This is a genomic window from Micromonospora sp. CPCC 205539 (assembly GCF_036906815.1).
Classification (GTDB): Bacteria; Actinomycetota; Actinomycetes; order Mycobacteriales; family Micromonosporaceae; genus Micromonospora.
This window is the reverse complement of the sequence record NZ_JBAKHW010000002.1, coordinates 229,449-286,568: the sequence shown is the minus strand read 5'-3', so window position 1 is coordinate 286,568 and position 57,120 is coordinate 229,449. Positions and strand designations below refer to the sequence as shown.

The 57,120-nt window shown below is 71.0% G+C and carries 51 protein-coding genes (2 of these 51 running past the window's edge); 28 read left to right on the top strand and 23 right to left on the bottom strand.

The window, feature by feature from the left end; translation table 11 throughout:
• From V6V47_RS03480 to V6V47_RS03470, 3 genes are all read left to right on the top strand, one after another.
• Positions 1–2,581 carry the 3' portion of a LamG domain-containing protein gene (locus tag V6V47_RS03480; protein WP_334626478.1) on the top strand. Its footprint begins 1,082 nt before the window's first position, so the window shows 2,581 of its 3,663 coding nt (coding positions 1,083–3,663); the start codon falls outside the window, past its left edge; it ends in the stop codon at positions 2,579–2,581.
• A 109-nt stretch (positions 2,582–2,690) separates the two neighbouring features.
• The gene (locus V6V47_RS03475) at positions 2,691–9,527 is read left to right on the top strand and encodes a polymorphic toxin-type HINT domain-containing protein (protein WP_334626477.1); all 6,837 of its coding nucleotides are present in this window, start codon (positions 2,691–2,693) and stop codon (positions 9,525–9,527) included.
• A gap of 494 nt (positions 9,528–10,021) precedes the next feature.
• Positions 10,022–10,450 (top strand): hypothetical protein, encoded by a 429-nt coding sequence (locus tag V6V47_RS03470; RefSeq protein ID WP_334626476.1) that lies wholly within the window; start codon positions 10,022–10,024, stop codon positions 10,448–10,450.
• A 73-nt stretch (positions 10,451–10,523) separates the two neighbouring features.
• Here the strand turns inward: V6V47_RS03470 and V6V47_RS03465 are convergent, their stop codons facing one another.
• Genes V6V47_RS03465 through V6V47_RS03455 form a run of 3 tightly spaced genes read right to left on the bottom strand, consistent with a single transcriptional unit; the run spans position 10,524 to position 14,638 of the window.
• A complete protein-coding gene (locus V6V47_RS03465) occupies positions 10,524–11,381 on the bottom strand; it encodes a universal stress protein (protein ID WP_334626475.1) in 858 nt (285 codons plus the stop codon).
• A gap of 9 nt (positions 11,382–11,390) precedes the next feature.
• Complete coding sequence (locus V6V47_RS03460) at positions 11,391–13,784, bottom strand: phosphoketolase family protein (protein ID WP_334626474.1); 2,394 nt, start codon at positions 13,782–13,784, stop codon at positions 11,391–11,393.
• A gap of 5 nt (positions 13,785–13,789) precedes the next feature.
• A complete protein-coding gene (locus tag V6V47_RS03455; protein ID WP_334626473.1) occupies positions 13,790–14,638 on the bottom strand; it encodes a universal stress protein in 849 nt (282 codons plus the stop codon).
• Positions 14,639–14,806: 168 nt separating this feature from the next.
• Between V6V47_RS03455 and V6V47_RS03450 the strand changes: the two genes are divergently transcribed.
• The 9 genes from V6V47_RS03450 (at position 14,807) to V6V47_RS03410 (ending at position 23,052) form a co-directional block, all read left to right on the top strand.
• Positions 14,807–15,043, top strand: a complete 237-nt coding sequence (locus V6V47_RS03450) for an HTH domain-containing protein (RefSeq protein ID WP_007457155.1) — start codon at positions 14,807–14,809, stop codon at positions 15,041–15,043.
• Positions 15,043–15,621: a Clp protease N-terminal domain-containing protein gene (locus V6V47_RS03445; RefSeq protein ID WP_334626514.1), complete on the top strand. Its 579-nt coding sequence runs from the start codon at positions 15,043–15,045 to the stop codon at positions 15,619–15,621. Before V6V47_RS03450 ends, V6V47_RS03445 begins: the two co-directional genes overlap by 1 nt.
• A 150-nt stretch (positions 15,622–15,771) precedes the next feature.
• Positions 15,772–16,776 (top strand): diacylglycerol/lipid kinase family protein, encoded by a 1,005-nt coding sequence (locus V6V47_RS03440; RefSeq protein WP_334626472.1) that lies wholly within the window; start codon positions 15,772–15,774, stop codon positions 16,774–16,776.
• Positions 16,769–17,770: a YihY/virulence factor BrkB family protein gene (locus V6V47_RS03435; RefSeq protein WP_334626471.1), complete on the top strand. Its 1,002-nt coding sequence runs from the start codon at positions 16,769–16,771 to the stop codon at positions 17,768–17,770. Before V6V47_RS03440 ends, V6V47_RS03435 begins: the two co-directional genes overlap by 8 nt.
• An 83-nt stretch (positions 17,771–17,853) precedes the next feature.
• Positions 17,854–19,344 carry a phosphatase PAP2 family protein gene (locus tag V6V47_RS03430; RefSeq protein WP_334626470.1) on the top strand — a complete coding sequence of 497 codons (1,491 nt, stop codon included), beginning with the start codon at positions 17,854–17,856 and terminating at the stop codon, positions 19,342–19,344.
• Positions 19,345–19,352: 8 nt separating this feature from the next.
• On the top strand, positions 19,353–20,156 hold the full coding sequence (locus tag V6V47_RS03425) for an endonuclease/exonuclease/phosphatase family protein (RefSeq protein WP_334626469.1): 804 nt from the start codon (positions 19,353–19,355) through the stop codon (positions 20,154–20,156).
• Positions 20,157–20,204: 48 nt separating this feature from the next.
• Positions 20,205–21,284 carry a hypothetical protein gene (locus V6V47_RS03420; RefSeq protein ID WP_334626468.1) on the top strand — a complete coding sequence of 360 codons (1,080 nt, stop codon included), beginning with the start codon at positions 20,205–20,207 and terminating at the stop codon, positions 21,282–21,284.
• A 92-nt stretch (positions 21,285–21,376) separates the two neighbouring features.
• Positions 21,377–21,901 (top strand): SigE family RNA polymerase sigma factor, encoded by a 525-nt coding sequence (locus V6V47_RS03415; RefSeq protein ID WP_334626467.1) that lies wholly within the window; start codon positions 21,377–21,379, stop codon positions 21,899–21,901.
• Positions 21,898–23,052 (top strand): hypothetical protein, encoded by a 1,155-nt coding sequence (locus V6V47_RS03410; RefSeq protein ID WP_334626466.1) that lies wholly within the window; start codon positions 21,898–21,900, stop codon positions 23,050–23,052. Before V6V47_RS03415 ends, V6V47_RS03410 begins: the two co-directional genes overlap by 4 nt.
• Before the next feature lie 179 nt (positions 23,053–23,231).
• Here V6V47_RS03410 and V6V47_RS03405 read toward each other — a convergent pair whose 3' ends face one another.
• On the bottom strand, positions 23,232–24,062 hold the full coding sequence (locus tag V6V47_RS03405) for an alpha/beta fold hydrolase (RefSeq protein ID WP_334626465.1): 831 nt from the start codon (positions 24,060–24,062) through the stop codon (positions 23,232–23,234).
• On the bottom strand, positions 24,059–25,021 hold the full coding sequence (locus V6V47_RS03400; RefSeq protein WP_334626464.1) for a TIGR03557 family F420-dependent LLM class oxidoreductase: 963 nt from the start codon (positions 25,019–25,021) through the stop codon (positions 24,059–24,061). Before V6V47_RS03400 ends, V6V47_RS03405 begins: the two co-directional genes overlap by 4 nt.
• A gap of 220 nt (positions 25,022–25,241) precedes the next feature.
• Between V6V47_RS03400 and V6V47_RS03395 the strand changes: the two genes are divergently transcribed.
• A complete protein-coding gene (locus V6V47_RS03395; RefSeq protein ID WP_334626463.1) occupies positions 25,242–26,573 on the top strand; it encodes a cellulase family glycosylhydrolase in 1,332 nt (443 codons plus the stop codon).
• A gap of 55 nt (positions 26,574–26,628) precedes the next feature.
• On the opposite strand, the gene V6V47_RS03390 is transcribed toward V6V47_RS03395, so the two are convergent.
• The 7 genes from V6V47_RS03390 to V6V47_RS03360 all read right to left on the bottom strand — a co-directional run bounded on the left by V6V47_RS03390 (position 26,629) and on the right by V6V47_RS03360 (position 34,150).
• Complete coding sequence (locus tag V6V47_RS03390) at positions 26,629–26,949, bottom strand: DMT family transporter (protein ID WP_334626462.1); 321 nt, start codon at positions 26,947–26,949, stop codon at positions 26,629–26,631.
• A 15-nt stretch (positions 26,950–26,964) separates the two neighbouring features.
• Positions 26,965–28,209, bottom strand: coding sequence for an RNA polymerase sigma factor (locus V6V47_RS03385; RefSeq protein WP_334626513.1), 1,245 nt, complete (start codon positions 28,207–28,209; stop codon positions 26,965–26,967).
• Positions 28,210–28,233: 24 nt separating this feature from the next.
• Positions 28,234–28,635 carry a YciI family protein gene (locus tag V6V47_RS03380; RefSeq protein WP_334626461.1) on the bottom strand — a complete coding sequence of 134 codons (402 nt, stop codon included), beginning with the start codon at positions 28,633–28,635 and terminating at the stop codon, positions 28,234–28,236.
• A gap of 93 nt (positions 28,636–28,728) precedes the next feature.
• Complete coding sequence (locus V6V47_RS03375; RefSeq protein ID WP_334626460.1) at positions 28,729–30,936, bottom strand: alpha-galactosidase; 2,208 nt, start codon at positions 30,934–30,936, stop codon at positions 28,729–28,731.
• Positions 30,933–31,847 carry a carbohydrate ABC transporter permease gene (locus tag V6V47_RS03370; protein WP_334626459.1) on the bottom strand — a complete coding sequence of 305 codons (915 nt, stop codon included), beginning with the start codon at positions 31,845–31,847 and terminating at the stop codon, positions 30,933–30,935. The genes V6V47_RS03375 and V6V47_RS03370 overlap by 4 nt, the downstream gene beginning before the upstream one ends.
• Positions 31,844–32,800: a carbohydrate ABC transporter permease gene (locus V6V47_RS03365; protein ID WP_334626458.1), complete on the bottom strand. Its 957-nt coding sequence runs from the start codon at positions 32,798–32,800 to the stop codon at positions 31,844–31,846. The genes V6V47_RS03370 and V6V47_RS03365 overlap by 4 nt, the downstream gene beginning before the upstream one ends.
• 21 nt (positions 32,801–32,821) lie before the next feature.
• Positions 32,822–34,150 (bottom strand): ABC transporter substrate-binding protein, encoded by a 1,329-nt coding sequence (locus tag V6V47_RS03360; RefSeq protein ID WP_334626457.1) that lies wholly within the window; start codon positions 34,148–34,150, stop codon positions 32,822–32,824.
• 280 nt (positions 34,151–34,430) lie between these two features.
• On the opposite strand from V6V47_RS03360, the gene V6V47_RS03355 reads away from it, so the two are divergent.
• Both V6V47_RS03355 and V6V47_RS03350 read left to right on the top strand, forming a co-directional pair.
• Complete coding sequence (locus V6V47_RS03355; protein WP_334626456.1) at positions 34,431–36,434, top strand: beta-galactosidase; 2,004 nt, start codon at positions 34,431–34,433, stop codon at positions 36,432–36,434.
• Between the two features lie 37 nt (positions 36,435–36,471).
• On the top strand, positions 36,472–37,248 hold the full coding sequence (locus tag V6V47_RS03350; RefSeq protein WP_334626512.1) for a DeoR/GlpR family DNA-binding transcription regulator: 777 nt from the start codon (positions 36,472–36,474) through the stop codon (positions 37,246–37,248).
• Positions 37,249–37,445: 197 nt separating this feature from the next.
• Here V6V47_RS03350 and V6V47_RS03345 read toward each other — a convergent pair whose 3' ends face one another.
• The gene (locus V6V47_RS03345) at positions 37,446–37,721 is read right to left on the bottom strand and encodes a hypothetical protein (RefSeq protein WP_334626511.1); all 276 of its coding nucleotides are present in this window, start codon (positions 37,719–37,721) and stop codon (positions 37,446–37,448) included.
• A 56-nt stretch (positions 37,722–37,777) separates the two neighbouring features.
• Positions 37,778–38,026, bottom strand: a complete 249-nt coding sequence (locus V6V47_RS03340; protein WP_334626455.1) for a DivIVA domain-containing protein — start codon at positions 38,024–38,026, stop codon at positions 37,778–37,780.
• Positions 38,027–38,355: 329 nt separating this feature from the next.
• On the opposite strand from V6V47_RS03340, the gene V6V47_RS03335 reads away from it, so the two are divergent.
• On the top strand, positions 38,356–39,228 hold the full coding sequence (locus V6V47_RS03335; protein WP_334626454.1) for a helix-turn-helix domain-containing protein: 873 nt from the start codon (positions 38,356–38,358) through the stop codon (positions 39,226–39,228).
• Positions 39,225–39,431 (top strand): DUF397 domain-containing protein, encoded by a 207-nt coding sequence (locus tag V6V47_RS03330; RefSeq protein WP_334626453.1) that lies wholly within the window; start codon positions 39,225–39,227, stop codon positions 39,429–39,431. The genes V6V47_RS03335 and V6V47_RS03330 overlap by 4 nt, the downstream gene beginning before the upstream one ends.
• On the opposite strand, the gene V6V47_RS03325 is transcribed toward V6V47_RS03330, so the two are convergent.
• A complete protein-coding gene (locus tag V6V47_RS03325) occupies positions 39,428–40,045 on the bottom strand; it encodes a TetR/AcrR family transcriptional regulator (protein WP_334626452.1) in 618 nt (205 codons plus the stop codon). The two genes, V6V47_RS03330 and V6V47_RS03325, sit on opposite strands and share 4 nt — an antisense overlap.
• 40 nt (positions 40,046–40,085) lie before the next feature.
• Between V6V47_RS03325 and V6V47_RS03320 the strand changes: the two genes are divergently transcribed.
• From V6V47_RS03320 to V6V47_RS03310, 3 genes are all read left to right on the top strand, one after another.
• Complete coding sequence (locus tag V6V47_RS03320; RefSeq protein ID WP_334626451.1) at positions 40,086–41,243, top strand: glycosyltransferase; 1,158 nt, start codon at positions 40,086–40,088, stop codon at positions 41,241–41,243.
• 102 nt (positions 41,244–41,345) lie between these two features.
• The gene (locus tag V6V47_RS03315) at positions 41,346–41,888 is read left to right on the top strand and encodes a hypothetical protein (protein ID WP_334626450.1); all 543 of its coding nucleotides are present in this window, start codon (positions 41,346–41,348) and stop codon (positions 41,886–41,888) included.
• A 70-nt stretch (positions 41,889–41,958) separates the two neighbouring features.
• Positions 41,959–42,912 (top strand): sporulation protein, encoded by a 954-nt coding sequence (locus V6V47_RS03310; RefSeq protein WP_334626449.1) that lies wholly within the window; start codon positions 41,959–41,961, stop codon positions 42,910–42,912.
• Between the two features lie 72 nt (positions 42,913–42,984).
• On the opposite strand, the gene V6V47_RS03305 is transcribed toward V6V47_RS03310, so the two are convergent.
• Positions 42,985–43,356 carry a hypothetical protein gene (locus tag V6V47_RS03305; RefSeq protein WP_334626448.1) on the bottom strand — a complete coding sequence of 124 codons (372 nt, stop codon included), beginning with the start codon at positions 43,354–43,356 and terminating at the stop codon, positions 42,985–42,987.
• Between the two features lie 276 nt (positions 43,357–43,632).
• Between V6V47_RS03305 and V6V47_RS03300 the strand changes: the two genes are divergently transcribed.
• Positions 43,633–44,040 (top strand): hypothetical protein, encoded by a 408-nt coding sequence (locus V6V47_RS03300; RefSeq protein ID WP_334626447.1) that lies wholly within the window; start codon positions 43,633–43,635, stop codon positions 44,038–44,040.
• A 105-nt stretch (positions 44,041–44,145) separates the two neighbouring features.
• On the opposite strand, the gene V6V47_RS03295 is transcribed toward V6V47_RS03300, so the two are convergent.
• Positions 44,146–46,440: a HelD family protein gene (locus tag V6V47_RS03295; protein WP_334626446.1), complete on the bottom strand. Its 2,295-nt coding sequence runs from the start codon at positions 46,438–46,440 to the stop codon at positions 44,146–44,148.
• A 148-nt stretch (positions 46,441–46,588) separates the two neighbouring features.
• On the opposite strand from V6V47_RS03295, the gene V6V47_RS03290 reads away from it, so the two are divergent.
• The gene (locus V6V47_RS03290; RefSeq protein ID WP_334626445.1) at positions 46,589–47,224 is read left to right on the top strand and encodes an SGNH/GDSL hydrolase family protein; all 636 of its coding nucleotides are present in this window, start codon (positions 46,589–46,591) and stop codon (positions 47,222–47,224) included.
• Between the two features lie 162 nt (positions 47,225–47,386).
• On the opposite strand, the gene V6V47_RS03285 is transcribed toward V6V47_RS03290, so the two are convergent.
• On the bottom strand, positions 47,387–48,529 hold the full coding sequence (locus V6V47_RS03285) for a LolA family protein (RefSeq protein WP_334626444.1): 1,143 nt from the start codon (positions 48,527–48,529) through the stop codon (positions 47,387–47,389).
• A 96-nt stretch (positions 48,530–48,625) separates the two neighbouring features.
• Between V6V47_RS03285 and V6V47_RS03280 the strand changes: the two genes are divergently transcribed.
• Positions 48,626–49,282 (top strand): response regulator transcription factor, encoded by a 657-nt coding sequence (locus V6V47_RS03280; RefSeq protein ID WP_334626443.1) that lies wholly within the window; start codon positions 48,626–48,628, stop codon positions 49,280–49,282.
• A 74-nt stretch (positions 49,283–49,356) separates the two neighbouring features.
• Positions 49,357–50,724: a sensor histidine kinase gene (locus V6V47_RS03275; RefSeq protein WP_334626510.1), complete on the top strand. Its 1,368-nt coding sequence runs from the start codon at positions 49,357–49,359 to the stop codon at positions 50,722–50,724.
• 260 nt (positions 50,725–50,984) lie between these two features.
• Here the strand turns inward: V6V47_RS03275 and V6V47_RS03270 are convergent, their stop codons facing one another.
• Both V6V47_RS03270 and V6V47_RS03265 read right to left on the bottom strand, forming a co-directional pair.
• On the bottom strand, positions 50,985–52,643 hold the full coding sequence (locus tag V6V47_RS03270) for a tetratricopeptide repeat protein (protein WP_334626442.1): 1,659 nt from the start codon (positions 52,641–52,643) through the stop codon (positions 50,985–50,987).
• A gap of 57 nt (positions 52,644–52,700) precedes the next feature.
• Positions 52,701–53,162, bottom strand: a complete 462-nt coding sequence (locus tag V6V47_RS03265) for a MarR family winged helix-turn-helix transcriptional regulator (RefSeq protein WP_334626509.1) — start codon at positions 53,160–53,162, stop codon at positions 52,701–52,703.
• Between the two features lie 49 nt (positions 53,163–53,211).
• On the opposite strand from V6V47_RS03265, the gene V6V47_RS03260 reads away from it, so the two are divergent.
• Positions 53,212–53,733, top strand: coding sequence for a VOC family protein (locus V6V47_RS03260; RefSeq protein WP_334626441.1), 522 nt, complete (start codon positions 53,212–53,214; stop codon positions 53,731–53,733).
• 24 nt (positions 53,734–53,757) lie between these two features.
• Entirely contained in the window at positions 53,758–54,648 is an 891-nt protein-coding gene (locus V6V47_RS03255) for a hypothetical protein (RefSeq protein ID WP_334626440.1), read from the top strand.
• A gap of 70 nt (positions 54,649–54,718) precedes the next feature.
• Here the strand turns inward: V6V47_RS03255 and V6V47_RS03250 are convergent, their stop codons facing one another.
• On the bottom strand, positions 54,719–54,898 hold the full coding sequence (locus tag V6V47_RS03250; RefSeq protein ID WP_334626439.1) for a DUF4236 domain-containing protein: 180 nt from the start codon (positions 54,896–54,898) through the stop codon (positions 54,719–54,721).
• A 342-nt stretch (positions 54,899–55,240) separates the two neighbouring features.
• On the opposite strand from V6V47_RS03250, the gene V6V47_RS03245 reads away from it, so the two are divergent.
• Together V6V47_RS03245 and V6V47_RS03240 are read left to right on the top strand one after the other, a co-directional pair.
• Positions 55,241–55,810 (top strand): flavin reductase family protein, encoded by a 570-nt coding sequence (locus tag V6V47_RS03245; RefSeq protein WP_334626438.1) that lies wholly within the window; start codon positions 55,241–55,243, stop codon positions 55,808–55,810.
• Positions 55,807–56,418, top strand: coding sequence for a malonic semialdehyde reductase (locus tag V6V47_RS03240; protein WP_334626437.1), 612 nt, complete (start codon positions 55,807–55,809; stop codon positions 56,416–56,418). Before V6V47_RS03245 ends, V6V47_RS03240 begins: the two co-directional genes overlap by 4 nt.
• Before the next feature lie 12 nt (positions 56,419–56,430).
• On the opposite strand, the gene V6V47_RS03235 is transcribed toward V6V47_RS03240, so the two are convergent.
• Entirely contained in the window at positions 56,431–56,886 is a 456-nt protein-coding gene (locus tag V6V47_RS03235) for an RrF2 family transcriptional regulator (protein ID WP_334626436.1), read from the bottom strand.
• A 7-nt stretch (positions 56,887–56,893) separates the two neighbouring features.
• Positions 56,894–57,120: the end of a helix-turn-helix domain-containing protein gene (locus V6V47_RS03230; protein ID WP_334626435.1), read on the bottom strand. The gene runs 766 nt beyond the window's last position; 227 of the gene's 993 nt are visible here — the last part of the coding sequence; its start codon lies off the right edge, out of view; its stop codon occupies positions 56,894–56,896.

Below are 57,120 nucleotides of genomic sequence, written 5' to 3'. Positions count from 1 at the left end.
CTCCTGGTCCTGCGGCAACACGCCGACCTACCTGTACCACTCCGGGGGCATCGCCTCGACGCCGCGCACCAACTGGGCACCGAAGTTGATCGGCCTGAAGTCCTCGGCCAGTTCGCACGCCAATGAGGGCTCCGGGTGCTCCGACTCCCCGCAACCCGACATGACCGTCAACTTCACCGGGTCCGCGGTGACCAGCGTGATCCAGTCGTCCGCGACGAGCAGCGCCACCAACATCACCTTCGGGTTCTGCGCCTGTAGCGCCACCGACGGCTCGGGTGAGTCCACCACCGACCGGTACAAGAAGTTCTGGCCCGGCAGCGCCAAGCTGGTGGTCGACTTCGACTCGATCCCCGGCAAGCCGAACAACCTGCAGATCGCGGGTGTCGCCTGCCCGGTCAACACGACGCTCGTCATCGGCACGCTGAATCCGACGTTCTCCGCGATCTTCCCGGACGCCGACGGCACGCAGGCGCTGACGACGGGGTACGAGTGGGTCCAGGTGCCCGCCAACGGTCTGATCGACGCCTCGACGCCCCGCCGGGCCGCTCCCGCTGGGGCGTCGGTCCCCGCCGGAGGGCGCTCGACCACGGCCGCGGTGACGGCCGGCGAGGGCGTCAAGTACGCGTTCCGTGCCAAGGCCACCGACCCCGCTCCGTACAGCCGGACCAGTGTGTGGTCGGACTGGTGCACGTTCCTGGCGGACACCAAGGTCCCACCGGTGACCGCCGCGCTGACCGGCGGGTCGACGGTGCCGGGCAGCACGGCCACCTTCACGATCCGGTCCACCGACCTCACGGTGACGAAGTTCGCGTACGGCTGGGTCAGTCCCGCGACCACGCCGATCGCGGCGACCAGCGGCGGCTTTGTGAACCAGCCACCGTACCCCCCGATCCGCGTGATGCAGGCCGTCGTCTCGCTCGTGGTGCCGAAGTACGGATTGAACATCCTCTACCTCTCGGCCACCGACGGCGCGGGCAACGTTGGCCGTGGTTCGTTCGAGTTCACCGCCGCGCGTGCGGCCCCGGCCGTCGCCCGCTGGGGTCTGGAGACCTATCCCGGCGTCACGGCGGCGAACGCGCTCGACGACGTGCAGCAGTCGCCGCCGTCGGGCCGCACCCCGTTGTCGTCGGGGAGCGTCTCGTGGACGGGCGACCTGCGGATGATCCGTGGTGAGACCGCCTCGTTCAACGGCACCTCCTCGGCTCTTGCGACGGCCGGCCCGGTGCTGGACACCACCAAGTCGTTCAGCGTGTCGGGTTGGGTGCGACTGGCGGCGCTCCCGACCACGAGCGACATGGTCGTCGCCGCGCAGGCGGGCACCAACACCACGGGGTTCCAACTGGGGACCCGACTGGAGGGCTCCCCGGCGACGCCCCGCTGGTCGTTCCTGATGAAGGACACTGACCTGGCGAGCAGCACCAGCCGACCTGCGGTCAGCACCGCCCTGACCGCCGCGGACGTCGGCCGGTGGACACACCTCGCCGGGGTCTACGACAAGACCGCCGGAAAGGTCCGGCTGTACGTCAACGGCACGCTCACCGGCGAGGTGGACCGGACCGCGACGGCCTGGAGCGCGGGCGGCATCTTCACCGTCGGCCGCGGGTGGGCGGGCTCTCCGATCAACTGGTTCAAGGGCAACCTGGCCGACGTGCAGGTCTATGACCGGGTGCTGGTCGCGCACGACTTCACCGGTCAGCTCGCCGAGGACCCGGATTCCGGTGGTTTCGACGAGCCGGGGATGCTCGCGGCGGTCAAGGTGGGTGACTGGAGCTTCGCCAACGGCATGCCCTGCTACGAGGAGTCGTCCGACCCCACGTTGTGCGGCGCGCCGGAGGACGGCCAGTTCGGTCGCCGACTGGCGCTGACCAAGGGCGTCGACTTCGGCTCCCTGTCCGATGACAAGTTCCTGGCGCTGGACCGGGCGGCCATCGACGACCCCGCCCAGCAGACCGTGGAGTACGGGCGCTCGCAGGACAATCTCGCCGAGCCGCAGAACCCGGTCTGGCAGGACGGCCGTGTGCTGCGTACCGATCAGTCCTTCAGCGTGTCGGTCTGGGTGCGACCCGATGCGGAGGCGTTGGGCACCCTGACCGCCGTCAGTCAGGCCGGCAGTCAACAGTCGGCGTTCTATCTCGGCCAGCGCGCCTTCACGGTGGGCAGCACAACCGAATACCGCTGGTGTCTCAGCGTCTTCGGTGTCGACGACGACGTCATCTCGGGCCAGACCCTGGAAGTTCCGATGACGTCGCGGACGCTGACCGAGGACGACCGGGCCCGGTGGACGCATCTGGTCGCCGTCTACGACGTGTCCCGCCGGGAGGTCCGGCTCTACGTCAACGGTAAGCAGGAGGGCATCAAGGGCTACGGCAGCAGCAGTTTCACCGGTGCCTTCGACGCGACCGGCCCGCTCGTTGTCGGCGCCGCCCGCTTCACCCCGGTGGGCGGGACGCCGCGGTGGGTCGACCTCTGGCGAGGCGACATCGACAAGCTCGGCCTCTACCAGGGCGCGCTGACCGACGTGGGGGTCAAGACGCTCTTCGACGCCGAGTCACCGGAGCCGGTGGAAGCACCCGAGGACTGAGGCTTTCGCAACCCCGTACCTACCCCTTGCACGACACCTCGTGAGTGGAGGCATGGTGACTCGCTACCCAAAAATCCGGGCCAAAATGACGTATAAGCCGCATAGCCGGATGCACGCGATCGTGGCCGGGCTCCTCAGCGGGGCGCTCGTCGTCACCGGGCTGTCGGTCCCGGCGCAGGCCGCGCCGACCAGCCCCAAGCCCCAGACCGGTCAACGGGAAAAGCTCGACAAGGACGGCGCCACGGCCGATGGCCAGGCCTGGCCGACCCGGAAGGTGCCGAGCGCGAAGCCGGCCGCGCCGGTGTGGCCGAAGCCGGGCAAGGCCACGGTCACGCTCCCGGCGGAGGCCCCGGCGGGGCAGCGCCGATCCGTGCCGGCGGCGGTCCGGGCCGGCGCGCTGCCGGTGTCGGTCACCCGGGCGGCCGGGGCAGCGGGTGCCCGGACCTCGGCGGTCTCGGTCGAGCTGCTCAACCGGGCGACGGTGCCGGCGCGGTGGCGCGACGGGCTGGTGCTGCGGGTCGACGACGCCGGTCAGGGCTCGGCGGCCACCTCGTCCGCGACCTCAGGTCAGCCGGGTGCGGCGACCGTCTCGGTGGACTACCGGAGCTTCCGGGACGCCCTCGGCGGTGACTGGGCATCCCGGCTGCGGCTGCTCCAGGTGCCGGAGTGTGGCCTACGCACCCCGGAGCGGGCCGAATGTGCTGCCACGCCGTTGGTGTCCCACAACGACGGCGGCTCGGTCAGCGCCGAGGTGCCGGTGACCGTCGGCGCCTCCACGGCGCGTTCCACCGAGGCAGCGTCCACGCTGGTCGCGCTCGCCGCGGGCAGTTCGGGCCCGGAGGGTGACTTCTCCGCCACGCCGATGGCGGCCAGCGCCACCTGGTCCGCGGGCACGTCGACCGGTGGCTTCTCCTGGTCGTACCCGATGCGGATGCCGCCGGCGATCGGTGGCCCGGCCCCCAGCCTCGGCCTCTCCTACACCTCCGACGCCGTCGACGGGCAGTCCGACGCGTCCAACAGCCAGCCGTCCTGGGTCGGCGAGGGCTTCAGCCTCTGGTCCGGCTACATCGAGCGCAGCTACGTGCCGTGCGCCGACGACATGAGCGGCGGAAACAACAGCACCAACCGTACGGGCGACCAGTGCTGGCGGTCGGACAACGCCACCATGTCGCTGAACGGGCGGGGCGGAGAGCTGATCTTCGAGGCCGGCAAGGGCTGGCACAACCGCAGCGAGGACGGCTCGAAGATCGAGAAGCTGACCGGTGCCGCCAACGGCGACGACGACGGCGAGCACTGGAAGGTGACGACGCCCGACGGCGTGCAGTACTTCTTCGGCCGCAACAGTCTGCCGGGCCAGAGCACGACCACGAACTCCGCGTGGACCGTCCCCGTCGCGGGCAACCACACCAACGAGCCGTGCAACGCCGGCACGTTCACCTCGTCCTTCTGCAACCAGACGTGGCGGTGGAACCTCGACTACGTCGTCGACCCGCGCGGCAACACGCTGTCGTACTGGTACGAGAAAGAGGACAACTACTACGCCAAGAACGCCACGTCCACCAACAAGGCGCTCTACACCCGGGGCGGTTCGCTGCGGCGCATCGACTACGGCACCTGGGACCGCGGCGCCACCGACCGCTCGGTCCAGCCGCTGGCCCAGGTCGTCCTCGACATCGCGGACCGCTGCACCGTCGACTGCACGAACCGGGGCAACTGGAAGGACGTTCCCTGGGACCAGGAGTGCACGGCGGGCGCGGCGGACTGCAAGGAGAACTACGGCCCGACGTTCTGGACCACCAAGCGGCTCTCGACGGTCACCACGAAGGTCTGGGACACCACCAAGACCCCCGACGACTGGCAGCCGGTCGACTCCTGGACGTTGGGCCACACCTACCCCGCGGTGGGTGACGGCAGCGACCACGCCGGGATGTGGTTGGACTCGTTGGTGCACAAGGGCCTGGTCGGGGCCACGGTGGCCATGCCGCCGGTGACCTTCGAACCGATCTCGAAGCGGAACCGGGTGTTGAGCAAGAACAACACCAGCAACAACCGGATGCGGATCGGCAACATCATCACCGAGACCGGCGGAAAGATCCAGGTCACGTACAGCCAGGAGGACTGCAAGAGCAGCAGCCTGCCGTCCTCCCCGGAGAACAACACCCGCCTCTGCTACCCCGTGGTCGGCCCGGACCCGTACGAACCGGGCAAGGAACTCACCGAGTACTGGCACAAGTACGTCGTCACGCAGGTCTCCGAATCCGACGTCATGGTCAAGGTCGGCGGCACCGACCACGGCCAGCCGGTGCAGAACACCTACTACGACTACGTCGGCAACCCGGCCTGGCACTACGCCGACGACAACGGGCTGGTCAAGCCCAAGCGCAAGACGTGGAACCAGTTCCGCGGCTACGGCCAGGTGCAGGTACGCAAGGGCGACGCCCCCGCGCAGACCCTGACCGAGACGACCTTCCTGCGCGGCATGCACGGTGACCGGCTGAACGCGAGCGGCGGCACTCGCACCGTCACCGTGGGCGCCTCGCTCGGCGGTGAGACGGTGTACGACGAGGACCAGTACGCGGGCATGGTCCGCGAACAGGTCGTCTACAACGGCACCAAGACCAAGCCGGTCAGCAAGACGGTCAACGTGCCGTGGCGGTCGGACGCGACCGCGACCCGCACCATCAACAAGGACACGGTCACCGCCCGCTACGTCAACACGGCGATCAGCTACAGCGCCGTGGCGCTCGGAGTGAACGGCGCCTCCGGCTGGCGGACGTCGCGCAGCGTGTCGGATTTCGACGGCACCTACGGCAGCACCAAGACCATCCAGTCCGACGGCGACGTCGCCAAGGGCGGCGACGAGACGTGCACCACCTATCTCTACAACCGCAACACCGGCGCGAACCTGATCCAGACGGTCAAGCAGATCACCGTCAAGGCGGTGCCCTGCGCCACCGCGCCGACCAGCCAGGACGACATCGTCGCCGACGAGCGCAAGTTCTACGACGGCGCGACGAGCGTCGACACCCCGCCGACCCGTGGTGAGGTCACCCGGATCGACCGGCTCAAGGACTGGTCGGTCGGCGGTGGCACCGCCTGGCAGACCACGAGCCAGGCAACCTTCGACGCGTACGGGCGGCCGAAGACCACCACCGACGCGCGTGGCCGCACGGCCACGACGGAGTACACCCCCGCGACCGGTGGGCCGGTCATGACGGTGAACACCAAGACCCCGGATCCGAACGGCGGCAGCGTCGACTGGGTCAACACCATCGAGACGCGGCCCTACTGGGGTCAGCCGATCCAGACCAAGGACTACAACGGTCGGCTCGCCGACATGGAGTACGACCCGATGGGTCGCCTCGCCAAGGGCTGGGCGGTCGGCTGGCCGCGTACTGCCCACCCGACCAGCCCGTCGGTCGAGTACACCTACTCCTACGCGCCCAACCGGGACGCCTACCCGTACACCAAGAGCCGGGTGCTCAATGCCGGCGGCGGCTACCTGACCTCGTACGACATCAAGGACGCCTTCCTGCGGCCCCGCCAGACCCAGAGTGCCGGGGTCGGCGGCGACCGGGTGGTCACCGACACGCTCTACGACGCGACCGGTCGGGCCGTGACCACCTACCAGGCGCACGCCGAGCCGGGCACGCCCGCCGGCGCGCTCTGGTGGGAGCCGGAGTGGTCGGTGCCGGCGCTCTCGAAGGCCGTCTACGACAACGCCTCCCGGGCCACCGACCAGGTGTTCTTCGGGACCGACGGGATCACCAACCTCGTCGAGAAGTGGCGCACCAGGACCGAATATCTCGGCGACTCCACCGTGGTGACCCCGCCGGAGGGCGGCACCGTCACCACCACCAAGACCGACGTGCAGGGCCGGACCGTCGAGCTGCGGCAGCGGGCCGACAAGACCCAGGTCAAGCCGGACGTCGTCACGACCTACACCTACAACCGTAAGAACCAGCTCACCCTCGTCCGGGACACCGGCGGCAACGAGTGGGTGAACACGTACGACGTCAAGGGTCGCCAGATCAGCGCGAAGGACCCGGACAGGGGCACCACCACGACGTCGTACACCCAGTACGACCAGGTGGAGAAGATCACCGACACCGCCAACAACGTCCTGGTGAACGAGTACGACGCCATGGGGCGGCGCAAGGGTCTCTACGCCGGCAGCATCGCGGCCGGTAACAAGCTGGCCGAGTGGAAGTACGACAAGCTCTACAGCGGCAAGACCGTCCGCGGCCAACTGACCGAGAGCGTCCGGTACGAGTCCGCAGGATCGGCCAACGCCTACAAGTGGCGGGTGACCGACTTCACCGACCGCTACCAGCCGGACGGCGTCAACTACGTCATCCCCACCAACGAGGCTCAGAACCTCGCGGGCACCTGGTCGTACGCCTTCGGATACTCCCCGTACGACGGCAGCCCGACGTCGGTCACCTATCCCGGCGGCGGTGGTCTGACCACGGAGAAGGTGGAGACGAAGTACGACTCGACGACCGGCCTGCCCACGGAGTTGGCCACCAACCTGATCAACGTGGGCCGTTACGTGATCGGCCAGCAGTACACCCAGTACGGCGAGCCGACCCTCACCACCCGCAAGACCGACGGCGGCGTGTACGTCGAGGACAACACCTACTACGACCTGACCACCCGGCGCGTCGACCGGATGACGGTCAAGCCGGAGACCGGCGCCGGCACGGTGGTGGACGCCAACTACAAGCACGACGCGGCCGGCAACATCCTCTGGATCAAGGACACCCCGCAGGTCGGTGCGGCGGACACCCAGTGTTTCCGCTACGACGACCTGCGTCGGATGACCAACGCCTGGACGCCCAAGACGGGTGTCGACTGCGCGGCGGATCCGAGCGTGGCCAACCTGGGTGGGCCGGCACCGTACTGGCACGAGTGGACCCTCGACGCGGTCGGCAACCGCAGCACGGAGAAGGTGCACACCGCGGCGGGCGACACCAAGCGCGACTACACGACGCCGACCAGCGGCAAGGACGTCGTACGGCCGCACGCCGTCACCTCGGTCGCCACGGAGGCGCCCGGCCAACCCGCCGTCACGACCCAGTACGCCTACGACAACGTCGGCAACATGACCTGCCGGCCGGCGGCCACCACCGCGAACAACTGCGCGACCGCGGCGAACTCGCAGACGCTTGCGTGGAACGCCGAGGGCAAGCTCGCCACGGTGAAGGTCGGCGGTCAGACCGTCGAGACCAACATCTACGACGCCGACGGCACACGCCTGATCCGGCGCGACACCACCGGCAGCACGCTCTACCTGCCCGGCCAGGAGATCCGGCGGGACAACAACTCCGTCACCACCGGCACCCGCTACTACAGCTTCGCCGGCAAGATGGTCGCCAACCGCACGCCGAGCGAGCTGACCTGGCTCTACTCCGACCACCAGGGCACCCAGCAGACCGGCATCAACGCCGCGTCCCAGGCGGTCACCGTTCGTCGTCAGACCCCGTACGGCGATCCTCGCGGCAGCCAGCCGCAGTGGACCAACAACAAGGGCTTCGTCGGAGGCGACAAGGATCCGACCGGCCTGACCAACATCGGGGCCCGGCAGTACGACACCGGACTCGGGCGGTTCATCTCCGTCGACCCGCTGCAGGACCTGGCCGACCCGCAGCAGTGGAACGCCTACGCCTACAGCAACAACAGCCCGATCACGTTCTCCGACCCGAGTGGCCTCCGCGCCTGCTCCGATGACGCCTGCGGTCCGGGCGCCGACTACGAGGACATGTACGGCAACTACGTCGAGGTCGAGGGCGACAACGACGGCTGCGGCGGCAGCTGCGGCGACGACGACTGGGCAGAGGCGCGCGCCGCGCATGAGGCTGGTGGCGGCAACGGCGGCGGCGGTGGCAAGGGCGGCGGCAAGAACGGTGGCCCCACCGACGAGGAGATCAAGCGGGCCAAGGAAGTCAAGAAGCAGAACGCCATCTCGATCATCATCCAGGCTGGCGGAAAGCTTCTGCTCGACTTCTTCGGCATCAACGACATCCTGGACTGCATCCACGGTGATCTGATGGCCTGCGCCTTCTCACTCGCCGGCATGCTGCCGGCGACGAAGGCCTTCCAATTCCTCCGCAAGGCCAAGCCGATGGCCAAGACGATCGCCAAGGCCGGCAAGGCCCTGTTGAAGTGGTCCGAGGACACGAAATGGGCCGACGAGGTCCTGGAGGCAGCCGAGAGTTGCCTGGTCAAACGGCACAGTTTCGCCGCGGGAACGAAGGTGGTGTTGGCCGGCGGCGGTTACCGAGCCATCGACGAGCTGCAGGAAGGCGACCTGGTCCTCGCCACCGACCCGGAGACCGGGGAGACCGCGGCTCGTGAGGTCACCCGCACCCACCGCAACGAGGATGCGGACCTGACGGACGTGACGGTCAAGGTGGCCGGCGCCGGGGCTGCCGTCATCAAGACCACCCAGCACCACCCGTTCTGGAGCGAGGACCGGAAGGCGTGGGTCGACGCCGCCGATGTGCGGGTCGGCGAGTCGCTGCGGGCCCTCGATGGCAAGGCGGTCACCGTCCAGGCCGTCCGCTCGTACGCAGGCCTGGAGTCGATGCACGACCTCACGGTCGCGGAGATTCACACGTACTACGTGGTGGCCGGCAACGCCTCGGTCCTCGTCCACAACACTAATGGCAGTTGTTCAGTACACGGTGGACCAACAGCCGTACCGAACCGGGACTTGCGTGAGCCGCAGGTCTGTACGTGTGATCGGGCCGGTGAGATGAACCTCACCGAAGAGAACCGGATTGTCACGAATGCTGAAGGTATCAAGGAGCGCCGTACGCAGACTGAGGCTCCGGTACGGGCCGTCGACAATGCGTTCAAGCAGGCCGCGAACGATCCAATCTCTGGTGGTATTCTGGGCGGCACAATTATGATCAGGGTGGTGTTCGGGAGATCGAAGAAATGAGTCACGGCGTCAACGGCGGTCCCGAGAAAGCGGTCAGCTCCACCGGAATTGCAGTATCGCGGTTCCTCAGGAGCGGAGATCGTAGGCACGCCTTCCTCTTGTTGGCGCATCCCTTTTCGGCACCCGAACTGATATTCCAAGCATGGGTGCTAGCAATGCGCCGAACGTTTTCTCGGGAGATGGACAGCCGACGTGTGTCCACGTATCTGGAAGGTGTGATCAACCGAACGGGTGGGTCGGTTAATGGTCCCCACGTTGCTGTGCTCATCGACCTCGCGTTCAAAAATTCGCCCGCTGCGGATCGGAGTGTGAGGAAACATATCCCGCCCATTCTTGTCGACTTGGTGCAGAGCGAGTTCCCAAGCGGCGAGCAGTGTGCGGAGTTGGTGCGCGCGGCCGAAAGTCGGGCCGAACGGGTGCGTCGTAAAGGCGGGAAGAGGTCCACAGGTGCAAGGCGAGTGGGGCCCTCGCCTTCGAGTGGGCCGAGGACGGTAGTGGGACAGATCCTCAAAGCGCAGTCGGCCTATGATCGAGATCTGCTGTCAGCGCTGCCTGACGAGGAGCCTGGCCAGGCGGCGGCCGATGTTGTCGGCCGCGCAGTCTTCGCCGTGCTTGAGGAGCGATTTCCGGGACCTCCCTCCGGGGAGCTCCTGGGCGAGTTTGCGTCCCGTGTAGCGAATTCGTCTCGCGACGTGCGGCTGGACAAGATGCTTGCGGAAGCGGTGGTCCGCGATGTGCTCCTGCCTCGATCGGCAAGCGTTACCGATGTGCCGGACGACCTTTTGCTGCACGCGAAGATTATGACGTTCGTGCAGGCCGTGGAGGACCTGGGGATGTATTCGTCTGAGGTTGACCAGATGATCAGCGCCGCCGAACGCGCGGCCGAGAATGCAGGCGTCCGGCTGAGGGCGATGCCGTGGTGAGGGGGCCGGGGTGCTGCCCGCGGGCAACACCCCGAAGCACCTGACACCAGACGCTCGTCGGCCGATGCTTCGGTCAGCGCTCCCGGACGACCGCGACCGGGCAGTGGGCGTGCTGGATGAGCTGCTGGCTGACCGAGCCGAGCAGCATTCCCGCCAGCCCACCCCGGCCGCGGCTGCCGACCACCACGAGCCCCGCGTCCCGGCTCGCCTCGATCAGCATGGCTGCCGGGCTGCCCGACACCAGGTCGACGGTCATGGCGAGGTCGGGGAAGGTCCGTCGCCACGGTTCCAGGGCCGCCTCCACCGCTGCCCGTTCGTCGGGCACTCCGGCCGCTCCGCCGGGGCCGGGGGTCCAGGCGTGCAGGGCGCGCAGCGGCACCTGCCGCTGGGCCGCGCGTTCGGCCGCGAAGCCGAGCGCCACCAGCGCCGCTGCCGAGCCGTCCACGCCGACCGCGACGGGGCCGGCCGGTGCTTCGGCCGTCGTGGTGCCGGGCCCGTCCCGGACCACCACGACCGGGCAGTGCGCGTGCGCGGCGACGGCCACCGCCGTCGACCCGGCCAGCAGGCCGCCGAAGCCGCCGTGCCCGCGGCTGCCGAGCACCAGCAGGCCGGCCTCGGCCGAGCGTTCCTGCAACACCAGGGCCGGCGGTCCGTCGTACACCTCGCTCGTGACCGTTAGTCGAGGGTGCGCGGCGGCGGCGTCCGCCGCGGCCCGGCGGACCAGGTCGTCGACCTGGCGGCGGGCGGTGTCGTCCGGCCAGACACCGGGCGCGACGCCCGGACCGATCCAGCCGGCCACGGTCAACCATTCGAAGACGTACGTCAGTCGCACCGGCTGCCCGCTGCGTTCGGCCTCGTCCAGCGCCCAGGTCAGGGCCACGCCGGCGTCGGTGGAGCCGTCGTAGCCGACCAGGATCTCCGCGTCCCGCACGTCGTCTCCTCAGCGGTTCGTCGGGTCGGTCTCGCGGACCCAGCGCCACTGGGCGACCTGGGGGTCGTCCTCGCCGTACCGGCGGGTGTAGTCGCGGGCCGCCTGGCGGGCGTCGACCATCTGCTGACGCAGGTGGGCGGCGCGGGCGGCCAGGCCGGGCACCCGGTCGATCACGTCGATGACGAGGTGGAAGCGGTCCAGGTCGTTGAGCATCACCATGTCGAACGGCGTGGTGGTGGTGCCCTCCTCCTTGTACCCGCGGACGTGCAGGTTGTCGTGGTTGGTGCGGCGGTAGGTGAGCCGGTGGATCAGCCACGGGTAGCCGTGGTACGCGAAGACCACCGGACGGTCGGCGGTGAAGACGGTGTCGAACTCGTTGTCGGTCAGGCCGTGCGGGTGCTCGGTGGCCGGTTGGAGCCGCATCAGGTCCACGACGTTGACCAGTCGCACCTTCAACTCTGGCAGCTGCTGCCGCAGCAGGTGTGCTGCGGCGAGCGTCTCGAGCGTCGGTACGTCCCCGCAGCAGGCCAGCACCACGTCCGGCTCGCTGCCGGCGTCGCTGCTGGCCCACTCCCAGATGCCCAGACCGCGCCGCGTGTGCTGGATCGCCTCGGTCACCGTCAGCCAGTTCGGCGCGGCCTGCTTGCCGGCCACCACCACGTTGATGTAGTGCCGACTGCGCAGGCAGTGGTCCATCGTGGCGAGCAGGGTGTTGGCGTCCGGCGGCAGGTAGACCCGCACCACCTCCGCCTTCTTGTTGACCACGTGGTCGATGAAGCCCGGGTCCTGGTGGGAGAAGCCGTTGTGGTCCTGGCGCCACACGTGGCTGGAGAGCAGGTAGTTCAGGGAGGCCAGCGGCTGCCGCCAGGGGATGCTCCGAGTCACCTTCAACCACTTGGCGTGCTGGTTGAGCATCGAGTCGACGATGTGGATGAACGCCTCGTAGCTGGTGAAGACGCCGTGCCGGCCGGTCAGCAGGTAGCCCTCCAGCCAGCCCTGGCACAGGTGCTCGGAGAGCACCTCCATGACCCGGCCGTCGGGGGAGAGGTGGTCGTCGCCGGGGACCGTACGGGCCACCCAGGCGCGGTCGGTCACCTCGAAGGCGGCGTTCAGCCGGTTGGAGGCGACCTCGTCCGGGCCGAAGAGCCGGAACGTCTGCGGGTTGGCGGCGATCACGTCCCGGATCCACGGGCCGAGCACCCCGGTCGCGCCGGCCATCGGTTCGCCGGGCTCGGGGACCTCCACGCCGTACTCGCCGAAGTCGGGCAGGGTCAGGTCGCGGAGCACCAGACCGCCGTTGGTGACCGGGTTGGCGCTCATCCGCCGGTCGCCGCGCGGGGGCAGCGACCGCAGCTCGTCGATCGGGGAGCCGGTGGCGTCGAACAGCTCCTCCGGCCGGTAGCTACGCAGCCAGTGCTCCAGCTCGGCCAGGTGTGCCGGGTTGTCGCGGACCTGGGACAGGGGCACCTGGTGGGCGCGGTAGGTGCCCTCCACCTGAGCGCCGTCGACCTCGCGCGGCCCGGTCCAACCCTTCGGCGTACGCAGCACGATCATCGGCCAGCGGGGGCGTTCGACGACGCCGCCGGAACGGGCCCGGCGTTGGATCGCGGCGATCTCGTCCAGAGCCCGGTCCAGGGTCGCGGCGAGCAACTGGTGCACCTGGGCGGGCTCGTCGCCGGCCACCACGTACGGCTGGTAGCCCGAGCCGCGCAGGAGGTCGAGCAGGTCCGCTTCGGGGATCCGGGCCAGCACGGTCGGGCTGGCGATCTTGTAGCCGTTGAGGTGCAGGATGGGCAGCACCGCCCCGTCGCGGGCCGGGTTGAGGAAGACGTTGGCGAGCCAACTGCCGGCCAGCGGCCCGGTCTCCGCCTCGCCGTCGCCGATCACGCACGCCACGGTGAGGTCCGGGTGGTCGAAGGCGGCGCCGTAGGCGTGGCTCAACGCGTACCCCAGCTCGCCGCCCTCGTGGATCGAACCCGGCACCTCCGCCGCGACGTGGCTCGGGATGCCACCCGGGAAGGAGAACTGTCGGAACAGCCGCGCCATTCCGACCTCGTCGCGCGACACGTCGTGGTAGCGCTCCTCCCAGGTGCCCTCCAGCCAGGTGTTGGCCACGATGGCCGGGCCGCCGTGGCCCGGGCCGGTGATCAGCATGGCGTTCAGGTCGCGGGCCACGATCACCCGGTTGAGGTGGGCGTAGACCAGGTTGAGCCCGGGGCTGGTGCCCCAGTGACCGAGCAGCCGCGGCTTGATGTCGTCGGGGGTCAGGGGGGTCCGCAGCAACGGGTTGTCCAGCAGGTAGATCTGCCCGACGGTGAGGTAGTTCGCCGCCCGCCAGTAGGCGTCCAGCCGGCGCAGCTCGTCGTCGGTGAGGGCGCGGTGCGCGTCGAGAGCCGTTTCCATGATGCTCAACCTCTCGAGTTGGCGTTGGGGCTGGTCAGTGGCACCTCGGTCAGTCCGCGGACGATGATCACCGGTGCCGGGGAGTGGTAGAGCAGGGACTGGGCGACCGAACCGAGCATGCCGCGCCCCGGTTCGTCGCCCCGGGCGGCGACCAGCGTTATCTGGGCGGAGCGGGACTCCTCGACCAGCACCTGACCGGGGTCGCCGCTCATGACCTGCCACTCGGCCGGCACGTCGGTGCGGCGTACGGCGTGCGGGGCCATCATCTCGGCGAGCTCGTTGGTGACGGTGTCGGTGTCCTCGTCGGGTTCGGCAACCCGCAACGCGAGCAGTCGGGTGGAGCGTCGGGCGGCGCACTCGAAGGCCCACCGCAGGGCGAGGTTCGAGCTGGGGGAGCAGTCGACCCCGACCAGCACCGGTCCCCGTGGCGGCGGCTCCTGGCGGACGACCAGCAGCGGACAGCCGGCCCGCGCGGCCAGTTGCACGGCGGGCGCGTCGGACGGGACGCATTGGGCGCTGCCGGCCATCCCGCCGTCGCCGACCACCAGCAGGAAGGCCGTCTCCGAGCGGCGGATCAGGGTGGGCAGCATGGCGCTCTCGACGATCTCGCCGCGTACGGTCAGTCCGGGCTCGATCTCGTGGGCGAGTTGGGCGGCCCGGGTGATCAGATCCTCGGCCGTGTCCCGGGGCGCGGCGACGGTGTCCGCGGCGAAGGCCGCGTGCCAGTCGAAGGTGTGCAGCAGGTGCAGTGGCCGGCCGTGTGCGGCGGCCTCCTGCGCGGCCAGGTGGACGACCGGGAGGTCGTGGCCCGAACCGAGGCCGACCAGCACCGCTGCTTCGGCGGGTGTTGCCATCCGACATCACCTCCCGGGCGTCGCGCCCGGCACGACCACGCTGTTCCTTGACCGAGGGTAGTCGGGCGGTAGCGGTGGCGGGCCGGATCGGGTGGCGTTCCGCCGAGCGTGACCGTGCGTCGTCAACAAAGGTTGACAGGGATTGCGCTGTCAACGTATGTTGACGGCATGAGTCAGGCGACGGAACTCGCGGCGGCCGCCGGCAGCACCGACCCCCGGGTCGGGCTGCGGGCCGTCCGCGCGCTGCGCCGGCTGCTCGAGCGGCTCGAGGTGGTCCAGGTGGACAACGCCCGTCGACAGGGCTGGTCCTGGCAGGAGATCGCCGACGCGCTCGAGGTCAGCCGACAGGCGGTCCACAAGAAGCACGCCGGGCGGCCGGCGGTCAATTCATCCTGGGAGGCGTGATGTTCGAGCGATTCACCGACCGGGCGCGCGGTGTCGTGAAGGGGGCGGTGCAGGAGGCGCGGGCCGAGGGTCAGCGGCCGGTCGGCACCGAGCACCTGCTGCTCGCCCTGCTCGCCGACGAGGCGGGCCTGGCCAGCCGGGTGCTCACCGACGCCGGGGTGCGCGCCGACGACCTGCGCGGGCGGATCCGGCGGCACACCGCCGACGGTGGCGTCGGCCTCGGCGCCGCGGACGCGGCCGCACTGCGGGAGATCGGCATCGATCTGGCCGCGATCGTGGCCCGGATCGAGCAGTCCTTCGGCCCGGACGCGCTGCGCGAGGCCGTGCCGGCGCCGCGCCGCCGCTGGGGCCGGAGACGGCACCTGGGCGGCCCGTTCTCGCCCCGATCGAAGAAGGCGCTGGAGTTGTCGTTGCGGGAGGCGATCCGGCTGCACCACCGCCACATCGGCACCGAGCACATCCTGCTCGGGGTGCTCCGCGAGGGGCAGGGGCTGGGCGCTCTGGTGCTCATCGAGGCCGGCGTCGACCTGGACGACCTGCGCCGCCGGGTGGAGACCGCCCTGCGGGCGGCGGCCTGATCATCGAGGGCGGGCCCGGGAGCGCCACCAGGCGGATTCCCGGGCCTGCCGGTCAATCGGTGGTCGTCGCGTTGAAACCTGTCTGTGGCACTTCCGACGCGGGCTGGTTGCGGGCTCGCTGAAGCCGCCCCGGTGCTGCACACTGGCGCGGTGGATGCTGGAGAGGACAGGCGGCCCTCGGGCGGCGACGGTGGGCTGCGCTCGGCCGTGGTGGTCAACCCGACGAAGGTCACCGATCTCGACGAGCTGCGCCGCACCGTGAACGACGCGCTGGCCGCCGCCGGCTGGCCCGAGCCGCAGTGGTACGAGACCACCGTCGACGACCCGGGCCGCGGCCAGACCGAGCGGGCCATCAAGGCCGGGGTCGACCTGGTCTTCGCCTGCGGTGGCGACGGCACCGTCATGTCCTGCGTCAGCGCCCTGGTCGGCACCGACGTGGCGCTGGCCGTGCTGCCCCAGGGCACCGGCAACCTGCTCGCCGCCAACCTGGGCCTCTCCACCGACCTGGCCGCCGGGTTGCAGGTCGCCGTCGAGCGGGGCCGGCGGCTGCTCGACGTCGGCGAGGTCGAGAATCAGTACTTCACCGTGATGGCCGGGATGGGCTTCGACGCCCAGATGCTCGCCGCCACCTCCGAGACCACCAAGGCCCGGATCGGCTGGCCCGCGTACGTGGTGGGCGCCGCCCGGCACCTGCGGGACCGGCCGATGCGGGTGCAGATCCGCGTCGACGACCGCCCGCCGGTGCGCCGCCGGGCCCGCTCGGTCCTGATCGCCAACGTCGGTCGGCTCCAGGGCGGGGTGCACCTGCTCACCGAGGCCGAGCCGGACGACGGCTGGCTGGATGTCGCGGTGCTCACCCCGCGCAGCCTGCGGCACTGGCTGGCGCTCGGCTGGGCGGTGATCCGCCGCAGCGGGCAGGTGCCACGGATGGAGGTGCTCCGCGGCCGGCGCGTCGTGGTCACCAGCAACCGGGCCCAGCCCCGCGAGCTCGACGGTGACCTGATCGCCCCGGCCCGCCGCCTGCAAGCCGTGGTCCGGCCCGAGGCGCTCTGGCTCTGTGTGCCGCAGCCCGAGGACGCGCCCGACCTGGCCGACGATGCCCGAAGCGCCGGGAAGCGGGGCGAGCGGCTGATCGAGGAGGCACGCCGTGAGTAGCACCCGGATGGTGCCGGAGACCCGGCTGATGGCCGACGAGGAGCTCTCCGCCGACGACGCGTGGCGCACCCTGCGCCGGCAGGGTGGCTGGCACCTGCTGCGGGACGCCTTCATCCGCTTCCGCTACGGCGACGGTTTCAGCCACTCCCGTGCCTTCGCGCTGCAACTCTGCCTCGCCGTGGTGCCGTTCCTGATCGCCCTCACCGGCCTGATCAGCGAGCTGGGCGTCGAGGAGGGCGGCCGGGTCGTCGCCGACACCGTGCTGGCGGTCACCCCCGGCCAGAGTGCACAGGTGGTGGCCGAGCTGCTCGGTGAGGGCGAACGCGTCGAGGACGCCGGGGAGCTGGCGCTCACCCTCGGTCTGCTCACCGGGCTGGTCGCGCTGACCACCACGATGGCTCAGATCGAGCGGGGCGCCAACCGCATCTACGGCGTCGAGCGGGACCGGCCGGCGCTCCGGAAGTACCTGCGTGCGGCCGTGCTGGCCGTCGTCGCAGGCCTGCCCGCGCTGGCCGGCTTCCTGATCCTCGTGGGCGGCGGCGCGATGGGCGACTCGGTACGCGAGCACTACGAATGGGGCGCCTTCGCCAACGTCATCTGGACCGTGGTGCGCTTCCCGCTGAGCCTCGGGCTGACCGTGCTCGCCGTGGCGGTGCTGTTCCGGCAGGCACCGCGTCGCCGGCAGCCCGGTCTCTCCTGGCTCCTCTTCGGCGCCGGCATCGCCACCGCGCTCTGGTGGCTGGCCAGCCTGCTGCTCGCCGCGTACGTGCGGCTCAGTGACGCTTTCGGGCAGACCTACGGCGCGCTGACCGGGATGATGGCGCTGCTGCTCTGGGCCAACCTCACCGGCATGGCGCTCTTCGGCGGGCTGGCCTTCGCCGCCCAACTGGAGGCGCTGCGCATCGGCGTGCAGGAGCCGGCCCAACCGGATCTGTGGAAGCCCGAATCCGACCGGGTCGAGGTCTTCGACACCGGTGACATGAGCGCGCTCTAGCCGCCTCCACTCCCGTGGGTGCGTGTACGGGCGGCGCCGATCGGGTAATGCGCGCCTCGCCGGCAGATCAAGGGAGGTGCGGGGTGACCGCGGTCAAAGAGGTGGTGCGGCGTCCGATCGGGCATTTCACCGAGCGGAGCATCGCTGGGCTGGTGGCCGTCACCGGCGCCGGGGTGGCCTTCGGCCTGCTGCTGATGCTCGTCCGGGTGCGCTGGAGTCCGTTGCAGGACGCCGACCACGCGGCCGCCGAGTGGTTCAACGGGCTCGTGGCACCGCACCATCCGCTGGTCACCGTGCTCCAGGCGGTCACCGACCTGGGCGGGCGGCCGATCCTCATCTGGCTGGTCACCATCGCCGTGGTCGGCCTGCTCATCCGCCGGCAGCCCCGGCTGGCCGTCTACCTGATCATCACCGGGGTCGGCAGTCTGATCCTCGACCCGTCACTGAAGACGCTGGTCGGTCGGCTCCGCCCGGTGGTGGACATCCCGGTGGCGAGCGCACCGGGCAACAGCTTCCCGAGCGGGCACGCGCTCGGCTCGTTCGTCGCGTACGGGGCGTTGCTGCTGGTGTTCCTGCCGGCGATGGCTCCCCGCTGGCGTCGCCCGGCGATCGTCGGGGCCGCCGTGCTGGTGCTGCTGATCGGGCTGACCCGGATCGCGCTGGGCGTGCACTTCGTCTCCGACGTGCTGGCCGGCTGGCTGCTCGGCGCCGCCTGGCTGGGCGTCACCGCGTACGCCTTCCGGCTGTGGCGGCGCGAGCGGGGCCGGCCGGTGCCGCCGTTGACCGAGGGGCTGGAGCCGGAGGCCGGGCACGACATCGCCCCCGCCCCGGCCGAGGAGCACGTGCTGGCGCATCCCCGCTCGGCGGTGGCCGAGCTGCTGGTCGGCTGGGTGCTGGTGTTCGGCGCCCTGTACGGCTTCGGCACGTACGTCAGCTTCCACGCCAAGGACACCTTCTTCGGCACCCTCGACACCGAGGTGCCGCGCTGGTTCGCCGACCGGCACACCGACCTGCTGACCGAGGTGAGCTGGTGGTGGAGCAAGTTCGGTGACACCCACGCCATCCTGATCATCTCGCTGGTGTTCTGCCCGCTGGTGCTGGCGGTGTGGCGACGCTGGCGGCCGGTGCTCTTCGTGGCGCTGGCGATGATGGGCGAGCTGACCCTCTTCCTCGCCGCCGCCCGGGCGGTCGACCGGCCGCGCCCGCCGGTGGAGAACCTGGACGGGCAGATGCCCACCTCGTCCTTCCCGTCCGGGCACATCGCGGCGACCATCTGTGTCTGGGTGGCGATCACCATCATCGTGCTGCCGCGTACCGACCGGTGGTGGCGGTGGGTCTTCGTGGCCCTGGCCGTGATCATGCCGGTCGGGGTGGCCACCTCACGGATGTACCGGGGCATGCACCACCCGACCGATTTCATGGGGGCGATCCTGCTCTCCGCGCTCTGGATCGGGCTGCTCTATCTGATCATCCGGCCCAACGCCGACCTGCGGGAGGGCAACCGGCCGAGCATCGAGTCGGAGGACGTGGACACCCTCGACGACGAGCTGGCCCGGGCCGGCCGGCCCGACTGAGCGTCGCCGTGCTGCGGGTGATGACCTGGAACATCCGTACCGGCGGTCGGGACCGGGGCGGCCCCGACCGCTGGCACCTGCTGGTCGAGGTGATCACCGCTCAGCGCCCGGACGTGCTGCTGGCACAGGAGTTGCGCGGCTTCGACCGGCCCGGCGTCCTCGACGACTTCGCCGCCCGGCTCGGGATGCGCCCGTATCTGGCACCCAGTCGACTCGGCCAGCCGGTGGCGGTGCTGGTCCGGCCGACCCTGCGCACCCTGTCGGCCGGGCCGGTCCGCCGGCCGTGGCACCACGCCACCGCCCGGGTGGTGTTGGCCACCGACGCCGGGCCGCTCACCGTGCTCGCCGCCCACCTCAGCCCGTACTCCGGTGGCTGGCGCCGGCTGGAGGCGGGCTGGCTGGCCGGCGCGCTGCGACGCGCCCCGGGCCGGATGGCGCTGCTCGGCGGCGACCTGAACACTCTCGACCCCGGCACCGACCACACCGAACGGATCGGCCGGCTGGCACCCGCGTACCGTCGCCGGCACCTGCGCCGCGATCGGCGCACGGTGGACACCCGGGCGGTGGCCCGGCTGCTCGCGGCCGGGCTGGTCGACCTGCACGCGGCCGGCGGCGGCCCCGACGAGGGGTTGACCGCACCAACCCGGCACGGCGGTGGGAGTGAGTTCTCCGGGATGCGGCTGGACTACCTGTTCGGCACCCCGGCGGTGGCCGAGCGGGTCCGCGACTGCCGCGTCGTGCGGGGCGGCGCCGCGGACACCGCGTCCGACCACTACCCCGTATTGGCCGACCTGGACCTGACCGCTGACTGAGGCGGTGGCCGCCCCCCGGCCGTGGCGCGGAGCGGTTACCGTGCCCCCGTGACCGACCGTCCCACCCTTCGCCCGCCGCTGCCAGGCTCGCCGGCCGGTCACCCGACCCCGCCGGCCGTGCCGCGCCCGGTCCGCCGCCCGTCGGTGGCGGCCCCGGCCTCCGCCGAGCTTCCGCTCGTCGCGGCCGTCGCGCGCGGTCTGGCGTTGGTCGTGGTGCTGCCGGTACGCCTGCTGTGGGAGCTGTTCGCGGCCGCCGGCCGGTTGGTGAACCGGTACCTGCTCGGGCCGACCGGTCGGTTCCTGCGCGATTGGCTGCTGACGCCCCTGGCCTGGGTCCTGCACCGACTCCTCTGGCTCCCGCTGGTCTGGGTCGCGCGCACATTGATCTGGTTGCCGCTGGTCTGGGCCGCGCGCACATTGATCTGGTTGCCGCTGGTCTGGTCCGCGCGCACGTTGATCTGGCGTCCGCTGGTCTGGCTCGGTCTCGGCGTCGCCTGGGTGACGCGGACGCTGGTCTGGCCGTCGTTGGTATGGCTGGGTCAGGCTTTGGCCTGGGTGGCGCGCACGCTGGTTTGGTCGCCGTTGCGGTGGCTGGGTCGCGGCGTCGCCTGGGTGGCGCGGACGCTGGTCTGGTCGCCGCTGGTCTGGCTGGCCCGGGTGGTGCTCCGCCCGCCGTTGGTCCTGCTCGGCCGCGCCCTGGTCTGGCTCGTCGACAACCTGGTGGTCCGGCCGCTGCGCTGGCTGGCCTCGGTGCTCGCGCCGGCCGGCCGGCTGCTGTGGCACGGGCTCGGCGTGCTCGCGGGGGCGCTGGCCGTCGCGCTGATCGGGGTGGCCCGAGGCGTCTGGTGGGTCCTCGCGGGGTTCGGCCGGCTGGTCGTCGCCGCCGTGGTGGGGGCCTGGCGGGTGGCCGGGTGGCTGCTGCGGCAGGTGTACCGACTGCTGCTGCGGCCGCTCGGGCGCGGGCTGCGCTGGGCCTGGACGGCCACCGTCGTGCCGATAGCGCGTGGTGTCCGAGCGGCGTGGCGGGCCACCGTGTCACCGATGGCCCATTGGACCCGCCGTTCGGTGCTCGACCCGGCCCGGGTGGCCTCCCGCGAGGTGCTCACCGCTCTCGGCCTGCGCCGCTGACCTCAGCCGCGCCGACGACGCGCGTGCAACCTGAACCACATCCGGCTCCATCCATACGGTGACAGCGTCGGAATCCGGAACGGGAGTGGTTGATGCATGCCGCACATCGGCACGAGTACGTCGAGTTCGTCAGCGGAATGACCGAGAAGCTGCGACGCACCGCCTACCTGTTGACCGGTGACCGGCACCGGGCCGACGACGTGGTGCAACAGACGCTCACCCAGCTCTTCGTGAAATGGCCGCGAATACGGCAGGTCGACAACCCCGCTGCGTACGTCCACCGGATGCTGATCAACGCGTTTCGGCAGGAACGGCGGTCCCGCTGGTGGGGCGTCCAGTTGTTCGACCGCACACCCGAGCCGGTGCCCCGCGGTGCGCCGCCCGGGCCGGGCGACAGCGCGGCAGACGCGGTGACGGTGCGGACCGCCCTGGCGGCGGTGCCACCCGGCCAGCGGGTGGTCCTGGTGCTCCGCTTCTACGCCGACCTGAGCGTGGAGCAGACCGCCGAGGTGCTGGGCTGCTCGACCGGGAACGTCAAGAGTCAGACCGCGCGGGGACTCACCGCGTTGCGCCGGCAGTTGCCGCAGGACGCGGAGCCGAAGGGAGCAGCCCGATGATCGATCAGGAGGAGACGTACGTGCGGGGCATGTTGGCGCGCGCGGTCGACGACCTGCCCGGCGGTGAGGTGTCGATGGAGAGGGCGCTGGCCGACGGCGAACGGACGGTCCGCCGGCGTCGTCGGCTGGTCGGTGTCGGGGTGGCCGCCACGGCGATGGCGTTGGTCGGCTCGGCGGCCCTGCTGGCCGGGGTCGGGCCGTCGATCGGTCCGTCGCCCGCGGACGATCCGTCGCCGTCCGCGACGGCCCCGGCTGGTCCGCCCACGGTGGCGCCGGAGGCCTTCGATCCGACGCTGCGGCTGTTCCGGCTCGGGTCGCTTCCCGCCGGAGCGATCCAACAGGAGTCCCGGACCGACGTGAAGGTCCTCGCGGTGGATGCGAACGTGCCCGAGGCGATCAGCCCCGGCGGGCCAATCCAGCCGGGGCCGATCATGGGCGTGGGTCAATCCGTGACCGTGCGGATGGGGGCGCGGGGGGTGGATCTCTTTGCCAGCCTGCGGCAGCGGAGCGAGTTGGAGGGCCCACCCCCGCCGGTCGACCTGCCCGGCGTGCAGGTGGCGGCAGTCGACGGGCACCCGGCCTTCCTCTACACCGATGGCACCGAAACGTCGCTCTCGTGGCAGTACGCACCGGACGGGTGGATGTCCATCACGATGAACAAGGTGGACCATCCCGAGGAGTTTGGTCGCCAGATCGCCGCCGGGCTGGTGTGGGAGACCCAGCGGGTGAGTGTTCCGTTCGCACGGGTCGGTCTTCCGGCCGGCGCCACACTCAAGGGCAGCAGGGTCGAGATGTACGACGGAAAGTGGCTGACCGCCGAGGTGTTGTACCGCACGGGTGGACCGGGTCCCCGTCAGGACCTCAGCGTCGGCGTGACCAACGGTGTATTTCCCGGTGACGGGAGCGACTTCGAGGAGTCCCGCGTGATGGTGGCGGGCCGCGTCGGGTCGGCGATGGACGATGGCAATGGCGTCGGGGTCTTCCGGGTGGCGCAGGTGCCCGACTGCTCGACGTGTGTCACCGAGGTCTCGACGGAGAGCCCGGCCGGCGCGAGCGCCGTGGGCGGTCGTGACGGCGGCTTGGAGTTGGCTGCCTCGATGCGCATGGTCGAGGGCTCGGACAACCCGGCGTCCTGGCGTCCGCTCCAGTAGTGGGACCGGTGGCCCGACCCGACGTCGGGTCGGGCCAACGGCCCCCGGGCCGGCTCAGAGCACCAGATTGAGCAGTACGGTGAGCACCACCGACGCGACGATCGACGCGAGGATCATCAGCAGGCAGCCGAGACCCCCGCCGAGCGGCCGGATCTCCGTGTTGCCAAAACGCATGGGTTTCACCTGTCCGTGAGTGCGGGATCGAGGGCGAGCAGGTGGCGGATCGCGTCAGCGACCGCCGTCGGTGCGGTGGTGGCCACGTTGTGCGCCGCGCCGGGGACGACGACCAGCCGGGCGTCCGGGACGAGCCGGGTCATCTGATCCCGCCAGACGGCCGGTGCCACCGGATCCCGCTCGCCGCCGATCACCATGGTCGGCGCGGTGATCCGGACCAGGTCCGTCTCGATCGTGTTCCGGACCGAGTGCGACAGCGTCGCGAGGACCCGCCACGGTCGGGCATCCCAGAGGTCGCGGGTCAGGACCGGCGCCTGCCACGGCGATTCGCGCAGCGTGTCCACCAGCCACCGGCCGAACTGGGCTCGTCGGGACCGGGCGGCCGGGTCGCTGGTCGATCCGGCCAGCACCAGCGCGCGCACCGCGGCCGGGTGCGTCGCGGCGAGCGCGGCGGCCACCTCGGCGCCGAACGAGTGCCCGAGCAGGCAGACCGGTGGAAGGCGGTACGCGGCCAGCCAGGCGGCCAGGTGCTCAGCGTGCTGGCGCACGTCGTACGCGCCTCGGGGCCGCTCGCTCAGCCCGAACCCGGGCAGGTCCGGCACGTACACCTGATGGGTGGGGGCCAGCGCCAACGCCAACGGGGTGAGGTAGCGGTGGGAGACCGCCAGGCCGTGCACCAGCACCACCGGCGGTGCCCCGGTGCCCGGGTCCGCGCTGCGCCGCGTGTGCGTTCGTACGCCGCCGATCAGCCGCCACTCACTTGTCAGGCCGTGGGCCGGGCGGGGAGCAGTCAGCGCCAGCCGCAGCTGCGCCCGGCCGAACGGGGCAGTGCTCACAGCGAGCGCAGCCGAGGCAGCAACTGCTCCCGCGCCCAGTCCAGGAACATCGGCTGGGTCTCCCCGCCGACCTGCACGATCGCCACGTGGGTGAAGCCGGCGTCGACGAACTTACGGAACGCCTCGACGTGCGCCTCGACGTCCGGGCCGCAGGAGATGCCTTCGGCGACGTCCTCCTCGCGGACGAACTGGGTGGCGGCCGCGAAGGCCTCCGGGCCGGGCAGGTCGGCGTTGACCTTCCAGCCCATTCCGAACCAGCGGAACTGGTCGTGCACGATCTTGCGGCACTCCGCCTCGTCCGGGCCGTAGCAGATGGCCACCTGCCCGTAGCGGGGCTGACCGGCGCCACCGGCGTCGTCGTACATCTCGATGATGTGCCGGTCGGGCTCGGTGGCGACGATGCCGTTGCCGTACTCCGCGGCCAGGGTGGCGGACTGTCGACCGGAGGCGGCGACGGCCATCGGCACCGGACGCTCCGGGCGGTCCCAGATGTAGGCGTCGGGCACGTCGAAGTGATTGCCGGAGAAGGTCAGCGTCTCGCCGTTGAGCAGCGGCCTGATGATCTGCAACGCCTCCTCGAACATCTCGTGCCGCTGCTGCACGTGCGGCCAGCCGCCGACCACATGCTCGTTGAGGTTCTCTCCGGCACCCAGGCCGAGGGTGAACCGACCATCCGAGAGCGCTCCGATGGTGCTGGCCTTCTGCGCGACCACAGCCGGGTGGTAGCGGCGGATCGGGCAGGTCACGAAGGACATCAGCTCCGCCCGCGAGGTGGCGTGGGCGACCGCGCCGAGCACCGACCAGGCGTACGGGGAGTGGCCCTGGGAGTCCAGCCAGGGGTAGTAGTGATCGGAGATCACCAACTGGTCGAAGCCGGCAGCCTCGGCCCGTACCGCGTAGTCGACCAACTGCTTCGGACCGGCCTGTTCGCACATCAGGGTGTAACCGACGTTGACCATCCTGGTATCCCCTCTCCACCCGCAGCTCGTCCCCCGGATACCCAGGTCGGCAGCGGTCAACCCTCCTGTCCTGTTCGCCCGGGGATGCGCTGACCGATCCATCGGCCTACGCTGATGAATGCGCCGTCGGGATCCGGGCGGCGGCTGTCGGGCCGCAGCCGCCTTCCCCTGTCACGTCCCACCCCTGTCGGGCACCGGGGGTCCTCCCCTGAGGTAGGCCATGAAGACTCGACTCTCCGCCGCCAGCGCGGCCCTGCTCACGGTGCTCGTCGCCGTGCTGGCGTTCGGCCAGCCGGCACACGCCGGGGCCGGCTTCTCCGTCGCGGGCGGCAAGCTGTACGACGCCAACGGCACCGAATTCATCATGCGTGGGGTCAACCACGCGCACACGTGGTATCCCCAACAGACCAGTTCGTTCGCCAACGTCAAGGCGCTCGGTGCGAACACCGTGCGGGTGGTGCTCTCCAGTGGCGACCGGTGGACCCGCAACAGCAACGCCGACGTCGCCACCGTCATCTCGCTCTGCATCGCCAACCGGCTGATCTGCGTGCTCGAGGTGCACGACACCACGGGGTACGGCGAGCAGAGCGGCGCGGTCACCCTGGATCGGGCGGTGGACTACTGGCTCAGCATCGCGGACGTCCTGGCCGGCCAGGAGGAGTACGTGATCGTCAACATCGGCAACGAGCCGTACGGCAACCAGAGCTACGCCTCCTGGGCCACCGACAGCGCCAACGCGATCAAGCGGCTGCGCACCGGAGGGCTGACCCACACGATCATGGTGGACGCGCCGAACTGGGGGCAGGACTGGTCGTTCACCATGCGCGACAACGCCGCCGCGGTCTTCGCGGCCGACCCGTCGCGCAACACCGTCTTCTCCATCCACATGTACGGCGTCTTCGACACCGCCGCGGAGATCAACGACTACCTGGGCCGTTTCCGTGCCGCCGGCCTGCCCATCGTGGTGGGTGAGTTCGGCTTCAACCACTCCGACGGCGACCCGGACGAGGACAGCATCCTCGCCTACAGCCAGGCCAACGGGATCGGTTGGCTGGGCTGGTCGTGGAGCGGAAACGGCGGCGGCGTGGAGTATCTGGATCTGGCGACCGCCTTCAACCCCGCCAGCCTGACCACCTGGGGCCAACGGCTCTTCAACGGTGCCAACGGCATCCGGCAGACCGCCCGGGAGGCGAGTGTCTTCACCGGCACCCCGCCGCCGACGACACCCCCGCCCACCACGCCGCCGCCGGCCGGCGGCTGCACCGCGACGTACACGGTCGTCAACCAGTGGCAGGGCGGCTTCCAGGGTGAGGTGCGGGTGACCGCGGGAGCGACCGCGATCACCGGCTGGAGCGCCCGCTGGACCTTCGCCAACGGCCAGAGCGTCAGCCAGTCCTGGAACACGGCGCTGACCAGCAGCGGAGCGGTGGTCAGCGCGCGCAACGTGGACTACAACGGTCGGCTGGCCGCCGGCGTCAGCACCAGCTTCGGCTTCATCGGCAGCTGGTCCGGAAGCAACGCCAAGCCCGAGGTGATCTGCACCGCGAGCTGACCGACGCGCGAGTGGCCGGGCACGCACGGGCCCGGCCACCCGCGACCCTGGAGGGTCAGTGCTCCCCGGTCAGGTTCACGATGACCACCCCCGCGATGATCAGGGCGATGCCGGCGAGCTTTGCCAGCCCGAGCGGCTCGTCCAGGAACACCGCCCCGATCGCCACGATGGTGGCGGTGCCCAGACCCGACCAGAGGGCGTACGCCACCCCGATGGGGATCTCCTTGACCGCCTGGGCCAGCAGGACGAACGCCAGCAGGTATCCGCCGACGCAGGCGACCGTAGGCCAGAGGCGGGTGAACCCCGCGGTGGCCTTGAGCAGGCTGGTCGCCATCACCTCGGCCGCGATGGCGATTCCCAGCAGCACGTACGCCATGCAGTCCTCAGTTCCTCAGGAGTCGGGTGCGGCGTCGGTGGCTAGCCGAGCTGCCCGCATGGTGAGGTAGCGCTGTTCGGGAAGGCTGGTCGCCCGCGCGGCGGCGGCCCGGTAGTCGACGATCGCCCGGCCACGGTCACCGGCCATCTCGTGCAGGTGCGCGCGGGCGGCGGGCAGCCGGTGGTGCCCGGCCAGCCGTGGATCGTCGGCCAGCGCGTCGAGGGCGGCCAGGCCGGCCGTCGCCCCGTGGACCATGGCGAGCGCCACGGCCCGGTTGAGCGCCACCACCGGGCTGCCGGCGAGTCGCTCCAGCACCTCGTACAGTGCCAGGATCTGCGGCCAGTCGGTCGCATCGGTGCTCGGCGCCTCGTCGTGCAGCGCGGCGATGGCGGCCTGCACCTGGTACGGGCCGACCGGGCCGCGTGGCAGCGCCTCGGTGACCAGGGCGATGCCCTCGGCGATCGTCGCCGCGTCCCAGCGCGTGCGATCCTGGTCGGCCAGCGAGATCAGCTCGCCGGAGGGGCCGGTCCGGGCCGGGCTGCGCGCCTCGGTGAGCAGCATCAACGCCAGCAGCCCGGCCGACTCGCTGTCGGTGGGCAGCAACGCGTGCAGCGCGCGGGTCAGCCGGATCGCTTCCGCCGCCAGGTCGATCCGGTGCAGAGCGGGGCCTTCGGTGCTGGTGTGCCCCTCGGTGAAGATCAGGTAGAGCACCTGCCGTACGGCGGTCAGCCGGTCGGCGCGTTCCGCCGGGTCGGGCATCCGGAACGGCAGCCCGGACGAGCGGATGCGCTGCTTGGCCCGGCTGATCCGCTGCGCCATCGTCGCCTCCGGCACCAGAAAGGCCCGGGCGATCTCGGCAGTGCTCAACCCGCCCACCGCCCGCAGGGTCAGCGCGACGGCCGACGCGGGGGAGAGCGCCGGGTGGCAGCAGAGGAAGAGCAGGACCAGCGTGTCGTCCCGTTCGGCGGTCAACTCCTCGTCCGCTGCCGGCGCGTGCTGTCGGTCGTCCGGGTCACGCCGGGCGACCAGGTCCTCTCGGCGCCGCCGGGCCTGTTCGCCGCGGATCAGCTCGATCATCCGGCGGTAGCCGACCTGGATCAGCCAGCCGCGCGGGTTCGTCGGTGTCCCCTCGGCCGGCCACTGGGTGGCGGCGGCCAGCAGGGCCTCCTGCACCGCGTCCTCCGCCGTGGCGAAGTCACCGAACCGGCGGGTGAGCACGCCGAGGACCTGCGGCGCGAGTTCGCGCAGCAGGTCCTCGATGCGGGGATCGGTGGTGGTCAGCCCTCACAGCTCCTCAGGTGGCGCGGACATCACCGGGTGCACCTCGATCGGCATGTTCAGCGGCCGGCCCCCGGGGCCGGGCGCGGTGGAGATGTACGCGGCCAGCTCCACGGCGCGTTCCGGCGTGTCGCAGTCGACGATCCAGTAACCGGCGAGGAACTCCTTCGTCTCGGCGAACGGCCCCTCGGTGACCACCGGCGCCCCGCCCTCACCGGCGCGGACGATCCGGGCCTGCTGCGGGCCGCCGAGGCCCTGCCCGTCGACCCACTCGCCGGCAGCGGTCAGCTTGCCGTTGACCTCCCGCATGAAGCCAATGTGCGCCCGGATCTCCTCCGGGCTCCAGGTGTCGATGCCCGGGAAGTCGGTCCCGGCGGCGCTGAACTGCATCAGCAACATGTACTTCATGGTCTCGCTCCTCAGGGCTCGCACCATCTTCGGTGATCTCACCCTGAGGTAGAAGCAAGCCGCACCGTTCTCGACACCCCGACCAAAGAATTTTCAGCCGACCTCGATGACCTCCAGGACGAGGCTCTGCTCCGGGTGCAGCGCGGGCAGCTGCACCCCCACGCGGGCCAGCGCGGCACCGCTGAGCGTCACTCCGGCCGGCAGCCAGCCCGGCGCGGAGCGGTCGATGGTCGCCGGCGGCGGCACGTCCGACACCGGCCGCACCAGGTAACGCCGACCCGGGTCCAGGCCGGGCAGCCGGAGCACGCCCGGAACCTGCGCTGCCGAGGTGGCCAGGCGGGCCACGCCGTACACCGCGCGGCTGCCGTCGTGGTTGACCACGCCGTGCGCCCAGACGGCCGGGTCCGGGTGGTCGACCCGGACCACCCGACCGTTGTGCAGCACCGGACGCAGTCGCTTGTGCAGGCCCACCCAGGCGGCCAGTTCGGTCTGCTCGGCGGCGCTGATCGAGGCGATGTCCCACTCGATGCCATTGTGGCCAAAGAGCGCGGTGGCCGCCCGGAAACCGAGGTCGTGCACGCGGTTGGTGGTGTGCGAGCGTTCCGGCCCGACGTGCGTGCCGATCAGCTCCGGTGGCAGCAGCAGACCGGTCCAGCGCTGGATGCTGAGCCGTTCCAGGGCGTCGTTGCAGTCGCTGGCCCAGACCCGGTCGGTGCGGGACAGGATGGCCAGGTCCACCCGGGCGCCGCCGGACGAGCAGCTCTCGATCTCGACGGTGGGGTGCCGACGCCGCAGCTCGTCGAAGAGCCGGTAGACCGCCAGGGTCTGCTCGTGCACCCCCGGCCGCCCGTGGTGCCCCGCCTCGGTGAGATCCCGGTTCTGGTCCCACTTGAGGTAGCTGATGCCGGGGTGTTCGGTGAGCAGCGCGTCGAAGCGCTCCAGCAGGTAGTCGTAGACCTCCGGACGACCCAGGTCGAGCACCTGCTGACTGCGCCAGGACGGCGGCAACCGTCCGGGGACGGCCAGCAGCCAGTCGGGGTGCGCGCGGAACAGGTCGGAGTCGGGGTTGACCATTTCCGGCTCGACCCAGAGGCCGAACTCGAGACCTCGGCCGGTCACGTGGTCGATCAGCGGTTGCAGGCCGTTCGGCCAGACGCCCTCGTCGACGTACCAGTCACCGAGGCCGGCGGTGTCGTCACGGCGGCCGCGGAACCAGCCGTCGTCCAGTACGAACCGCTCGACGCCGATTTCCCAGGCCCGGTCGGCGAGCGACCGCAGCCGGTCCAGGTCGTGGTCGAAGTAGACCGCTTCCCACACGTTCAGGGTGACCGGGCGGGGGGAGCGCGGGTGCCCGGGCCGGGCCCGCAGGTGGGTGTGCAGCACGTCGCTGAGCCCGTCCAGCCCCGCGTCGGACCAGACCGCGTAGAGCAGAGGGGTGTCGTACGACTCGCCGGGGCCGAGCCGGATCTCGCCGGGAGCCAGCAGCTCGCCGCCACCGAGGGTCGACTCGCCGGTGGGCCGCCGCTCGGCGACGGTGACGTGGTCGCCACTCCACGCGGTGTGTACCGCCCAGATTTCACCGTGACCGAAGCCGAACCCGGCGGTGCCGGCGACCAGCAGCAGGGTGGCGTCGTGCCCGGTGCGGCCGTGGCGACCCTCGCGCACCCAACTGCCCTGCTGCCAGGCGTGCCGCTGCGGCGACCGTTCCCGGCACCACCGGCCGGTCAGGTCGAGCAGCTCGGTGGCGACCGCCGGCACCGGCAGCACCGGGGTCAGCTCGCGCAGCTCGTACGCGGTGTCGCCGTCATTGCGCAGCGTGTGGCGGATGGTCAGCAGGCCGTACGGGTCCAGCGCGATCTCGATGCTCAGGGCCAGACCGGCGGCCGGGTCCGACGCCCGCACGGTGAGTCGCGCCGAGCCAGGCTCGCCGTGCCCACCGTCGGTCTCGAGTACGCCCACCACCTTCACGTCGGTCGCCACGCGGCCCGTGTCGGGGCGGATGTCGTCCACGTCCAACCCGTCGAGGCGGAAGGAGGTGGACCAGTCGCGTCCGTCGCGGTGCCCGGCCAGCCCCGGCCGACCACTCCAGCCGGCGCTGGCCTCCGGCAGCAACGAGAGCACGGTCGGCTCGTCGAAGCTGCTCGGCACCCCCGGCGGTACGGTCGCGTCGGCGAGCTGGCGCAGGCCGTCGTCGTCGAGGTCGCCGATGTCGCCGCCCCAGTGCACGACCCGGGGCAGCCCCGGGCCGCGCGCGTCGAGCACCAGGCTGGTCCGCGCGCGGCGCAGGTGCAGGATGGTCATCCTTTGGAGGCTCCCAAGGTCAGGCCCCGGACGAAGTGCCGCTGGAGCATAAAGAAGATCACTAGCGTGGGGATCGCGACGAGCACGCTGCCCGCCGAGACCAGGTTGTTGTCGGTGAAGAACTCACCGCGCAGGTTGTTCAACGAGCTCGTCACCGGGAACTTGTCGCCGGTACGCATGAGCACGGTGGCCCAGAAGAACTCGTTGTAGATCCAGGTCACCTCCAGCGTGGCCAGCGCAGCCAGGGCCGGCCGGCACAACGGCATGGTGACCTGCCAGTACTGCCGCCAGATGCTCGCTCCGTCGACCATCGCGGCCTCGTACAGGTCGCGGGGCAGCGCCTTCATGTAGTTGCTGAGCACGAAGACGCAGAATCCACACTGGAAGGCCACGTTGATCAGGATCAGGCCCCAGTAGCTGTCGTAGAGCAGCTCGGAGTCGCTCATGAACTCCGGCAGCGGCACCTCGGTGAACAACCGGAACAGCGGAATGAGCAGCGCCTGCTGGGGCAGCAGGTTGGCCGCGGTGAAGATCCCGAGCAGCACGATGTTGAGCTTCCAACTGAACCGCGCGATCACGAACGCCACGCACGAGGCGAGGAAGAGCGTCAGCAGCACCGCCGGCACGGTGATGTACACCGAGTTGAGGAAGTGCTTGCCGAACTCCGCCGTCTGCCAGGCCGTGACGTAGTTGTCGAGGGTCCAGCCGCCGATCGAGACGTAGCCATGGGCGGCGGTGTAGTCGTACGAGCGTAGCGAGGTCAGCACCGCCCAGGCGATCGGGAACAGCCAGGCCAGCGCGACGACGATGAGGAAGCCGTGCAGCAGCATCCGCAGCGGGGTCAGCTTGCGGCGGCTCGCCGGTGCCTCCGGCCCGCCCTCGGTACGCCGGGTAACGGTCGCGGTGCTCATTCCCGGTTCTCCCTCATCACGGTCGCCAGGTAGATGGTGATGAAGACCAGCGAGACGACCAGCATGATGGTCGCCAGCGCGGAGCCGAAGCCGATCCGGCTCGCCTCACCCACGACGTTCTGGGTGACCAGCGCGGAGATCAGCTCCAACCCGTTGCGGCCCTTGTTGACCACCCAGACCAGGTCGAACGCACGCAGCGACTCGATGACCGTCACCACCAGCACGATGATGTTGATCGGTCGCAGCACCGGGAACACGACCCGGAAGAACGTCCGGCTCTCCGAGGCGCCGTCGACCGCTGCGGCCTCCCGCAACGACGGGTCGACGCCCTTCAGGCCGGCCAGATAGAGCAGCATGATGTAGCCGACGTGCCGCCATCCGGAGGCGATCATGACCGCCCAGATGTTGACGCTCGAGTCGCCGTACCAGTCGACGTCGCTGCCGAACACGGCGTTGATCAGGCCCTGGTCGCGGGAGTAGAGCAGTTGCCAGACGAAGCCGATCAGCGCCAACGAGAGCACCACCGGCAGGTACAGCGCGGTCTGGTAGAAGCGGCTGCCGCGCATCTCCTTGTCGAGCAGGACGGCCAGGAACATGCCGAACGGGGTGGCGACCACGAACAGCACCGCCAGCCAGAGCAGGTTGTGCTGGATCGCCGGCACGAACGGCGGGTAGATGTTCACCACGTCGCTGTAGTTACGAGCGCCGACGAAGTCGATTTCGTTGAGTGGGCCGATGCCGTCCCAGTCGGTGCCGGAGAGCAGCACGGTGGCCACCGCAGGCAGCCAGACGAACCCGGTGACGAGCAGCAGCGGTACGAGCACCATCAGCGTGATGACCACGCGGTCGGTGCGGGACAGGAGCCGTAGCCGCCGGCGGCGACCACCCGTGGGGGTGGTCGCGGCCGGCGACGGTACGGCGCGATCCGCTTGGATCAGGGGTAGGTCGGACATGATGTCCTCCCCTTTCCGCCGTCAGTCAGTGAAGATCGACTTCTTCTGGTTCTCGATGGACTTGGTGAGGCCGTCGATGTCCTTGGGGTCCTTGATGAACTGCTGGAGCGCCGGGATGATCACCGTCGAGGCGAAGTCCGGCCGGGTGTCCCGGTCGAGGAACTGGGCGATCTCGGTGGCCGAGCCGACCAACTCGGCCGCCTTCTTCTGCAGCGCGGTGTAGCCGCTGGTGTCGGCGCCGGTGTTGGCGACCAGGGTGCTCGGGTCGTTCTTGACCGTGATGTCCGCGGCGGCCTTGCCACCGACGTACTCCAGGAGCTTCTTGGCGTTGGCCTCGTTCTTGGGCTTACGGGCCAACATGTAACCGTCGATCGGCGCGTCCAGCGCCTTGGCGCCGATCGCCGGGTCGATCTCGGGGAAGGTGAAGAAGTCGAGGTCGCTCTGCTCCTCGTTGCTGAACTGCTGGGCGACGAAGAGACCGAGCAGGTACATGCCGCTCTTCTTCTGCTGGACCGACTGCGCGGCCTCCTGCCAGGTGCGGCCGAGGCTGTCCGGCTGGTGCAGGGGGAGCAGACCGGCCCAGGTGTCGAAGACCTTCTTGACCTTGTCCGAAGTCCAGGCTTCCTTGCCCGCCATCAGGTCGATGTGGAACTGGTAGCCGTTGATCCGCAGGTTCAGGATGTCGAAGGTGCCCATCGCCGGCCAGCCGTCCTTGTCGGCGAAGGCGATCGGGGTGAGGCCATCCTTCTTCATCTGCGCGCTCAGCGCGGTGAGCTGGTCCAGCGTCGTGGGCACCTGGTAGCCGTGCTGCTGCCAGACCGACTTGCGGTAGAACATGGCCCACGGGTAGTAGGACGAGGGGACGAAGTACTGCTTGCCGTCGTCGCCGGTGGACGCCTTCTTGAAGGCGTCGGAGAAGCCGGAGAGCTTGCCCCACACGTCGCTCATGTCGCCGGCCAGGCCCTTGGCGGCGAAGAAGCGCATCCGGTAGCCGGCGAACCACATGAACACGTCGTCCGGCTTGCCCTGCAGGTAGTTGTTGATGTTCTCCTGGTACGTGTTGTGGTCGACCGTGTTGATCGAAGGCGTGACGCCAGACGAGGTCTTGAACCCGTCCATCACCTTGGCGATGACGTCCTTCGGCTTCGGGTCGGATTGGTTCGAGCCGACCGACACGGCCTTCGAGTCGGACCCGGAGCCGGAGTCATCGCCGCAGCCGGCGAGCATGCCGGTGCCGAGCAGCGCGCCGGTGCTGGCCGCGCCGGCCAGCAGCGACCGCCGGTTGATGCCGGCGACGGAGGGCGGTACGAGCCGGGCGAGGTACTCGGCTTGGGAGCGGGGACGGGTCATTCGTGCCTCCTGCGGATGAAGAGGAGCTACGCCCAAGGGGGTCATGAGGTGGGGGCAGTCCGGCGCCGTGAATACACATCGGGATCCACCGAGAATCCACATTGGCAAACACGAACGGCCATCGGGGCCTCAAGCTACCCCTCCGCCGGCCGCTGTCAAGAGGGCAGTTCGCCTCCCGGAACCTAGTCGTGACAAGGCTGTTACGAGGTAAACGTTGTAAACGAAACTGATGTTGGAACCTGTTGACTTCGGCGGGGCGTCAGGTGCACCCTCAGCTCTCATGCGGCAATGGCAAGGCGATGGCATCTACTTCGGCGGCGACTACAACCCGGAGCAGTGGTCCGAGCAGACCTGGTCGGAAGACATCGAGCTGATGCGTCAGGCCGGGGTCAATCTGGTCTCCGTCGGCATCTTCTCCTGGGCTCTCCTCGAGCCGACCCCCGGTCAGTACGAGTTCGGTTGGCTGGACCGGGTCCTGGACCTCCTGCACGACGGCGGCATCCAGGTCGACCTGGCCACGGCCACCGCGAGCCCGCCGCCGTGGCTGGCCCGCGCGCACCCGGAGACCCTTCCCCGCCGCGCCGACGGCGCGATCCTCTGGCCGGGCGGCCGGCAGGCGTACTGCCCCAGCTCTCCGGTGTTCCGAGAGCGGTCGCTGGAGTTGGTACGTGCGATCGCCAGCCGGTACGCCGAGCACCCCGCCGTGGTGATGTGGCACGTCTCCAACGAGTTGGGCTGCCACAACGTGCACTGCTACTGCGACGTGAGCGCGGAGGCGTTCCGGGGCTGGCTGCGTGAGCGGTACGGCAGCCTGGACCGGCTCAACGACGCCTGGGGCACCGCCTTCTGGAGCCAGCGCTACGGAGACTGGGCCGAGATCAACCCGCCGCGCACCGCGCCGACCTTCGCGAACCCCACGCAGCAACTGGACTTCCTGCGCTTCTCCTCCGACGAGCAGCGCGCCCAGCTACGCCTCGAACGTGAGCTGTTGAAGACGCTGGTCCGCCAGCCGGTGACCACCAACTTCATGATCGGCACCGGGATCAAGCACATGGACTACCACTCCTGGGCCGGCGACGTGGACCTGGTCTCCAACGACCACTACCTGACCGCCGCCGACACGCAGGCGCACCTGGGGCTGGCGCTCGCCGCCGACCACACCCGGGGCGTCGCCGGCGGCGATCCGTGGCTGCTCATGGAGCACTCCACCAGCGCGGTGAACTGGCAGCCGCGCAACGTCGCCAAGCTGCCGGGGGAGATGCGCCGCAACAGCCTCGCGCACGTCGCCCGTGGTGCCGACGGTGTGCTGTTCTTCCAGTGGCGGGCGTCCCGGGCGGGCGCCGAGAAGTTCCACTCCGCGCTGGTGCCGCACGCCGGGCCGGACACCAAGGTTTTCCGCGAGGTCTGCCAGCTCGGCGCCGACCTCAAGGCGCTGGCCGAGGTACGCGGCAGCCGCGTGGCCGCCGAGGTGGCCATCCTGTTCGACTGGGAGGCGTGGTGGGGCGTCGAGTTGGACTCGCACCCCAGCACCGACGTCCAGTACGCCGACCGGATGGGCGCCCTCTACAACGCGCTCTGGCGAGCCGGTGTCACCGCTGACATCGTTCACCCGTCGGCCGACCTCACCGGCTACCGGCTGGTGTTGGCGCCCACTCTCTACCTGGTCCGTGACTCCGACGCCGACGCGCTGCGCCGGTTCGTCGAGGCGGGCGGCACCGCGGCGGTCACCTATTTCAGTGGCATCGTCGACGAGAACGACCACATCCGGTTGGGCGGCTACCCGGGTGCCTTCCGCGAGCTGCTCGGCGTACGGACCGAGGAGTTCTTCCCGCTGCGCCAGGGTGAGCAGGTTCGGCTCGATGACGGCAGCACCGCCGACGTGTGGACCGAGTGGCTGCACCCGGAGGGCGCCGAGGTGCTCGCCTCGTACACCGATGGGCCTTTGCCTGGCGTGCCGGCGCTGACCCGGAACGCGGTCGGCGCGGGCGCCGCGTGGTACGTCGGCACCCGGCTGGACGAGGCGGCCACCGACCGGCTGGTCGCCCGGCTGGTCGCCGAGGCCGGCGTCCGCCCGGCCGCGCAGGTGCCGACCGGGGTCGAGGTGGTCCGGCGTCGCGACGGCGAGCGGAGCTGGCTGTTCGCGATCAACCACACCGACGCCGAGGTACGGCTCGACGCGACCGGCACGGAGTTGTTGACCGGACAGCGGTGTGCCGGTGAGCTGAAGGTGCCGGCCGGCGAGGTGGCCGTGGTGCGTGAGGACCGGACCGACGGCCCGGCCTGAGCTCGGCGGCAGTGACGGCGCGAAGGAGTTTCCCCAGATGCTCGCCCAGCAGCGGCAGACCGCCATCCTCGATCTGATCCGCCAACGTGGCGGGGTCCGGGTAAGCCACCTGGTCAGTCGGTTTGGTGTGTCCGACATGACCATCCGCCGCGACCTGGAGGTGCTGGCCGAACGCGGGCTCGTGGACAAGGTGCACGGCGGTGCCACCCTGGCCGGGCCGGGCTCCGCCGAGGAGCCCGGCTTCGCCGCCAAGTCGATCCGCCAGCAGGCGGAGAAGCGGGCGATCGCCGAGCGGGCGGCGACGATGGTCGAGCCGGGAATGGCCATCGCGCTTTCCGCCGGCACGACCACCGCCGCGTTGGCCACGCTGCTCTCCGACGTACGGGGGCTGACCGTGGTGACCAACTCGATCCCGGTGGCCGACGCGCTCTACCAGAATCCGCGCGCCGACCAGACCGTGGTGCTCACCGGCGGCATCCGCACCCCGTCGGACGCGCTGACCGGCCCGGTGGCCGAGGCGGCGATCAGCGCGCTCAACGTCGACCTGCTCTTCCTCGGCGTGCACGGGCTCAGCCCCCGCACCGGCTTCACCACGCCCAACCTGCTGGAGGCCGGGGTCAACCGATGCCTGATCAGCGCCGCCCGCCGGCTGGTGGTGCTGGCCGACCACACCAAGTGGGAGACGATCGGCATCGCCACCATCGCCCCGCTGGAGGCAGCCGACGTGCTGATCACCGACGTGGGAATGCCGGCAGAGGCGCGTACCGCGATCGGCGAACAGGTCGGCGAGCTAATGGTCGTCGAGGCCAGCTAGGTACCCGAGCCGCGCCGTGCCGGGCCTCGTCCCGCGCGGTGCCGGGCCTCGTCCCGCGCCGTGCCGGGCCTCGTCCCGCGCGGTGCCGGGCCTCGTCCCGCGCGATCTTGCACTTTCTGCCTCGACGTAAGGGGCATTCCGCGCATCTTGGCGACCGGAACTGCAAGATCGCGGGCCTGGGTGTGGGTGCCGTCTAGCTAGGGGGCGTCGACGGGCAGGCAGGGGCCGCCGTGGTCCGCCTCTCGCGCGCAGCGGCGACGGTCGGGCATGATCCGGTCGCAGAAGACCCAATGTCGTACGTGCTGCGCGTCCTCGGCCGAGACGGTGGTCGCGGCGACGTCGACCTGCGGCGTCGAGGTCAGCGATCGAGCGAGGGTACGCGCCAGCTCCAGCGCCCCGGCCAGGTCGGGCACCGCCACCGGTAGGTGGATGACGTGCCGGGGCGGCGGTTCCGCCGACTCGGTGAACGCCAGCACGGCAGCCCGGGGTAGCGGTACGAAGATCCCGCCCGGCGGCTCGTGCGGCGGGCTCACGGCTGACGCCTCTCGGACCAGGCGCTCTGCCACGTGCGCAGCGCCCGCTTTACCCGGGCGTTCTCCTCGCTGAGCAGCGCCAAGTCGTGGTGCAGCGCGGCCAGGTCGAGTGCGACGCGGTGCAGGAACCGTCGTACCTCTCTGGGGTTGAGGCCCCGACGGCCGAAGCCGACGGTGGTGAACTGGCGGTCGCGGACGTGGCGCGGATGCAGCCGGGTGCCGCCATAGAGCGTGCCTCTGGTCATCGGTCACCTCTCTCGTCACTGATCGGCGGGCGGGTCAGGGGCGCGAAGGCGCCCTTGTGTGGTAGTTATTCGTCAAGTCGGTTCGGAGCCGGGATTCGCACATCCCGACGCTCTAGTTGAGACCCGACGAGAGTCGGTATGCGCCTGCCACTCGCGAGGCCGTCTCTCGTCACCTTCTCGGCTGTTGGCACAGCCGCGGTTGCCGTGTTTGCACCGGGCGTCCCCGGGGGCCGGCGATCACCCTCACCCGAAGGCCACGTTTCCAGTGGCCTCGGTATTGGTGCAACGACACCAACGGAATCCTTTAGCGGGTGCCTGGAGAGGTGAGCATGGCCGCGAGCAGAGAGCCATTCGTCCGAACCCTGCGTGCTCAGTGGTTGGGCCAGCAGATGCGTGAGCTGCGGGAGCGACGTGGCCTGACCCTCAAGTACGTCGCCCAGTACCTGGAGCGCGACTTCTCGTCGCTGGCACGTTACGAACGAGCTGAGTGGCCGTTCCGGAGGGAGCTGGTCGTCGCGCTGCTCGATCTCTACGGCGTCCACGACGAGCGGGAGAGGGAACGGCTCATCCAACTCGCCCAGGATGCCTGGCGGGTCGACCGCTGGGATAGCAGCGCCGACAGGACGATCTACGACACCTCGTTCATCGACTTTCCCTGGCTGGAGTCGAGAGCCGAGCAGGTCTGCACCTTCTCGGCTCTGCTGATACCCGGCCTGCTGCAGACCCGCGACTATGCCGAAGCAGTCATCAGGAACGCCGAGCCAAGTTCCGCGAGTGAGGTCGAAATCCGCAAGTGGGTACAGCTGCGGGTGGACCGGCAGCGGCTGTTGGGCGGGCTGTCGCCGACGAAACTCGCCGTCATCATCGAGGAGGCGGCGCTACGGCGGCCGGTGATGAGCACGAGCGTGATGGCGGCTCAACTCGCCCACCTTGCACGGTCGGCAAGGAAGCCCAACGTCGAGATCCGCGTCGTCCCGCTCACGCTCGGGCTGCACTCGGGCTTGGACGGCACCTTCTGGCTCTTCAAGATGCCTGCTCCGTATTCTGATGTGGCCCATGCAGAAACCCTCGGAGGGCGGCTCTTTCTCGAGTCAGACAAGGCTCTGCGGTATGTGCGCGCGTACGATCGCCTTCGGGAGGCCGCACTCAGCGCGAACGAGTCGGCGAAGCTGATCACAGCACTCGCGGAGGAGCTGTCATGAGCGAGTCCATGCCCGTCGCTTGGCATATCGGCACCAGGAGCCCCGACAACGGTGGCAACTGTGTCGAGGCTGGGCCGATCCTGGATGGTTCGGGTCGAGTCGCGGTACGCGACAGCAAGGACCGCGCGGCGGCAACCCTCGTCTACCCCGCCGCCGGGTGGAGTGCCTTCGTCAGCGGCATCAAGCACGGCGAGTTCGGCTAGGCCCCGAGAAGCGCCTCGGTGGCCCGGTCGACGAGCCACCGTTCGGCGTCTTCGTACGACCAGCCGCCCTCGTCCACGAGCTGCGGCCAGGAGTGCAGGCCAAAGTAGAACCAGAGCACCTGAGTTGCCTGCTCCACGGTGAGGTCCGGCCGCAGGGCGGACAACTCCTCGAGTCGTGCCGCCCCCACCCGCAGCGCCTGGCGGTAGGCCGCGGCACCGTCTCGTGCTGCCGCGGCGGCGCTCGCTGTCATGCCGGCCGCCGCCCTCATCAGCCGGATCGTGTCGGGCCGGCTCTGGTGGCCGTACCGTGTGCCGGCGCCGATCAGACGCACGACCTCGCGGGGGTCGGTGGCGACCGCCGTGGCCGCCACGTTCTCGGCCGTCTCCGGGTCGTTGACACCGGCCTCGATGAGCGCCCGCAGCAGGGTCGGCTTGCCGCCGACGCTGGTGTAGACGGTGGCCACCGCCACTCGGGCGCGGGCCGCGATGTCGTTGACGGTCGTGGTCGCGTACCCCTGGGTGAGGAAGAGGTCCTGAGCCGCGTCCAAGATCAACCGGCGGGTGTGTTCGGCGCTCTCCTGGCGCCGACTGGCGCGTGGCTGAGCGGCTGTCACCAGGGCACTATACGGCCCATCTCGTCAGAAGAGTATTCTGATGAGTATGCGAGTCCTCTTCTCAACGACGCCCGCGTTCGGGCACTTCCTCCCCCTGCTTCCGCTCGCCCGCGCGTTTCGGCGGCAGGGCCACGACGTGGCCGTCGTCACCGCCGTGGGCATGACCCCGCTGATCTCGCCCGAGGGCTTCGAACTGCTGGCGGCCGGTCCCATGCCGGACGCGCTCTTCGCCGAGGTGGGCCGCAAGCTGGGCATCAACCCGGCGACCGAGCCCACCCCGGAGGCGGTGGCCGAGTTCTTCGCCGGCGTGCGGATCGACCTCACCGCCGACGAGGCGATCGCTCAGGCGAAGCGGTGGCAGCCGGATCTGATCATCAACGAGATGGTCGACTTCGTGGGGCCACTGGTCGCGACCAGCCTCGACGTGCCGCTGGCCACCGTCGCCTTCGGGCCGTCCGTGCCGGCTGAGTTCACCGACGCGCTGACGGCGACGGCTCGCCCACGGTACGAGGAGCGCGGGCTACCCGCACCGGCCGGCACGCCGTCCGGCCGGTGGCTGCTGGACACCTGCCCGCCCGGCCTCCAGTTCCCGGACTTCGCCGTACCGTCGGGCATGGAGCGCATCGCGCTGCGACCGGAACCCCACCAGGCAGCCGACGCCCTGGCGGGCGTCGGCACCCCGCAGGCCGGCGGGCGGCCCCGGGTGCTGGTGAGCTTCGGTACGGTCTTCGCCGACCCCGCCGTGGTCGGCCCGCTGCTGGGTGCCCTCACCGCCCTCGACGTCGACGTGGTCGCCACGCTCGGTCTGGACGGCAAGCCGGAGGACTACCAGCTCGACTCGGACCGGGTGGAGTTCAGCCCCTTCGTGCCGCTGGCGCAGCTCTTGGAGAACGTCGACGCGGTCATCACCCACGGCGGCGCCGGCACGACCCTCGGCACGCTGGCTCGTGGCATTCCGATGGTGGTCGTGCCGCAGGGCGCTGACCAGTTCTTCCAGGCGGATCGGGTCGCCGCGTCCGGTGCGGGCCTCGCGCTGATGCCCGGGCAGGCCGACCCGGCAGCGATCGCGGCGGCCCTGCGCCGGCTGCTCGACGAGCCGACGTTCACCGCCGAGGCGCGTCGGATCAGCGCGGAGGTCGCTGCCATGCCGACCCCCGACCAGGTGGTCGAGCGACTCCGCGCCGAGGTGGCCGGCTAGCTCCGCCGCACTCGGGCACTGTGATCGACTCCGTTTCGGCGAAACCGGGGTATCCACTCGACCAGGACACCCCCACATCCCCGAAACGGAGTCGATCACGAATTGGGTCGCGCTTGGCAGGCGCTGTGGGACCGCACCAAGGACCCCGACCCGGAGGTACGCGAGGAAGGCGTCCGAGGGTTGGCGCGGCGCCGGGACCGGCGTGCCCCTGCATTGGTACGCGGGCTGCTCGCCGAGGACCAGGTCCACGCGTTCACCTTCGAGGCGGCCGCGTACCTCGCCGACCCGTCGCTGCTGCCGTTGCTCAACGAGTTCGAGCCCGACGGGCGTGGTCTGGCCGAGGCGCTGCGCGAGTGTGATCCGGTGCGACGGGCTCACCGCGACGACTGGGCCATGCGACTCCTGGAACTCGTCCACCTGCTCCGACCCGATCTCGATGTCGCCGTGCTGTGCGAGCGTTTCGAGCTCGGCCTGTACCTCGAGGTGACCGTGCAGCCGGAGAGTGAACCTGGCCGGTGGTGGGTGGACGGGCTCCTCACACGGGCGGGAGGCGACGCAGACGTGGCGGCCCAGCTCGTCGTCGACGACGTGGCCCGCGAGCTGACGCGACGCACCGCCGACCTCACAGGCACCTCACAGCCCTAACGCATAGGGTGCCCCGAGAGTCAACGGCCGACTCCAACCTGGAACGGTCGGATGTCGCACAGGAGTTCCGATGGTCTTCAAGAAGATGTTGAGCGCGTTCGGTGTGGGCGGTCCCAGCGTGGACACTGTCCTGACCAACCCCAACACGCGGCCCGGCCTCACCCTTGACGGGCAGGTCAACCTCGTCGGCGGCGACAGCCCGGCGGCCATCGAGCAGGTCGTGGTCGGTCTGGTCACCCGGGTCGAGGTCGAGGGACACGACGCCGAGTACGCGGGCACCATGGAGTTCCACCGGATGTCGGTCCGCGGCGGGTTCGAGCTGGCTCCGAAGCAGCAGCTCTCGATTCCGTTCCAGCTGCCGGTGCCGTGGGAAACGCCCATCACCGACGTGTACGGCCAGCGCCTGCACGGCATGACGATGGGCCTGCGCACCGAGCTGGCGGTGGCCCGCGCGGTGGACAAGAGCGACCTGGACCAGGTGGCGGTGCACCCGCTGCCCGTGCACGAGCGGATCCTGGAGGCGTTCCAGCGCCTCGGCTTCGGGTTCAAGCACGCCGACCTGGAGCGTGGCCACATCCGCGGTGTCCAGCAGACGCTGCCGTTCTACCAGGAGATCGAGTTCTTCGCCGCGCCGCAGTACGCGGGCACCGTCCGGGAGGTCGAGCTGACCTTCGTGACCAGCCAGCGTGGGGTCGACGTGATCCTGGAGTGCGACAAGCGGGGCGGTTTCCTCAGCGCCGGGCAGGACGCGTTCGGCCGCTACCAGGTGTCGCACGCCGACGCCGACCGCGTGGACTGGGCGCAGGTGGTCGACGGTTGGCTGCGCGAGACCACGTCCCGCTACGGCAGCCTGCGCTCGCACGGCTACGGGTCGAGCCACGGGCATGGCCACAGCCGTGGGCACGGAATGGGCGGCATGGTGGCCGGTGCGGCCCTCGGTGTCGCTGGCGGCATGATCGCGGGCGAGATGATCGAGGACGCCTTCGAGGGTGACTTCGGTGGGGATTTCGGCGGCGACGAGTAGTCGTCCACATGCCACGATGGCCTCCGGGAGATTCTCCCGGAGGCCATCGTGCGCTGTGCCGTGCGTACCCGCTTAGTGGCGGGCCTTGCGCTCCTGGCTGCTGCGCCAGTTGCTGCCGGCCTTGGCCAGACCACGGCTACCGAGGTAGCCCAGGGTCAGCAGGGTGATCAGGAACCAGGCGTTGTCGGCCCGGAAGATGTCCACCCCAGCGGAGTTCTTTCCGACTACCTGCGAAGCGCCCAGTACGGCGGCCACCGCGATGAGGTAGATCCAGAACTCGGTGGTCAGGAATGCCTGCTTGGTCTCCGTACCGGGTGCCTGCATGTCGTTCCGTTGCCCGTCGTGCATGACCGGCATCTGCTGCGTGTTGCGCATCGACGCGGGGTTCTGCGCGTCCGACATCGGCCGGTTCATCGGCCTGGTGGAAGCAGCCTGCGTGCTCATCTGGTCCTCCTCAGGATTTGATGAGGCGTACCTGCATTCCCTCGCCCCGCTACCGCGTTTCGGCCACGGCACGGTTCGCGTTCACGGCGGGGACACCCCCCGACTACCCGAGGCCAGGGAGCAGGTAACACCAACCACCGGCCGGAAAATTCAGCCGGACCATCGAGGGCAGCACGTCCTTTTCATGCACTTATGACGGAATCTCCGACTGGGCCGGTTTGGCTGGCCGGTGGCCGGGCACGCAGTCGGTTCCACAGCTTCTGCGAGGTGATGGACGTGCGTGAGGACGACATGCGGCAGGAAGCCGCTCGCCAGGCCGAGGACCGGATCGCCGGCGGCGTGTACGGCAAGGGCGCCCTCGACGAGGTGACGCTGCCCCGCACCGATGTGGAGCGGATGATCCAGCAGGACGACCCGGACGACCCGGCGAAGGTACCGATCGACCCGCAGGTGCTGCGGGACGGCGGTCCCACCCGAGGCCAGGGTGCGGTCACCACCACCGGCGGCACCGCCGGGCCGGCCAGTGTGCGCCGGGTGGCTCGGCAGCCAGAGCGGCATCGGGGCAAGGTGGCCCCGACGACGACCGGCGACGCCACCACCGGCGGTCTGAGCACCCCGATGAGCGGTGGCACCAGTGACCAGTCCACCTCGGCCACCGGCCCAGGAAAGTCCATCAACGACTGACGCTGACGCCCTGACCCGGCGTGATCATGAGGTTGGCGTGGCTGCCGGAGTTCGCAGACCACGTCAACCTCATGATCGACCACTGGGTCAGGTGCGGCCGCGGGGTCAGCCGACCGGACGCAGGATGCCCAGGCGTTGGGTGGCGCGGGTGAGAGCCACGTAGAGGTCGCTGCGCCCGCGCGGCGACTCGGCCACCATCCGCTCCGGGTCGACCACCAGCACCGAGTCGAACTCCAGACCCTTGGCCTGGGCGACGGTCAGCACCACCACGCGACTCTCCAACTCGGGATGCTCCCCGACGGCGGCCTCCGGCAGCGCGGCGGTCAGCGTCGCGCCCAAAGCATCCACCCGGCCGGCCGGCACGATCACGCCGAGCCGGCCCTCGGTCAACCCGGCGGCCTCCCGGGTGGCCGCCGCCACCAGCTCCGCCGCCAGCTCCTCGTCGGGCACCGTCCGGTCCCACGGGGGTACGCCGCTCTCCCGCACCGAGCGCGGTGGCTGCAGCGTCGGGTCGATCTCGGCGAGTACGTCGGCGGCGACCGCCATGATCTCGGCGGGGGTGCGGTAGCTCACGGTCAACTCGGTCAACCGCCACCGCTGCGCCACGTACGGGGCGAGGGCATCCGCCCAGGACGGCGTGCCGGTGAGCGCACCGGTCTGCGCCACGTCCCCGACGATGGTCATCGACCGGCTCGGGCAGCGCCGCATGAGCAGCCGCCAGGCCATCGGCGACAACTCCTGCGCCTCGTCCACGATGACGTGGCCGAACGCCCAGGTCCGGTCGGCGGCGGCGCGCTGCGCGGTGGTCAGCCGGTCCGCCTCCTCCTGCCGTTCCAGCAGCCGGTCCGCGTCGATCAGGTCGGTCACCCCGAGGATCTCACCGCCGTCGGCCTCGTCCTCGACGTCGATCGAGCGGGAGCCCCGGGCGATCTCCAACACGCCCTCGGCGTACTCCCGCTCCAGCGAGCGGATCCGCTCCCGGCGGGCGGCGGCGGCGCGCTCGTCCTCACCGAGCAGTTCGGCGGCCTCGTCCAGCAGCGGAACGTCGGCCGGCGTCCAGCCGCCCGGCTCGCGGTGCAGCAGGGCCCGCTCCTCGTCGGTGAGCATCGGTGCGGCGGTGGCGATCCGGTCTGGGTCGGCGTACAGGTCGGCCAGCAGCCGCTGCGGGCTGAGCACCGGCCAGAGCTGATCGAGGGCGGCCCGTACCCCCTGCTCGTCGCGCAGCTCGCGGCGGATCTCGGCCCGGTCGGCCTCGTCGAGCAGGTTGTCGCCGCCCAGCGGGTCCGCGCCGATCCGCTCGGCCACCTGGTCGGCGAGCGCGTGCACGATCTCCACGTCGAACAGCGCCCGGGCCAGGTTGTGCGGCCGGTCGGTGCGGCGCACCCGGTCCCGGGCTGTCCGCACGGTCTCCGGGTCGAGGCTCAGCGCCTCCCGCTCCACCTCGATCTCCAGCGGGGCGTCCGGCACCCACTGCCGGTCCCGTACCGCCAGCGCCAACACCTCGGCCAGCACCGCCCGTCCCTTGAGGGCGGCGACCTCGGCGGGCTCCGTCCGTCGGGCACTCACGCCCGGAAAAAGATCGCCCTGGGTACGCAGCAGGACGCCGGTCTCGGCCAGTGTGGGCAACACCTGGGAGATGTAGCGCAGGAACGTCGCGTTCGGGCCGACCAGCAGCACGCCTCGGCTGGAGAGCTCTCGGCGGTGGGTGTAGAGCAGGTATGCCGCCCGGTGCAGCGCGACGGCTGTCTTGCCGGTGCCGGGACCGCCCTGCACCACCATGACGCCGGGCAGGTCGGCCCGGATGATCTGATCCTGTTCCACCTGGATGGTCTCGACGATGTCCCGCATCCGGCCGGTCCGGCCCGCGTTGAGTGCGGCCAGCAGGGATGCCTCGCCGGTCAACTCCTCGTGCGCGCCGGGCGCGGCGGAGTCGATGTCGAGCACCTCGTCGTTGAGGCCGGTCACCTTGCGCTGCCGGGTACGCAGGTGCCGCCGGCGGCGTACGCCCTGCGGGTTTGCGGCCGTGGCGAGGTAGAACGGGCGCGCGGCGGGCGCCCGCCAGTCCATCAGCAGCGGGTCGTAGTCGCCGGTGGTGTCGAAGATACCGATCCGGCCGATGTAGTGACGGGCGTCGTCGTCCCCGTCGAGCCGGCCGAAGCAGAGACCGTTCTCCACGGCGGAGAACTGCTCGACCTGCTCGGCGTACATCTGTACCGAGCTGTCGCGCTGCGAGCGGTCCTGGAGAGTTCCGCCGGTGCCGCGCAGCTCGTCGGCGAGCCGGTTGGCGGCCTGCTCGCGCAGCCCGTCCAGCCGGGCATAGAGCATCGAGACGTACTCCTGCTCGCGACCGATCTCGTCATCGAGCGGCAATTCGCCGGAACCGCCGGAGTGCCTTGACAAGCCGTCTCCCTTAAGATTAGAATCCCTTGCAGGAACGGCTTTTAGCCGTTCTTTTTTGTGCCCTCGAATTGTTGAAGATAGCGCGTCCGGCCGGCCCCTACCAAGCCGGCCCGTTGCGACGCGCCCGGTGATCGCGAGGTGGCGGCAGATGATCCTGCGTACCGGGCAGCGGGTGGTCTTCATCGGCGACAGCATCACCGACTGCGGCCGGCGGGACACCGCCGCGCCCTACGGCGCCGGCTACGTCAGCCTGGTCCGTTCCCTGGTCAGTGCCCGCCATCCGGAGCTGGACCTGGAGTGGGTCAACCGGGGTGTGAGCGGTGACACCGTCCGGGACCTGGCGGCTCGCTGGGCCGCCGACGCGATCGCCGAACGCCCCGACTGGCTCTCGGTGCTGATCGGCATCAACGACATCTGGCGGCGCTACGGCGACCGACCGGACGAGGCCGTCCCGATCGACGAGTACGAGCGCACCCTGCGTGACCTGCTCCGCCAGGCGGTGGACGCCACCGGCTGCCGGCTGATCCTCGGTGATCCGTTCCTGATCGAGCCGGACCGCACCTTCCCGCAGCGGGCCGACGCCGACCGCTACGCCGCCGTGGTGGCGGCGCTGGCCGCCGAGTACGACGCGGTGCACGTGCCGACGCAGGCGGCCTTCGACCGGGTGTTGGCGGTCAGCCCGGCGAAGCGCTGGGCAGACGACCGGGTCCACCCTCATCTGCCCGGTCATGCGGTGCTGGCCGACGCGTTCCTTACCGCTTTCGAGGCGACCGCCACACACTGACCAGGCGCGACTGGCGTCGGCGACGGCCAAGATCCGCACAACTTCGGGGATAGCGCTGCTTGCCGCAGGTGGGAGGCAGCAGATTCCGGGAAGTTGTGCGGATCTTGGGAGGCGGTGCGGTGCGGTGGTGGACTGCGGTGCGCCGCGTGCGGCACCTCGCTTTCAGCCGCGGGCGGCCTCGTAGAGCCGCTCCGGAGTGACCGCTCCGGCGAGCACGCGGCCATCGTCGGTGAGGAGCACGCTGAACAGCTTGCCGGTGAGCAACCGCCCGCTGCCCCAGTCGCCGCTGACCGCCGGCAGCCCTCCGAGCAGCTTCGACAGGTCCGCATCCGGCCCGGCACCCGCCGGCTTGTCACCGGCCGGCTTGTCACCGGCCGGCTTGTCACCGGCCGGCTTGTTGCCGTCGGCGCCATCGACGCGGGCGACGAGCACGGTGGTCCAGCCGGTGCCCACGGCGCGCACCTGCTGGTCGCCGGACTTCTCGGTGTGCCCGGGCTTACCCGCGGCAGGCCGCTCGGCGGTCTCCTCGGTCACGGTCACCCCGGGCGGTGGGTTGAACGTGAACTGGTCGGCGTCGGGGCGCCGGTAGTCGACCTGCGTGAAGGCCATCTCGAACGCCGGCCGGTCGCTGCCGGTGGCGAGCACCTCGAAGCGCAGCGGCACGTGCTGCTTGGCGTCGATGGCGATCCGCAGCTGGTGGACCAGCGAGGCGCTGTCGCGCGGCTGGAGCACCAGCTCGTACGCGTCCCGGCCGGCCACGGTCGCGGACCGGCCGACGCTGACCTCGGTGCTCGGGTCGATCGCGGCCAACGCCAGGTCGGCGGCCTCGCGGGGAGTGGCCGGCAGGCTCGGCGTCGCCTCCGGCGACGGGCCGTTCGCGACGTCGCCCAGCGTGGTGTGACGGGCGGTGTTGGCGCGGCTCTGCCAGGTCCACAGGTCCCGGCCGTTGCGGATGACGTCCCGCTCGCCGAGGGTGTCCACGAGGGCGAGGCGCTGCCGGTCCGGTCCGGAGTACCAGACCCGCAGGGTGTGCGTACCGGTCAGCAGGGTGGTCAGGTCGTTGCCGCCGACCAGCCCGAGCACCGGCGGCAGGCCGAGGTCGGCGCGCTGCACGACGGTGCCGGACAGCCCTTCCAACCGGGAGGTCTGTAGATCGACAAGCAGTTGGGCGGCGGTGCGCGGCGGCAGGCTCGGTTCGGCCTCGGCGGCGAACGTGCCGATCGCGGCACCGCCACCGATGACGGCGACGGCGGCGGTCGCCGGGACGAGCCAGCGCAGAACGGGACGGCTTCTCAGGACGGGCATGGTGGGTACCTCCTGGGACCATCCTGCCGGGTCGGCGCTGTGAACGTGCTGAGGACGCCGATCCTCCGGGATTGACCCCGGTGGCACCCTTGGATCGTGCGATTGCTGGTGGTGGAGGACGAGACCCGGTTGGCGGACGCGTTGCGGCGCGGGTTGCAGGCGGAGGGGTTCGCCGTGGACGTGGCGGCGACCGGCCCAGCAGGGTTGGACGCCGCCCGACACGGCGGGTACGACGCCATGATCCTCGACGTGATGCTGCCCGGCCTCTCCGGCTACGAGCTGGTCCGGCGGCTGCGCGCCGAGCAGCACTGGCTGCCGGTGCTGATGCTCTCCGCCAAGGACGGCGAGTACGACCAGGCCGACGGCCTGGACTGCGGCGCCGACGACTACCTCACCAAACCCTTCTCGTACGTGGTGCTGCTGGCTCGGCTGCGGGCACTGCTGCGTCGAGGCGCACCGGAACGTCCGGCGGTGCTCGCGGTCGGTGACCTGCGGTTGGACCCGGCCCGACGGCGGGTCACCCGGGCAGACGCCGAGGTGGCGCTGACCGCGCGGGAGTTCGCGCTGCTGGACTACCTGATGCGCCGACCCGGTCAGGTGGTCTCCAAGATCGAGCTGCTGGATCACGTCTGGGACGCCAGCGTGGAGACCGCCCCGAACGCCGTCGAGGTGTACGTGGGCTACCTGCGCCGCAAGCTCGGCCGGGACCGGCTGGAGACCGTCCGGGGCGCCGGCTACCGGCTGGCCACATGACGTCGGCCGTCCCGGCGCGCGCTCGTCGGCCTGGGCTCGGTTGGCTGCCGGTGCTGGGGCTGCGGGGCCGGCTCATGGCGATCGGTGTGTTCGGAGTCACCATCGGGCTGGCCCTCGGCGGTGTCGTGCTGCTCGGCGCGCTCGGTTTCGTGCTCCAGCGCACCGTGGACACCGAGGCGTTCCGGACCGCCGACGCGGTCGCCCTGCTGGCCGCCGAGGACGCGTTGCCCGATCCGCTGCCGGTGGCCGGCGGGCAGGTCCGCGTCCAGGTGGTCGACGCGCAGGGGCGGATCCGTGCGGCCTCGATCGACGCGGACCGGCTGGTGCCGATGGTCCGCCCGGAGCGGCTCGATCCCCACGCTCGGCAGCGGCTGGAGGTGCCGGCGGAGCGGGTCGGGCTCACCGGTCCCGTCCGGGTGGTCACCGTGCCCGCGGGCACCGCGGCCGACCCGTTGACCGTGCTGGTCGCCCGCTCGATGGCCGATGTACGGCACAGCACGCACGTGGTCCGGGGCATCCTGCTGGTGGCGTTCCCGCTGCTGGTGGCGGCGCTGGCCGGGGTGGCCTGGCGGGTGGTGGGCGCGACCCTCCGGCCGGTGGAGGCGCTGCGCCGGGGTGCCGAGGAGATCACCGGGCGAGCAGGGGGCGGCCGACTGCCGGTGCCCGCCTCGGCTGACGAGATCCACCGGTTGGCGGTGACGCTCAACGGGATGCTGGACCGGCTGGAGTCGGGTCGGCTCCGGCAGCGAGCGTTCGTCTCCGACGCCGCGCACGAACTGCGCAGCCCGCTGACCAACATCCGGACCGAGCTGGAGGTGGCTCAGCGCCTCGCCGACCGGACGGACTGGACGGCGGTGACCGCCAATCTGCTCGCCGACACCGACCGGCTGAGCCGGCTGATCGACGACCTGCTCCTGCTGGCCCGGATGGACGAGACACCGCCGACGCGGGGCACCGGGCCGGTGGAGCTGGCCGCGCTGCTGACCGAGGTCGCCGCGCGGTACCCGTCTCCGCCGGTCCGGGTGCTGCTGCCTCCGGGCCCCCTGTGGACGGCCGGGAACGCCGACGAACTGCGCCGGGTGCTGACCAACCTGGTCGACAACGCGGTCCGGCACGCGGAGAGCAGCGTCGTGCTGGCGGCAGCCGGGGGAGCGGCCCGCTCGGCGGCGTACCACCTGGTCACGGTGACCGACGACGGCCCGGGGGTCCCGGTCGAGGATCGGGACCGGGTCTTCGACCGGTTCACCAGGTTGGACGACGCGCGGGCCCGGGACGCCGGCGGGGCCGGCCTGGGCCTGGCGATCGTGCGCGAGCTGGTCCGTCGGGCCGGCGGCAGCGTCACCCTGACCGACGCCGCCGACCAGCGGGGCCTACGGGTCGATCTGCTGCTGCCGGCGTTGCCGACCGACGACGACCTCGAGCCTGCACCCGACGCACCGTGACGATCGGCCGACCCCCGCCCACCTGGCACCGGCCCTTTGCTCTGCTTCAACGGACGCAACAGTTACGGATCGTCGCCCCGGCCGACCAGAGGGCGAACCGGCCGCCACGCATCTTCCCTGTTCACGCGTGGCGTTGCGTGGAGTTAAGCAGAGCAAAGGGCGCCTCGGGGCAATTCAGGGGTGGGTACCCGTGACCCTGTGTCACCGAGCGTGTGGTCGGCGCGGGGGGTTACGTTCGGTGCGGGTCGGCACGTGCTCGCTCAGCGGCGACGGGTGCACACCTGCTCGGAGCTGGCCACCGTGTCCGTGGACCAGACGACGGCCACCGTGAAGCAGTAGTCGTTGGTGCGGTTCAGCGCGTAGATGATGTAGCTGCTGGTGCCCGCGGGCAGCGTGGCGAAGACGTTACGGTCCTGGCCGACGCGGCCGCCGGCGACCACGACCGGCCCCTCGCCGCCGGCGGGGTAGGTCCAGCGCAGCGTGATGCTGTCCCGGGTGTCGCGCAGGCTCACCGCGCTCGGCGGGCTGCCGAGCGGGGCCACGGCGGCGGGCGAGGTGGGCGCCGCGCCGGCCGGGGCGGACCCGCTGGTCGTCGGCGAGGCGGTGGGGGAGCCGGTGGCCGGCGGCGGGGCGGGATCGTCGTCGCCGTCGACGCGGGACACCCCGGCGATCACCGCGGCGGCGCCGAGCAGCACCACGACCACCCCGCCCACCAGCACCGGTACCAGCCGGTTGCGCGGCGAGGGCGGTGCGCGGTGCACCGGCACCGGCAACAGCCGGGACGGCTGGTACGGCACCAGCGGCCCGGCCGGTCGGTGCATCCGGTACACGCCGGCGGACTCCTCCGGGCCCCGGCCGGCCAGACCCACCACCGACGGTGGCACCGGCGTGTCGGTCGGGTGCGGCGAGTGAGCTGCCGTCGCCGGGTCGGCCGGTGCCAACGGGTCGGCCGGTGCAGCCGGGTACGCCGACGCTGCCGGTGTCACCGGGTGGGCGGGCGGTGGGGTCTCGGTCGCTGCCGGATCGGCGGGCCACCACGAGTCGTCCGGCTCGTCCGGCTCGTCCGGTTCGTCCGCCGGCTGGCGGGGGTTGGGCACCGCTGCGGCAGCGTAGGCGTGCGGGGGTGCCGACGGGTGGTAGCCGGACTCGACCGGCCCGTCCCCGTACGACGGGGTGCGGGCTGCCGGCACCACCGGCGTGTCCCCGGGAGTGGGCGGGCCGTCGGCGCAGACGTGATCGGGGTTGGCGGCCGCGCGGGCCAGCGCCGCCACCTGCGCGGCCAGCGGATCGTCGGCGGGCAGGTGCTGCCGGCACAGTTCGCGCGCCAGCGCCAGGTTGTCGTGTGCCTCGGCGAACAGCCCGCAGTCGCGTTGCATCGCGCCGAGTCGGGCCAGCATCTTGATGCCGCTCGGATGGCCATCGCCGTACACCTCGCGGTGCAGCTCCCACGCGTCCTGCAGTCGGTCGCGGGCCACCGTGCACTGGCCGCGGGCGTACTCGACGGTGGCCAGGTCGGCGTGCGCGGCGAGCACCCGCAGCGACTCGGGCCCGTCCTGCGCGGTCAGCTCGATGATGACTTCCTGATAGAGCCGGGCGGCCCGCGCGTGGCTGCCGACCCGGTGCAGCACCGCGGCCAGGGTCGCGGCGGCGGCCACCGTACGCGGGTCGGCGCGGCCGTGCAGTCGGGTGGTTGCCGCGTACGCGAAGGCGGCCCAGCCCCGGGCCGAGTGTGGCTCGCCGAGGGCGACCAGGACCCGCGCCTGGAGGCTGGCGGCCTCGGCCAGCTCCGCGGTGGCGTTGGCCGGACGGGGGTCGGCGTCGGTGAGCGCGTCGGAGAGCAGCCGCTGGGCACCAGCAAGATCGCCGGCGGACACCAGATGGTGCGCCTGATCAGTCAGTTCACCGAAACCGGAGGACACGCCCCATCGTGCTCATCCGACGACGGTAAGTACAAGACCCGCGCCGGTGTCGATTGGTCAAGAACCGGTCAGGTGCTCGGACAGTGTCTCGCTGATCCGACGTAGCTGGTCGACCTGTGCGGGGCTCAACGCGTCGAACAGGTGTTGGCGTACCCCCTCGACATGGCCGGGCGCAGCGGCGGCGAGGGTGGCGAAACCAGCGTCGGTGAGCAGCGCGATCTGCCCGCGCCGGTCGGTCGGGCATTCCTCGCGCCGCACCCAGCCGGCTGCCTCCAGCCGAGCCACAGCGTGCGAGAGGCGGCTTCGCGACGAGCCGGCCGCGTCGGCCAGGTCACTCATCCGTAGTCGCCGCCCCGGGGCCTCGGAGAGCCGGACCAGGATCTCGTAGTAGGCGTGCGGCATCCCCGCGTCGCGTTGCAGCTCGCGGTCGAGCGTGTCCATCAGGGCCCGGGAGGCGGTCAGGAACGCCCGCCAGGTGCGCTGCTCGTCGGAGTCCAGCCAGCGGGTCATGGCCGCCATCATACCCGCAATGGTTGAACGCTCAACTAAATCGGGATAGTCTGTGGACATGGGTATCCACCGGCTCAACCACGCGGTCCTCTACGTCAGTGACCTCGCCCGCAGTGTCGCCTTCTACAGTGACGTGCTGGGCTTCCGCCCGGTGGCGATGACTCCGGACGGTTTCCGGGGTGCCACCTTCCTCCAGGCCCCCGACTCCACCAACGACCATGACCTCGGCCTGTTCGAGATCGGCGCCGGGGCCGGGCGGTCCACGGCCGGCCGGGCCACCGTCGGTCTGTACCACCTCGCCTGGGAGGTGGACACCCTCGACGAGCTGGCCGCCACCGCCGAGCGTCTCACCGTCGCCGGTGCGCTGGTCGGCACCTCCGACCACGGCACCACCAAGAGCCTCTACGGACAGGATCCGGACGGCCTGGAGTTCGAGGTGGTCTGGCTGGTCCCGGCCGACCGGCTCGACGACGCCGCGCTGGCCGCCCGCAAGCGGATCGGCCGGCTGGACCTGGCCGCCGAGCGGCAGCGCTACGGCGGGCAGACCCGGGGCGGGGTGGGGATCTCCGTCCCAGCCTGACCGCCCGTACGGTAGAACGGACCGATGCCGATCGACCGGACCACCGACATCCTCCGCGAGCTGCTGGTCCGCCAGTTGACGACCTGGCTGCCCGCGGCCCTGCAACGTTCTCGACGGGCCACCGTCGCCCTGGCCTTCGGCGGTGCCGACGCGGGCGGTGCGGAGGCCGCGCTGCGGGTGGTCGGCGCACACGCCGACCGGGCGCGCGGCCATCGGGTGACCGTGCTGGTGCTGGCCGACGGCGCGGCGGATCTGCCGACCCGGCTCGGCCCGGTCGAGGCCGAGCTGCCCGCCGAGGTGACCGTGCACGTCCTACCCGGTGCCGCGGACCGGCTGCCGATCGCGGTGAAGGCGGCCGGCGCGGCCGGTGCCCCGCTGTTCTGTTTCCTGGACCTGCCCGACGCGGTCGCCCTGGAGTTGCTCGCCGCCGCGAGCAACGGCCGGGCCGGTGAGCTGCTGCTACACGCCCGCACCAGTGCGCGCGACGCGCTGGTGGCCGCCGGGTTCCCGTTGGTGGCCGAGGTGGCGCCGGTCCTCGAGGATGACGCCGCGGCTGGCACCATCGCGTTCGGCAGCCGCTCGGACCGGAGCCTGGAGGCGGTCCGCGACGCGCTCTGGGCGGTCGGAGCGGACCTGGGCGTGCGATACCGCGACCCCGCCGACCCGGCAGGCGTACCGGTCGACGTGGCCGGCGACCCCGACCCGGAGCCGCTGGCCCGCGAGCTGCTGGCCGAGCTGCGTCGCAGTGGGCCGCGGCCGGTCACCGAGCTGCGTCGGCACACACTCACCGCGACCGTCTACCGGGCCGCTGACGCCACCCGGGCGCTCAGCGCTCTGCTCGACGCGGGCGACGTGAGCCGCGAACGCGAGGGCGGCCGGCTGGCCGGCGACGAGATCATCGCTGCCACGCGCTGAGCGCGGCCGGCCTGGGACGCCGAGCGGGGTGCCGGTGAATCACCGGCACCCCGCTCGACCCCCGGGGACGCTACGACCGGGACTTGTCCTGCTTCCAGGACAGCGGACCCGGCAGGTCGACCCGGTGCGCCTTGGCCTTGGAGTTCCAGGACCAACGCCCGATCTTGATGCTCCAGGAGGAGAAGCCGTTCTCGGTGAAGTTCAGGATCAGCGGACCGATCTTCTTACGCTTGCGAAACATGAGGCCCATCGGAGGACTCCCTTCCTCACCGTTCCCTGCCGTGTCGAGATCGAACATGCCCGACTTGGCGAGTTCTGAAACCCGTTCGGTGTCCGGCCTGGACGGTCGGCCGGCGCGCGCTGTCCAATCTCTATCCAACAGATAGGTGATACTCGTTCGGATTCGCTGCTCAGGTTGGCTGCTAGCGTGGTCAGACTTACAAATTCTCATCTTCTGGAAGACCGTTGACCGTCGATCCCATCGGCGGCAGCATGAGGTCATGTCGCAGCGGGACGTAGGCCACCACGAGGCCGCCTGGCGGCACCACCGCGAGCTGCTGACCCTGCTCGCCGCGTCGGCCCTGGTGCCGGCATGACCACCGTGGAGCGTCCGCGGATGGACGCCGCCGAGCTGCGGCCGGTGGACCGGGATCTGTTCCGCCGGCTGCTGCGCCGGCAGGCGACCAGCGTCACGGTGGTCACCGGGGTGGCCCGAGGCACCGCACCGGCCTGCCTCGACGGGGTCGGCCCGCCGATCCGGGCCGGGTTCACCGCCACCTCGTTCACGTCGGTCTCGCTGGACCCGCCGCTGGTCTCGTTCTGTCTCGGGACGGACTCGTCGAGCTGGCCGGTGCTCGCTCGCGCCGAGCACGTCGCGGTTCACCTGCTGGCCGCGGGGCAGCAGGATGCCGCGCGGATCTTCGCCACCAGCGGCATCGACCGGTTCGCCGCATTCCCGGACTGGACGGCGGGGCCATTCGGGGTGCCGTTGCTGCGTGGGGTGCTGGCCCGGCTGTTCTGCCGGGTGGTGCACCGGATCCCGGCCGGTGACCACACCGTGATGATCGCCGAGCCGCTGGCGTTGGGCGACGGCGGCGACGGTGCGCCGCTGGTGCACCACTGGGGCGACCACGCCAGCGCGGTCCTACCGGTGGTGACGTGAGCGCGCCTGCCGCCACCGACCTGCTCGCGCTGGACCGGGCCGCCCAGGACCTGCTGTTCCGGGCGGCCCGCACGGCCAACACGTTCACCGACGAGCCGGTCACCGACGCCCAGGTCGCGGCGATCCACGACCTGATCAGGTACGGGCCGACCGCGTGGAACGCGCAGCCGCTGCGGGTGCTGCTGCTGCGCTCCGCCGAGGCCCGGGCCCGGCTGCTCCCGTACGTCTCGAGGAGGAACCGGCCGAAGACGGCCAACGCGCCACTGGTGGCGGTGCTCGCCGCCGACGTGGACTTCCACGAACGGCTGCCTGAGCTGTACCCGCCCCAACCGCAGGCCCGAGCCTGGCTGACCGACCGGGCGGTCCGAGCCGAACAGGCCCGGTTCAGCGCGACGCTCCAGATCGGCTACCTGGTGGTGGGCGTACGCGCGGCGGGGCTGGCGGCCGGCCCGATGGCCGGGTTCGACCCTGCCGGCGTGACCCGGGAGTTCTTTCCCGATGGACGGCACGAGGCGCTGCTACTGATGATCATCGGCCATCCCGGCCTCGACGCCTGGCAGGAGCGGCTGCCCCGGCTCAGCACCGCGGAGGTGGTGCAGACCCTCTGACGCGGGCCGGGGTCAGCGCGGCTCCCAGGCGTCGGGGAGGGCGGTGAGCTTGCGGACGTGTGCGGGCAGCCGACCGCTGATGATCTCGGAGAGGCTCACCTCGTCGACCACCCGCCGGACCGAGGCGCGCACCGCCACCCACAGGCCGGGCAGATTCTCCGCCGCGCCCTCGTACCGGGTCTCCTCGGGACGCAGGCCGCGTACCCCGGCCAGCGGGCCCTCCACCGCGCGCAGCACCGCGCCGACGGTCACCTCGCGCGGCGGGCTGGCCAGCGTGTAGCCGCCCTCGGCGCCGCGCTGGGCACGGACGATGCCGGCCCGGCGCAGATCGGCCAGGACCGCCTCCAGGAACTTGCGGGGCAGGTCCTGCTCGCCGGCGATGGCCTGGGTGGACAGCAGCGAGGGGTACGCGGCTGCGAGGCTCAGCGCTGCCCGTACCGCGTAGTCGCCGCGCGCGGAGATCTGCACCCTGCCATCATGCCCGGCCCGTGCCGTCGACCGGGCCGGTGGGCGGACCGGGTCGGGTGGCGTGACCGACGTTGACCGATCCGGCGTGGCCACCCTGGCGGAATCGCCTGCTGTTGACGGTCGTCGCCTCGGCCGGCGGTCGGGGCCGGACCACCCGACCGGTGACCGGCTGGTCCCGGGCGGCCCGGAACGCGCCGGGGCTGACCCCGACCTCGCGGGTGAAGAAGCGCCCGA

What these genes read in the sequence shown, in the direction of transcription:
- V6V47_RS03475 (WP_334626477.1), top strand. Translation starts at nt 2,691, where the DNA reads ATGCACGCGATCGTGGCCGGGCTCCTCAGCGGGGCGCTCGTCGTCACC.
- V6V47_RS03460 (WP_334626474.1), bottom strand. Translation starts at nt 13,784, where the DNA reads ATGGAAACGGCTCTCGACGCGCACCGCGCCCTCACCGACGACGAGCTG.
- V6V47_RS03455 (WP_334626473.1), bottom strand. Translation starts at nt 14,638, where the DNA reads ATGGCAACACCCGCCGAAGCAGCGGTGCTGGTCGGCCTCGGTTCGGGC.
- V6V47_RS03450 (WP_007457155.1), top strand. Translation starts at nt 14,807, where the DNA reads ATGAGTCAGGCGACGGAACTCGCGGCGGCCGCCGGCAGCACCGACCCC.
- V6V47_RS03445 (WP_334626514.1), top strand. Translation starts at nt 15,043, where the DNA reads ATGTTCGAGCGATTCACCGACCGGGCGCGCGGTGTCGTGAAGGGGGCG.
- V6V47_RS03415 (WP_334626467.1), top strand. Translation starts at nt 21,377, where the DNA reads ATGCATGCCGCACATCGGCACGAGTACGTCGAGTTCGTCAGCGGAATG.
- V6V47_RS03410 (WP_334626466.1), top strand. Translation starts at nt 21,898, where the DNA reads ATGATCGATCAGGAGGAGACGTACGTGCGGGGCATGTTGGCGCGCGCG.
- V6V47_RS03400 (WP_334626464.1), bottom strand. Translation starts at nt 25,021, where the DNA reads ATGGTCAACGTCGGTTACACCCTGATGTGCGAACAGGCCGGTCCGAAG.
- V6V47_RS03395 (WP_334626463.1), top strand. Translation starts at nt 25,242, where the DNA reads ATGAAGACTCGACTCTCCGCCGCCAGCGCGGCCCTGCTCACGGTGCTC.
- V6V47_RS03390 (WP_334626462.1), bottom strand. Translation starts at nt 26,949, where the DNA reads ATGGCGTACGTGCTGCTGGGAATCGCCATCGCGGCCGAGGTGATGGCG.
- V6V47_RS03380 (WP_334626461.1), bottom strand. Translation starts at nt 28,635, where the DNA reads ATGAAGTACATGTTGCTGATGCAGTTCAGCGCCGCCGGGACCGACTTC.
- V6V47_RS03375 (WP_334626460.1), bottom strand. Translation starts at nt 30,936, where the DNA reads ATGACCATCCTGCACCTGCGCCGCGCGCGGACCAGCCTGGTGCTCGAC.
- V6V47_RS03370 (WP_334626459.1), bottom strand. Translation starts at nt 31,847, where the DNA reads ATGAGCACCGCGACCGTTACCCGGCGTACCGAGGGCGGGCCGGAGGCA.
- V6V47_RS03365 (WP_334626458.1), bottom strand. Translation starts at nt 32,800, where the DNA reads ATGTCCGACCTACCCCTGATCCAAGCGGATCGCGCCGTACCGTCGCCG.
- V6V47_RS03360 (WP_334626457.1), bottom strand. Translation starts at nt 34,150, where the DNA reads ATGACCCGTCCCCGCTCCCAAGCCGAGTACCTCGCCCGGCTCGTACCG.
- V6V47_RS03355 (WP_334626456.1), top strand. Translation starts at nt 34,431, where the DNA reads ATGCGGCAATGGCAAGGCGATGGCATCTACTTCGGCGGCGACTACAAC.
- V6V47_RS03350 (WP_334626512.1), top strand. Translation starts at nt 36,472, where the DNA reads ATGCTCGCCCAGCAGCGGCAGACCGCCATCCTCGATCTGATCCGCCAA.
- V6V47_RS03340 (WP_334626455.1), bottom strand. Translation starts at nt 38,026, where the DNA reads ATGACCAGAGGCACGCTCTATGGCGGCACCCGGCTGCATCCGCGCCAC.
- V6V47_RS03335 (WP_334626454.1), top strand. Translation starts at nt 38,356, where the DNA reads ATGGCCGCGAGCAGAGAGCCATTCGTCCGAACCCTGCGTGCTCAGTGG.
- V6V47_RS03330 (WP_334626453.1), top strand. Translation starts at nt 39,225, where the DNA reads ATGAGCGAGTCCATGCCCGTCGCTTGGCATATCGGCACCAGGAGCCCC.
- V6V47_RS03320 (WP_334626451.1), top strand. Translation starts at nt 40,086, where the DNA reads ATGAGTATGCGAGTCCTCTTCTCAACGACGCCCGCGTTCGGGCACTTC.
- V6V47_RS03310 (WP_334626449.1), top strand. Translation starts at nt 41,959, where the DNA reads ATGGTCTTCAAGAAGATGTTGAGCGCGTTCGGTGTGGGCGGTCCCAGC.
- V6V47_RS03305 (WP_334626448.1), bottom strand. Translation starts at nt 43,356, where the DNA reads ATGAGCACGCAGGCTGCTTCCACCAGGCCGATGAACCGGCCGATGTCG.
- V6V47_RS03290 (WP_334626445.1), top strand. Translation starts at nt 46,589, where the DNA reads ATGATCCTGCGTACCGGGCAGCGGGTGGTCTTCATCGGCGACAGCATC.
- V6V47_RS03285 (WP_334626444.1), bottom strand. Translation starts at nt 48,529, where the DNA reads ATGCCCGTCCTGAGAAGCCGTCCCGTTCTGCGCTGGCTCGTCCCGGCG.
- V6V47_RS03275 (WP_334626510.1), top strand. Translation starts at nt 49,357, where the DNA reads ATGGCGATCGGTGTGTTCGGAGTCACCATCGGGCTGGCCCTCGGCGGT.
- V6V47_RS03265 (WP_334626509.1), bottom strand. Translation starts at nt 53,162, where the DNA reads ATGGCGGCCATGACCCGCTGGCTGGACTCCGACGAGCAGCGCACCTGG.
- V6V47_RS03260 (WP_334626441.1), top strand. Translation starts at nt 53,212, where the DNA reads ATGGGTATCCACCGGCTCAACCACGCGGTCCTCTACGTCAGTGACCTC.
- V6V47_RS03255 (WP_334626440.1), top strand. Translation starts at nt 53,758, where the DNA reads ATGCCGATCGACCGGACCACCGACATCCTCCGCGAGCTGCTGGTCCGC.
- V6V47_RS03250 (WP_334626439.1), bottom strand. Translation starts at nt 54,898, where the DNA reads ATGGGCCTCATGTTTCGCAAGCGTAAGAAGATCGGTCCGCTGATCCTG.
- V6V47_RS03245 (WP_334626438.1), top strand. Translation starts at nt 55,241, where the DNA reads ATGACCACCGTGGAGCGTCCGCGGATGGACGCCGCCGAGCTGCGGCCG.